Raw genomic sequence first — 57435 nt, 5'->3', positions numbered from 1 at the left:
GGACAATGCGGGCAACACCACGCGCTCAGCCACGCTCTCTGTCTCCACGCCGTACCCCACGGCCACCCGGCTGGTCTTCAGGCAGCAGCCGCAGAGCAGCCAGGCTGGCGTACCCCTCGCTCCCATCCAGGTGGAGATCCAGGACGCCAACGGGCTCGTCGTGGGCAATGCCACCCAGGCGGTGACGCTGACGGCGCAAGGCGCCTCGGGCGCGGGCCCCTTCACGGCCACGGCAGTGCAGGGCGTGGCCACCTTCACCGGCGTCCGGATTGATCAGGCGGGCACGGACTACACGCTGATGGCCAGCGCGGCTCCGTTGCCCCCAGCCACCAGCACGGCCTTTTCCATCGCTCCCGCGAGCGCCTCGCGCCTGGAGCTGACGGGGTTGTCCTCGCCGGTGACGGCGGGCACCTCCCAGAGCCTGACGGTGACGGCGAAAGATGCCTTCGGCAACGTGGCCAGCGGCTACACGGGCACGGTGCACTTCACCTCCAGCGACACGCTGGCGGACCTTCCCCCGGATGCGCCGTTCTCCACGGGGGACACGGGCCAGCGGACCTTCGCGGTGACGCTAAAGACCTCGGGCTCCCAGACGGTCACGGCGAAGGACGTGGCCCTGGACACGCTGACGGGCACGGCCACCCCCCAGGTGGCTCCCGCTGCCCCGGCGAAGCTGGTGTTCCGCACGCAGCCCGTGTCCCGGAGCGTGCGCCAGCCCATGGCGGAGGTGACCGTGGCCATCACCGATGCGTTCGGTAACACGGCTCCCGTGAGCAGCCCCACCCTGATGGTGGCCCTGGTGGGCGGCAATGCCGCGGCGGTGCTCTCCGGCGATGCGCTGAGCGTGACGCCTGTCGCGGGCGTGGCCACGTTCTCGAACCTCCGCGTGGATCAGCAGGGCACCAGCTTCCAGCTGGAAGTGATGGGCGCGCCGCTGGATGACATCCGCAGCGAGCCGTTCACCATCGTGGACGATGTGTCTCCGGGCTCCGCGGAACTCACCTTCAGCCACAAGACGAGCCTCCAGGTGCGGGTGAACTGGGTGGCCGTGGGGGATGACGGCACGCTGGGCACCGCCACCCAGCACGAGCTGCGCTACGCAACGTCTCCCGTGACGCCGGAGACGTTTGACTCCGCCACGCCAGTGCCCCTGGGCGCGCCCCAGGCCGCGGGCAACGCCGAGTCGGCCCTGGTGACCGGGCTCATGCCGTCCACGGTGTATCACTTCGCGCTCCGGGTGACGGACGACGTGGGCAACACGGGCTTCGCCGCGCAGAGCACCGCCACCCAGGGGGACCCGTGCGCGGGCTACACCTGCACGGCTGCTGCGCCCATGTGCGGCGAGGATGGCATCTCGCGCATCACCTACACCGCGTCCTGCACCGACGTGGACAACGCCCCGGTCTGCCAGCAGACGCCAGTGGCCACCGCCTGCACGGGCACCCAAGCGGTTTGCTTCCAGGGTACGTGTGACACGGCGGCCCCGCCCGAGTCGGGCCAGCTCGTCCTCTCCGAGGTCATGCATTCGCCCTCCCCCGGGACCACCGAGTACTTCGAGCTGACCAACACCACGGGCAACCTGCTCAACCTCAATGGCCTCACGGTCTCCTACGTGAATGGCTCGGGCACGGCGTCCACCTTCACCGTGGGCTCCGGAAGCGTGCCGGTGGTGGTGGACCGGAAGGGAGCCTTCGTCCTGGCGTCTAATCCGGACTCCGCCACCAACGGTGGCATCCCGGTGGGCTTCGCCTACCCCGCCAGCGTCGTCCTGGACGGCTCGGGGCAGTTCGACATCTCCCGGAACGGGACGCTGCTGGAGTCGCTCGCGTACACGGCGGCCTTCCCGCAGACCGTGGGCAAGGCGATGAGCCTGTCCTCGCGCATCCTGGGCTCAGCGGCCCCTATGTATCCCTGGTACTGGTGTGATGCGGAGACGCCGCTGCCGGGTGGAGACTCCGGCACCCCGGGCGCCGCCAACTCCGCGTGCGGCATGGCGGCCACACCCTCCATCGACTTCTGCAACATCGAGTCGCCCAAGACGCTGCCAGCCACCACGGCGGGAACGTCCGTGGCCATCACCAGCCGCGTTCGCGGCGTGAGCGTCACGGACCGCAACCTCTCGGGCAACGACTACTACCCCTACCTCTTCGCGGAGCTGGGGTATGGCCCCACGACGGGCTCCGCGGAGGCCTGGACCTGGACGCCCATCCTGTCCAATGGCGCATACACCGCCACCTCCAACGAGGATGAGACGAAGGGCACGCTCACCCTGTCCACGGCCGGCTCCTACCGCTACGGCTTCCGCTACCGCTTCGTGGAGACCGGGAAGGCGCCCTCCGCGTATGTGTACTGCGATCAGGCGGGCGTGGCGGATCCCACCACCGGCTACTTCGGTACCGTGACCATCACGTCGCCCGCCCCCGCGACGGACCACGTGGTCATCAGCGAGTTCGCCGTCGCGGGAGCCAGCGCCAATGACGAGTTCATCGAGCTGTACAACCCGACTAACGCCGAGGTGAACCTGGCGGGATGGAAGCTCCAGTACAAGAGCGCGACCGGCACGGCTTACAACAACAGCTACACCCTGCCCGCGGACGCGAAGATTGGCGCGCACCGCTTCTACCTGGTGACGGGCAATTCCTACAGCGGCACCCCGGCGGGAGATGCTTCCTATGGCGCTGCGATTCAGCTCGCTGGCGCCGTGGGGCATATCCGCCTGGGTAAGCCGGGCATCGGCACGGGCGTGAATGATGCCCTGGCGGTGGACAAGGTCGGGTACGGCGCCACGGCGAACTCCCCCGAGGGCACTCCCATCACGGGAACCCTGGCCACCCTGGGCACCTATGAGCGCAAGGCGGTGAGCACTTCCACCGCCACGACCATGGCCAGCGGGGGCGCCGATGCGCTCCGGGGCAACGGCCACGACTCGGACAACAACGCGATGGACTTCGTGCTGCGCGAGGTGCGCGGGCCCCAGAACACCGCGAGCACCGCCGAGGCCCCGTAAGTTGAATCTGCGGCGTATCCTGAGGTCCGCTGCACTTCCGCAGCGGATCCAGGTGACGTGAAGAACATGAAAAAAGCCGTTCTGCTGTTGCTCCTGCCGCTCGTGGCGTGTTCGACGTCCCGAGCCGTGGAGAAGCCCCAAGGAACGGAGTCCCTCCTGCAGGTGGGGCCCCTCGTGAAGAGCGTGGTGGGCAGCAGCAGGACCCTCGAACCCGAAGGGGATTTCTTTCGCGCCGTGCTCGCGAACTCCGAGTACGACCCTTGCCTGCGCGTGGAACGAGTCAACGTGCGGGCCCCCGCGGTGCCCCAGGTCAAGGAGACGCGGAAGTACTGCGCTTTCACGCTGGGGGCGGAGGAGCTCTCGTTGACTCCTGACGCCGCTCAGGACGTGACGCTTTCCGGTCTGTCCTGGCAGGGGTTCGAGCTGCGCTTCGCGCTGAGCTACATGGCCGCCGCACCGGGCGCCAGCGAGCAGGAACTGCGATGCACGCTGGATCCCCGGCAGGCACAGAACACGATTCAGTGCACCTCGACCGCTGGCGCTAACTCCGGCGAATAGTCCGGCCCTTTCACGGCACGCAGGTGTCGGCACTGGAGGGCACCTCTTGGCTCCTCACCGTTTAGCAGTCGCGGTTCTCCTCTTGGCGATGTCCACCGCGTGCGGCACCGGGCGCATGGCCCGAGCCAGCACCAACAAGGGCGGCATCCTCATTCACCTTGCTCGCACGGGCGAAACAAGCCCCGTGGAGTTGGGCACAAAGGACTTCACCCGGGCCTTGATGAATGAAGCCCGGCAGATAACCTCCTTGGGCAACCCTGAGCAGGCCGCACGAGAGCAGTTCGCGCGTGCATCCCACAGTGGCTGGTACCAGTACACCCAGCGGGAGGGGGTCGTTCCTCTCGATAGGCAGGCCTAGGCTTCGCGGGGTTCCAAGGCCGATGCACGGGTGACGCAGGAATACCTGCGGTTTTGCGCAGCCATCGGGAAACCCGGCGACTGCCGGAAGTTGCTGATGGGCAGTCCCGTCCTGACCGGAGATGGCCGCTACGCGCTCGGCATGTCCTTCGCCATCGAAGAGATCATTCCCGAGATGATGCAGTCCTTTCAGGACATGGCCGATCCCGAGGCGATCAAGGCATCGCTTTACTGGATGATGACGATTTACGCGGCGATGTGGCTGATGCCCGAACCGGTGTTCTCCAAGGGATTGGCGGCGGCCCTCACGGCCAGCCTTATTTGTTACATCGGGGTGGACACGTTCTGGACGCTCATCCAGGGATGGAGACGGTTGGTGCAAGCCATGGAACTCGCCACTTCCTTCCCGGAGATCCGCGAGGCCGGGAGAACCTATGGCAGGGTGATGGGAAAGAACGCGGCACGGGCATTTGCCCTGCTGCTCACGGCCGCCATCGGCCAGACGGCCGCCAGCTTCCCGGCCAAGGTGCCCACGCTGCCCGGTTCGGCTCAAGCGTCCGTGGCGAGCGCGGCACGGGCAGGAATCCCGCTGACAGCGTTGTCGCAAGTGGAGGCCGTGGCCGTGACCGCCGATGCGGTCACCATCGCCTTGGCGCCCCACGCGTCCACCGCGACGGCCCAGAGCGTAGGCGGGGCGGCGTCCAAGCCAGTGGATGCAGAGGGCCCCGAGCACCACATCGCCTCCGATAAATTCAGCACGTCCACCCACAGCGGGGGGCCCTGGACGCCCAGGTATCAGGAACTCTTCGACAAGGCAGGCATGTCACTGGACGATGCGGCCAACAAGGTTCGCGTCCCGGGCCACAAGGGGCCTCATCCTCAGGAGTACCACGAAGAAATCTTCCGGCGCCTGAGAGACGCGACGCTGGAGTGCCGTAGCATTCAGCAGTGCCGTGAAATCCTGACGACTGAACTTCACCGGCTGGGACGAATGATCTCCACGCCAGGAACGCGACTCAACAAATGGGTGACCCGGAGTCCTTAACAGAGGCCGATGATGGCGAAGCGGTACTTTGATCTCTCCGATGACGTTCACATTGCCGGCCGGTGGTACCTGGGCACGCCCACCGATGCAGCAGGACAGGAGCATGGGTCTTGGCTGTTCACGCGAGGAGGGCTTGCTCAGGTCAAGGGCCCTTTGCGCGTCTCCCTCTATCGTCCTGGCAAGGCGCTCGACTTTTCGCTCGCTGATGCGGGGGCCATTCCGATTGTCCACGCCAGAGTGGCTTCACTTCTGAGGGAATTCGCCCCAGAGGATGTCCAACTTTTCCCTATCGAGGTCGAGGACCAGCCAGATCCCTTCTTCCTGGTGAACGTCACCCGGCTGGTGAAGTGCATCGACGATCGAGCGTCCGAGGAAGTGGAGTATTGGATGCCAGAAGATGGGAGACCGGAGAAGACCGGCAAGTACCGCGCCGTGGCTGGCATGCGCATTGACCCCTCGAAGGTGGGGGATGCCAAGGTCTTCCGCACCTGGGGCTGGACCATCGCCCTCATCGTCTCCGAGGAGATCAAGGAGGCCTTGGAGCGCATCGGAGCCACGGGGACGAAGTTCAAGCAGGTGTAGAAGCCTTCCGGAGGGCGCCCACCCCCAGCACCAGGAGCGCCGAGAGGGACAGGCCCGCGCCCACGCCGCACACCCCCGCCCAGCCGAAGTGCGTCCAGGCCGCCGTTCCCACGTAGGACCCACTCGCCCCGCCCGCGAAGTACGTCACCATGTAGAGCGTGTTGAGCCGGCTCCGGGCCGCCGGGCGCAGCGCATACACGCGCGTCTGGTTGGAGATGTGGTTCGACTGAGCGCCGAGATCCAACAGGATGACCCCCAGCCCGATGGCCCACAGCCACTCCCGTCCCCACCACAGCACCCCGAACGAGGCCAGCAACACCCCGATGGCCAGCGCGTTGATCTTCCGGTCTCCCCGCACGTCCGCATAGCGGCCCACCAGCGGCGCCGCGAGCGCCCCCGCCACCCCCACCAGCCCGAAGAGCCCCGCCACCTGGGCGCCGTAGTGTCCCGGCATGCTCTGAAGGTAGAGCGCCAGCGTCGCCCAGAAGGCCCCGAACGCACCGAACGTGAGCGCCCCCAGCAGCGCGTGCAGGCGCAGCACCGGCTCCTCCCGCGCGAGGCTCACCAGGGACTTCAGCAGCGCGGGATAGGAGAGCACCTCCGCCGCGGGCTGCACCGGCAACCGCCACCGCAGCACCCCCGCCAGCACCAGCATCAGCCCCGCGCCGATCCAGAACATCGCCCGCCAGCCCAGGTGCGTGCCCACCACGCCCGCCGCCGTGCGCGACAGGAGGATGCCCACGAGCAGGCCGCTCATCACCATGCCCACCACCTTCCCCTGCTCGGACGGCGCCGCCAAGTGCGCCGCAAAGGGGATCAGCAGCTGGGGAATGACGGTGGTGAGTCCCACCGCGAAGCTCGCCCCCACCATCCACGCCAGGCTCTGGGACGACGCCATGCCCACCATCGACAGCATGGACAGCAGCGTCATCGTGACGATGATGCGCCGCCGCTCCAGGCTGTCCCCCAGCGGCACGATGAGCAACATGCCCAGCGCGTAGCCCACCTGCGTCAGCGTGGGCACCCAGCCCAGCGCGCGCCCCGCGGCACCCCACTCCCGGCCGATGTCTCCCAGCAGGGGCTGGTTGTAATAGAGGTTAGCCACCGCCACCCCCGCCGCCACCGCCATCAGCCACACCTGCCCCGCGCTCAGCCCTGCCGCCTGCCCCTTGGGCTCACCCATTCCGAGCACCTGCCCTTCCGTGCGTTCTCAAGCGCCGCCACTACCATGGCACCCCGGAAACCGGGGCGTTAAGGTTCCGGGCATGTCCAAGGGTTCCATCTTCGGAGGCAAGGCCCAGGGCCTCCGCCTCGAACGCATGCAGGCCTCCCCTCGGTTCCGGGATGGAACATTCCAGAACACCGCGAACGTGGCCTCTGGCCTCAAGCGCGGCACCGCCTTCTCGACCATGGGCGAGTATTTCCTGGGCGGACAGGCCCGCACGCCCCCCGGGCTCCTTCCTTCCGAGAGCCCGCTCGCCACCTGGGCCACGCCCGCCGGGACGGGCCTCCGGGCCACTTGGCTCGGGCACTCCACGGTGCTGCTCGAAATCGACGGCACCCGCGTGCTCACGGATCCCGTCTGGGGCGAGCGCGCCTCGCCCTCCTCCTTCATGGGGCCCAAGCGCTTCCAGCCCATGCCGGTGCGGCTCTCGCAGTTGCCGCGCCTGGACGCGGTCATCATCTCGCATGACCACTATGACCACCTCGACCGCCCCACGCTGCTCGAGTTGGCGCTGACGGACGTTCCCTTCTTCACCTCGCTCGGCGTGGGCGCGCACCTGGAGTCCTGGGGCATCCCTCCCGAGCGCATCACCGAGCTGGACTGGTGGGAGTCCGCGCCCATTCCCCAGAGCGAGCTGCGCATCACCGCCGCGCCCTCCCAGCACTTCTCCGGCCGGGGCCTGGGGGACCGCAACCGCACCCTCTGGTCCTCGTTCGCCGTGCAGAGCCCGAAGCACAAGGTCTTCTTCAGTGGCGACACGGGCCTCACGCCGGAGTACGGCGAGATCCGCCAGCGGCTCGGGCCGTTCGATCTCGTGATGCTGGAGGTGGGCGCCTATCACCCGGCCTGGGGAGACATCCACCTGGGCCCGGAGAACGCCCTGAAGGCGCTGGAGCTGCTCGGCGGCGGTGCCTTCCTGCCGGTGCACTGGGGCACCTTCAACCTCGCCATTCACGCGTGGGATGAGCCGGCGGAGACGCTCGTGCGGCTCGCGGACACGCAGCGCGTTCAGCTCGTGATGCCCCGCGCCGGCGCCCCGGTCGAGCCCCGCCGGTTCGAGTGCGTGGAGCCCTGGTGGCGGCTGTCCCCCGCCCCCCAGGCGGCGCCGCCCCCGCTCGCGGAAGAGGTCCGCCGCACGGGCTGACCTGTGCCCTACCGGGCCTCCGTGTCCAGCAGCAGCGTCTCGAACAGGGGCGCGGCCACGGTGGGGTCGTCCGCGTCCGACACGAGCAGCAGGTGGAGCCCCTCGGGCGTGGGCCACGCCGCCACGCCCTCCAGCTTCACCTTCGTCTTCACGTGCTTGAGCAGCAGGGGCTCGCCCTCCGGGGACAGCACCCCCAGCGCCGAGCCCACCACCTCGCCATCCAGATAGGAGCCCTGCGAGGCCTCCGCGGCGGCCGTGAAGACGAGGCGTCCATCCGGGAGCGGCGCGGCATCCGAGAAGGAGAGCGGCACGGTGCCCACCCGGCCCAGCTTCCAGCGGCGCACGGTGAGGACACTGTCCGCGGGAGGCGGCTGCCCGGCGCCCAGTGCGCGCAGCACCGCGCCCGCGTCCAGCGCCACCACAGCGTCCTGCCCCTTGTCTCCGTTGCCCCGGTTGAGCAGCCACAGCCGGCTTCCCGCCAGCGCCGCGCCCTCCACGTTGAGCTCGCCCAGCTCCCGTGCCAGCCGCGCGTACAGGGGCGTGAAGTCCACCTCCCGCACAGGCCCGCCCAGCGCCCCGTCCGCCTCCAGCGGGACGAGGGCCCCCCGCCTTCGCTCCGGCGTGCTCCCGGAGGGCACCGCCAGCACGGCCCCGTGCGGCGCCTCCGGCACGCCCTCCAGCAGGCACAGCGCCTCCAGATCGGGCTTGAGCGCCTTGCGCTCCTTGGGTGCCGCCGGCAGCGTTCCCGGAAACAGGCGCAGGAGCCGGCCAGGGGCCTCCCCCTCGGCGGGGAACGTGGCGAGGAACAGCGAGTCATCCGCGACGACGTGAATCCACTGCCCGGCCCGCACGAGGCCGCTCGCGGCGGACACGTGGGCGGGGCCCTCCGTCTCCTCGGAGGCCTCCAGCGTCAACACCCGGCGGGGGGCGGGCAGCACGCCCTGCGTGGCCGCGGCCACCTGCCCGGGAAACGCCTGGACGCCCGCGCGCCCCGAGGCCGCGCACCCGCAGCCCAGCGCGAGCAGCACGGCGCCGAGGAGGCCTGTCCCCAGGGGCTTAGCCACCGAGCACCAGGACCGGCGCGGGCTCGGCCGGGTGGACCAGGGACTGCTTCTCCCAGGCGCGGCTGCGCCACCGCAGCCACATGACGATGCCGCGCACCCACTCATCCGCCGCGATGGCCAGCCACACCCCCGCGAGCCCCATGTTCATGCGGAAGACCAGGAAGTAACCCAGGGACAGGCTCAGGCAGACCATGGAGCCGAAGCCCGCGTAGACGGTGAACGTGGCGTCCCCCGCGGCGCGCAGGGCATTGACCAGCACGAGGTTGAAGGACCGCCCGGACTCCAGGAGGAGGCTCAGGACGATGATCTGCGAAGTCAGTTGGATGATGTCGGCGTTGGCGGTGAACAGGCCAATCAGCGGCTCGCGGACCAGGATGGCGGCCACATCCACCAGCACGGTGATGGCCAGGCTCCACTTCAGGCTCTCCAGCGCCCGGCGGTAGGCGTCGTCCGGCCGGTTGGCCCCCACCAGCCTGCCAATCACGATGGAGGTGCCCATCCCGATGGCCAGGCTGAACAGGAAGACGTACTGGGAGATCGCGAACGCGTACTGCCGGGACGACAGCGCCACGGGCCCCAGGAAGGTGACGTAGTACAGGAACACCGTCTGGCAGCAGTGGTACATCACCTGCTCGACGGCGGAGGGCACGCCCACCTTCAGAATCTTGCGGATGTACTCGCGCGAGAAGCGCACGTAGTCGCGCACGCGCATGCGGATCTCCATCACCCGGTAGAGCATCCAGATGAACACCGCGAGCGCCACGGCGCGGCTGAGCACCGTGGAGATCGCCGCGCCCTGCACCTCCATGCGCGGCAGGCCGAAGTGGCCGAACACCAGCGCATAATTGCCCAGCACGTGAAAGATGTTCATCCCCAGCGAGACGAACATCGACTCCTTGGTGAACCCATACGTGCGCAGCAGGCTGGCGAAGATGTTGATGAGGGCTTGCAGGAAGATGAACCCGCCGGTGATGCCCATGTACGTGCGCGCCTGCTCCAGCACCAGCCCGTGCAGGTTCATCTGGCCCAGGATGGCGTTGCCGCCCAGCAGCAGGCCCGCGCTCACCGCCGCGCCCAGCAGGAAGTTCAGCGTGATGGAGAGCGCGGCGATCCGCGAGGCCTCCTCCGTCCTCCGCGCTCCGATGTACTGGGCCACGACGATGGAGGCGCCGTTGCTCACCACCTCCATGATGAGGATGCAGATGAAGAGGAACTGATTGACGACGCCCACCGCCGCCACGGCGTCGTCGGACACACCGCTGAGCATCAGCGTGTCCGCCGTGCCCATCAGCATGAAGAGGAGGAACTCCAAGAAGATAGGCCAGGTCAACCGGAACAACCCCAGCTGCGGCTGTCCTGTGAGTCCACCCGCGTGTCCATCCAACATGGCCCGCTGTCCTCTCACGCTCCCGGGGCGCTGTCGAGCCTCCCCCAAGGGGCGCTCCGTCCGTGAGTTCGTATGTACTCATTAGATTCAGGGCGGCTGGGACAGCATCCGCTCCAGCCAGGACAGCGCGCCGCGCAGGTGGGAGGAGCTGCCCGTCACGGGCGTCTTCCGGGCCTCTTCCAGCAGCCGCCACGAGGACGCCCAGGCCTGCCGCGCCAGCCCGCTGCCGCCCGGGCTGCGGGCCACGGACAGATCCGCGGCGGCCCGCAGGAGCACGATGAGCTTGCGCAGCCCGGGGTCCTGCTGGAACTCGGGCGCGGCCTCCAGCGCCGCGAAGCTCTCGCGCGCCACCTCGGCGTCGCCCAGCATCGCGTCCACCGCCGCCCGGTGCGCGGCGAACCGCAGGGCCCAGCCTTGAGCCACCCCATCGAGCAGGGACACCGCGTCCGCGAGCCGGTGGCGCGCTTCCTCCAATGCGCCCAGCGCCAGCTCCGCGCGCCCCAGCTCGCCCAGGGCCATGCCCTCCAGGCCGCGCCCCCGGAGCTGCTGGGCCATCCGCGCCGCCGCCGTCAGGTGGCCGCGCGCCTCCGAGGCCCGCTCCCCATCCAGGAGAATCCCCCCCAGGTGCACACGCGCGAGGATGTGGCCCACCTGATCCCCGACGCTGGCGGCGCGGTGCATGGCCTCGCTCACCCGGTCCACCGCCTCCGGGGTGCGCCCCAGCTCCCCGAGCGCCACCGCGCTGTAGATGGTGAAGGCCACGCCTTGCGTCACATCACCCAGGGCCTCGAACAGTGCCTGCGCCGCCCACAGGTAGGGCAGGCCCGCCTCCGCGCCCACGCGGACCTGCTCGACGAGCCCCAGGTGTCCCATCGCATAGGCATCCAGCCACCGGTCCCCTTCCGAGGACAGGCCCTGGGCCTGCTGGATGAAGGTCCATGCGGAGGCCACGTCGCCCTGGTGGCGGGCCACGATGGACAGGTCCACCCGCGCGCGCTTCTCCGCCGCGCCCCCGCCCACCCCCTGGAGCGCCGCGCAGGCCTGCTCCAGGTCCTTCCGGGCCGCCTCCGGCTGTCCGGCCTCCAGCAGCACCCGGCCCCGCACCGCCCAGGCCGAGGCCACGCACGCGGGGGCCACCTGGAGCGCGCCGGCCAGCGTGATGACCCGCTCCAGCCGCGTGAGCAACGGACGGGCGGGCCCCCGGACCAGGACCTCGGGCTCCAGCGCTTCCAGGATCTCCAGCGCCTGGGTCAGCCTCCGGGGCTCCGCGGACGCCCCGTCCAGACAGCCATCACAGACGGCCAGCAGGTTCTCGCGCTCCAGCGAGAGCTGGCGCAGCACCTCCGCCCCCGCGCGGGCCTGGCCCCGGGCTGCGGCGTCCCGCGCCAGCGCCAGGTACCAGTCCGCGTGGCGCGAGGCCACCGCCGCCTCGCCCTTCAGCTCCAGCAGCCGCTCGGCCGCGTACTGCCGGATGCTCTCGTACAGGCCCAGGCGCTCCGGCTCACCGGAGCCGTTGCCTTCCACGACGCGCAGGAGCGACTTGGAGCGCAAGGCATGGAGCACCTCCTCCACGCCCGGCGAGCCCGGCGGCAGCACGAGCACGGCGGCCGCCGCGGCGGGCGTGAAGCCCCCCCGGAACACCGAGCACTGCGACAGCGCGGACTTCTCCCCGGGGGACAGCAGGTGCCAGGACCAGTCGATGGCGCCCCGGAGCGTGGCCTGCCGGGCCGACACGTCGCGCCGCCCGCCGCGCAGGAGCTCGAAGCGGCGCGGGAGCCGGTCCCGGAGCTGGCCCACGCCCATGACGCCCGTGCGCGCCGCGGCCAGCTCGATGGCCAGGGCGTTGCCGTCGAGCTGCCGGACGATGTCCACCACGCGCGGGGCCTCCTCCGCCGTCAGCTCGAAGCCGCCCCGGGACTCCCGCGCCCGCTGGACGAACAGCCGCACCGCCTCGGAGCGGGCAATCACCTCCAGCCGCTGCTCCCCATGCTCCGGCAAGGGCAGAGGCTCCAGGTCCAGCACGCGCTCGCCGGGCACGCCCAGCGCCTCGCGCGAGGTGACGAGGAACCGCGCGCGCGGGGCCAGCGCGAGCCAGCGCTCCAGCAGCCCCGCGGCGTGCGCGGTGGCCTGCTCCAGGTTGTCGAGGATGAGCAGCAGCTCGCCACAGTCATCCAGCGCGTGCCCCAGTTGCTCCGCGAGCCCCTCCGCCTCCGCCTCGCGCGGGAGGGACGCCCCGATGGCCTGGCCCACGGCGAGGCAGAGCGCCTCCACGGTCCGCGCCTCCGCCAGCTCACACAACCACACCCCGCCCATCCAGGCGCAGGACTCCAGCTCCAGCCCCGCCAGGTGGGTGGCCAGCCGCGTCTTGCCCATTCCCCCCGGGCCCAGCAGGGTGACGAGCCGGGCGCCCGCGCCCAGCTCCTGCCGCAGCCGCGCCAGCTCCGCGCTCCGGCCGATGAGCTCGCTCTGGGAGACGGGCGCGTTGCCCTGACGGATGCGCGGCGCCCGGGGCGCGCCGAACCGCCGCTCGCTCAGCGAGGCGGGCAACACCTCCACCAGCGCCACCGCATCCTCGATGCCCCGTAGCCGGAAGGAGCCGAGCGGCCGGATGGCCGGCTGCCCCAGCGCCCCGGCCTCGGGGGCCACCTGGGCCCACGCCTGCCCACTGACCAGCACCTGGCCACCGTGGCCCGCCGCCGCCACGCGCGCCGCGGTGTTCACCATGCGCCCGAAGTAGTCCGCCCGGCCGGTCCGCGCGTTGACGCGGCACTCGGGCTCGCCCACGTGGACCCCCATGAGCACCCGGGGCCCCCGGTACACCCAGCCCCGCAGGCCCACTTCCTCGGCCGCCTCGGGCTGCACAAGGAGTTCCTCCGGCCAGGGGGCCTCCAAGAGCGCCTGCTGCGCCTCCAGGCACCAGCGCACCGCGTCCACCGGCGAGGGGAAGCAGAGCATGAAGGCGCCGCCCTGCACCTTCACCTCGTAGCCCGGGCTGGACTCCAGCAGCGCGCGCAGCACCCGGTCGTGAATCTCCAGCGCCTCGCGCATGCCCGTGGCGCACCGCTCCCAGAGCCGGGTGGCGCCGTGAATCTCGGTGAAGACGAGCGCCACCACCCCCGAGGGAGGTGCATGCCTTCCCGGGGACTCGGCCGTGCCCTTCCCGGCCGCTCGCGCGGCGCCCGGCACGGTCATGTCCTCACCTAGGAAGACCTCACCCATGGCCACCTCCCCCCAACCCTGCTGAGACTGCGCCAGACATAGTGGCGGGACCGCATCCGGGCACCTACCCTCTGGCGCAGGGCGTCGGATAAGGGCCTCCGCCACGGCATCCCTGTCGGCTACTGGTACGCTCCTTCGCCCAGGAGACGACATGAACCGGGCCAGCGATTTCGAGCACCAGGGCTTTCTCGTTCTTCCCCGGTTCGTGACGGCCGACGCCTGTGACGCGCTGAAACAGCGGGCTGAAACACTCGTGGACGGCTTTCAGCCCGAGACGCGGTCCATCTTCAGCACCGACGAACAGAGGCGCACGTCGGATGCGTACTTCCTCGCCTCGGGGGACCAGATCCGCTTCTTCTTCGAGGAGGACGCCTTCCTGCCCGACGGCTCCCTGCGTCAGGCGCAGGCGCAGTCCATCAACAAGATCGGCCACGCGCTGCACGACCTGGATCCCCTGTTTGACCGGTTCTCGCGCACGCCCGCGCTGGCAGGGCTGGCAGCGGAGCTAGGGCTCCAGCAGCCGCTCCTCCTCCAGTCCATGTACATCTTCAAGCAGCCCCACATCGGCGGGGAAGTCACCAGCCACCAGGACGCGACGTTCCTCTACACCGAGCCCTCCACGTGCCTGGGCTTCTGGTTCGCCCTGGAGGATGCCACGCTGGAGAACGGCTGCCTGTGGGCTCAGCCCGGAGGGCACCGCCAGGGGCTGAAGCGGCGCTTCGTGCGCGCCCCCGAGGGCGGCACGGTGTTCCAGACGCTGGATGCCACCCCACTGTCCGAGGAGGGCATGGTGCCCCTGGAGGTGGAGAAGGGCACCCTGGTGGTGCTGCACGGCCTGTTGCCGCACCGCAGCGGCGCCAACACCTCCTCGCGCAGCCGACACGCCTACTCGCTCCACCTCATCGATGGCACGGCCACCTACCCCGAGGACAACTGGCTGCGCCGCTCGCCTGCCCTGCCACCACGCGGCTTTTGAGCCGTCCGCTCCTGGGCAGGCAGGGAACTCCCGTGCTACTCCCCGCGCTGCCCATGGTTCCGAAGCCCGCCACGCATCCCATCAAGCTCGCCGTCGCGTATTGCACCTGTTTCCTGCTGTGGGGTTCCACCTGGGCCGTGGTGAAGGCGGGGCTGGATGACCTGCCGCCGCTGCGCTTCGCGGGCATCCGCATGCTGGTGGCGGGGCTCATCCTGCTGCCCTTCGCCCGCGCCCAGGGCATGAAGCTGGGGAGGCGCACCACGGGCCACATCATGGGCCTGGGCTGTCTTCAGCTCTCCATTCCCTTCGCCCTGCTCTTCGTCGGCCAGCAGTGGGTGCCCACGAGCTGGGCCTCGCTGCTCTTCTCCACCTTCCCGGTGTGGCTGCTGCTGGTGGGGCGCGTGCTGATGCCGGATCAACCGCTGACGGCGCCCAAGCTGTTCGCCGCCGGGCTGGGGGTGGTGGGCGTGGTGGCCCTGCAGTACTCGCAGCTCGGGCAGATGGAGGTGTCCCACCTCGTGTGGCTCGGGGGAGGGCTCATCCTGGTCTCCACGGGGTTCATGGCCGTGGCCAACGTGCTGGTGAAGCGGCACATGGCGCACGTGCCGCCCCTGGTGCTCGTGTTCATCCAGACGCTGAGCAGCGCGGTGCCCCTGCTGGGCGCCTCCTTCCTCCTGGAGGGGGGACAGACGGCGAACTGGACGCCGCGCGCGGTGATGGCCGTGCTGTACCTGGCGCTGGGCGGCACGGTGATGACGTATGGCTGTTATTACTGGCTGCTGCAGCGCGTGTCGCTCGCTGCGGTGGGCGTCATGTCGCTGCTGGACACGCTGGTGGCCGTGGCGCTGGGCGTGGTGATGCTGCACGAGCCCCTCACGCCCTCGCTGATCCTCGGCGGCACGCTCATCCTCTCCAGCGCGGCGATGGCCCAGTTCGCCCCGGAGCGCTCGCGGCAGACCGCGCCGGCCTGAGCCCCGCCGCCCGATGGCGGCTGACGGACAGCCCGGGCACGCGTGCCTTGACAGGCCTTGCCCCCATCTCAAAGCTGGGTGGGTGACCATCCAGGACGAACCGCTGCTGCAACTGGGCCGGGCGCTGCGCGACTCGGGCTACCACTTCATCACCGTGACCCCCGAGGCCCACCGCCGCGTCAATGAGCGGCCCGCCTCCCAGGCAGCCCGCACCGTGAGGGACGTGTTCGGCTGGAGCCGCCCCTTCCAGCCGGAGGTGCTGCCCAAGCCCCTGCTGGAGCTGCTGGAGCGCGCGGAGATGGTGGAGCACCTGACGAACGGCTGGCTGCGCAGCCTGGTGCGCTTCTCCAGCCTTGGCGGGGGGCTCTACCTGCACGATGCCTACCCCACCCTGTCGGAAGACTCCGTCTTCTTCGGGCCCGACACGTACCGCTTCGCCTCGCTGCTCTCGCGCGTGCCCGGGCACTTCCGGCGCGCGGTGGACCTGGGCTGCGGCTCCGGGGCCGGAGGCCTGTCCCTGGCGGGCCGGGTGGACACGATTGTCCTGTCAGACGTGAGCACGCGCGCCCTGCGCTTCTCGCGCATCAACGCCGCGCTCAACGGGGTGTCCGGCGTGGAGTGCACGCGGAGCGATGGGCTGCGCGCGATTCCGGGAGACGTGGACCTGGTGATGGCCAACCCCCCGTACCTCGTGGACGAGGGCTCGCGCACGTACCGCCACGGCGGGGGCAGCTATGGCATCGAGCTGTCCGTGCGCTTCACGCGCGAGGCGATGGAGCGCCTGGCGCCCGGCGGCACATTCGTCCTCTACAGCGGCACCCCCGTGGTGGACGGCGAGGATCAGCTCAAGGCCGCCCTGCTGCCCTTCCTGCAACGGCCCGGCGTGCAAGCCCATTACGAGGAGTTGGATCCCGACGTCTTCAGCGAGGAGCTGGAGAAGCGCCCCTACGCCAACGTGGAGCGCATCGCGGTGGTGGCGCTCGTGGCGACCCGTTCCGCGTGAAGCGCCGCTGAACCGTTGCTAGGCTTCCGGCACTGGCCCTCCCCACTGGCGCCGAGGTTCGCGTGAACACTCCGGATGTTCCCTATGAGCTGTGGTCTCCGGAGGTCACCGCGAATCCCTTCCCGCTGTATGCCCGGATGCGGCGGGAGACGCCCGTGGCCCGCTCGCGCCACCCCTCCATGGAGGGGCCCATCTGGGTGGTGTGCCGGTATCAGGCCGCGGTGGACTTCCTGAAGGATCCCCGCTTCGCCAAGAGCAAGCAGAAGCTCCCCAAGGAGTCCCAGCGGCGGTACTTCCGGGTGAGCTCGCTCAAGCACCTGGACCAGCACATGCTCAGCGCGGATCCGCCCATGCACACCCGGCTGCGCTCGCTGGTGGCGCAGGCCTTCACCCTGCGCCGGGTAGAGGCCCTGCGCCCGCGCATCACCGCCATCGCCAGCCAGTTGCTGGACCAGCTCCAGCCGCAGGAGCAGGTGGACCTGCTGGATGCCTTTGCCTTTCCCCTGCCCATCACCGTCATCGCGGAGCTGCTGGGGGTGCCCGTGGAGGACCAGGACCGGTTCCGCGAGTGGACCACCACCTTCCTCACCCCGCCGAAGGACGGTGACCTGGCGCCCCTGCGCCGCATGGCCCAGGAGTTCCAGGCCTACCTCCAGGACTTCCTCGCCCGGCGCCGGGCCGACCCGCAGGATGACCTGGCCAGCGCGATGCTCGCCGCCGAGGAGCAGGGCGACCGGCTCACCCCCGAGGAGCTGATGAGCATGGTGTTCCTGATCCTGGTGGCCGGCCACGAGACGACGGTGAACCTCATTGGCAATGGCGTCTGGGCCCTGCTCCAGCACCCCGGGCAGCTCGAGCGGCTGCGCACCGAGCCCGCGCTGCTCGACTCCGCCGTGGAGGAGATGCTGCGCTACTGCGGCCCGGTGCGGCACTCCACCAGCCGCTTCACCACCGAGGACACCGAGTTCCATGGGCAGCACATCCCCGCCGGGGAGATGCTCGTGGCGGGGCTGCTGTCCGCCAACCGCGACGGCGACGTGTTCCCCGAGCCGGAGCGCTTCGACATCGGCCGCCAGCCCAACCGGCACATCGCCTTCGGCTCGGGCATCCACTTCTGCCTGGGGGCCCCGCTGGCGCTGCTGGAGGCCCGGGTGTCCTTCCGCCTGCTACTGGAGCGGCTGCCCCGGCTGCGCTTCGCGGTGGACCCCGCCACGCTGCGGTGGCGCGACAGCCTGCTCATCCACGGTCTGGAGCGGCTGCCCGTGACTTTTTGATGAGGCGCCGGCAGCGCCAGTGCAGGTAGTTGACGATGACCCAGAAGTGCTTGAAGGCAGGGTTGCGCGTCTGCCGGTGGTGGTAGCGGTAGTAGATCTGCTGGACGATGACCGCGAGCCGGAACAGGCCGTACACCTCGTAGAACGTCCAGTTGACGGGCTTCAGCCCCGTGCGCTCCAGGTAGTAGGCCACCACCTCCTCGCGCCGGAGCATGCCGGGCAGGTGCGTGGGCTGGCGGCGCGTGGTGCGCAGCACCAGGTCGTCATCCGCGTGGACCCAGTAGGCCAGCGCGCTGCCCAGGTCCATCAGCGGGTCGCCCAGCGTCGCCATCTCCCAGTCCAGCACGCCGATGACTTCCGTGGGGCGCTGGGGGTCGAGCACCACGTTGTCGAAGCGCCAGTCATTGTGGATGACGCAGGTGGCGATGTCCTCCGGGGTGTGCTCCTCCAGCCAGCGGCGCACGGCCCGGAAGCGCGGCACGTTCCAGGTGTGGGCTTTCTCGAAGCGGTCCGACCAGCCTTCGATCTGGCGCCGGGGGTAGCCCTTGCCCTTGCCCAGCGAGGAGAGCCCCACCGCCTGCGGGTCCACCCGGTGCAGCTCGATGAGCTTGTCGATGACGTTGAGGCACAGCTGGCGCGTCTGCGCTTTGTCGAGCTGGAGCCCCTGTGGCATGCGCGAGCGCGGGATGAGGCCCGCGATGCGCTCCATCACGTAGAACTCGGCGCCGAGGACGGCCGGGTCCTGGCACAGCGCCACCATGGTGGGCACGGCCGGATAGGCGGACTTGAGCGCCTGCTGCACCGAGAACTCGCGCCCCATGTCGTGCGCGGACTTGGCCTTGGTGCCCGCCGGCGGCCGGCGCAGGATGAGGTCTCTGTTCGCGTACTGGAGCCGGTAGGTCCAGTTCGAGGCCCCCCCGGAGTACTGGGTGACCTGGGGCGTGCCTTCGAGCGACGGCACCTGGGCCTTGAGCCAGGCGTCGACGGCGGGCAGGTCCAGCTCCTCTCCGGGACGGACGGCCCGGGCCTCGTCAGTGGGCGGCGTGGATGACATGGGCGTGGCGTGCGCCCGGGTGCGCTAGCGCATCCGGCGCGTGCTCCTCCTCATGAGCGGAGCATAGACTTCCCGGGGAAGGAAGCGCTTCAGCCGCCAGATGTACCGGGTTTCCCGGTGCGGGAGCACGAAGAAGCTGTGCTTTTTCACCGCCGTGAAGATGTCCTCGGCGACATCCTCCGAGGTGATTTTGGCGCGGGCGAAGAACTTGCCCACCGTCGCCTGGAACCGGGGATGCGTCACGCGCATGGACTCCACCAGGTTCGTCTTGAAGAAGGCCGGGCAGACGACGCTGACGGAGATGCCGTGGGAGTGCAGCTCGTTCTGGAGCGTCTCCGACAGCGAGACGACGGCGGCCTTGGTGGCGTTGTAGCTGCTCATCATGGGCGCATCGAGCAGCCCGGCGATCGAGGCCACGTTGACGAAGTGGCCCCCGCCCTGCCGCTTGAACAGCGGCGTGAACACCTTGCAGCCGCGCACCACGCCCAGGAGGTTGATGTCGATGATCCACTGCCAGTCATCGAGCGGCACGTCCTCGATGGCCCCCGCCTGGGCGACGCCCGCGTTGTTCACCACCACGTCCACGCCGCCCCAGTCCGCCTCCAGCCGCTCCGCCACGGCGCGCAGGTCCTCCTCGCGCCGGACATCGCAGCGCAGGGACAGGGCCTGGGCGCCCAGCGCCTCCAGCTCCGCCAGGACCTCCGCCCCGCGCCCCTCATGGATGTCCCCGATGCACACCTTCCAGCCCGCGCGGGCGAAGCGCAGCGCGAGCGAGCGCCCCAGCCCACTGGCGCCTCCGGTGATGAAGATCCGCTGTCCGCTCATGGTCAGGATCCCTTGGAAAAACCGCGCTTGGAGAGCTCGATGCGGGCGATGACGCCCTTGTGGACCTCGTCCGGTCCATCGGCGATGCGCAGGCTGCGCGCCTGGGCGAAGAAGCCCGCCAGCGGGGTGTCCCGCGACACGCCCGCCCCGCCGTGAATCTGGATGGCGTCATCCACCACCTTCTGGAGCACGTTGGGCGCCACCACCTTGATGGCGGAGATTTCGCTCATCGCCCCCAGCGCGCCCACCGCGTCCAGCTTCCAGGCCGCATAGAGCGTCAGCAGGCGTGCCTGGTCGATGGCCACGCGCGCCTCGGCGACGCGCTCGCGGTTGCCGCCCAGGTTGAGCAGCGGCTTGCCAAAGGCGGTGCGGCTCATGCCCCGGTCGATCATCAGCTCCAGCGCCCGCTCCGCCGCGCCGATGCAGCGCATGCAGTGGTGGATGCGGCCCGGGCCCAGCCGGCCCTGGGCAATCTCGAAGCCCTTGCCCGGCCCCGCGATGATGGCGGAGAGGGGCAGGCGCACGTTCTCGAAGTGGACCTCGCCGTGGCCGTGGGGCGCGTCGTAGTCGCCGTAGACCGGCAGCATGCGCTGGATGGTGACGCCCGGCGCGTCCAGGGGCACGAGCACCATGGAGTGCTGGTGGTGGCGGCCCGCCGAGGCCTCCGGCGTCCGGCCCATGAAGATGGCGACCTTCGCCCGCGGGTTGCCCAGGCCGCTGGACCACCACTTCTTGCCGGTGAGCACCACCTCGTCCCCCTCGACGAGGGCGGTGGCGCCCATGTTGGTGGCGTCCGAGGAGGCCACGTCGGGCTCCGTCATGCAGAACACCGAGCGGATGTCCCCGGCCAGCAGCGGCGTGAGCCAGCGCTGCTTCTGCTCTTCAGAGCCGTACTTCCAGAGCACCTCCATGTTGCCGGTGTCCGGGGCGTTGCAGTTGAAGACCTCGGGCGCCAGGAAGCTGCGGCCCGTCTCCTCCGCGATGGGCGCATACTCCAGGGTGCTCAGGCCCGCGCCGAGCTTCGCGTCCGGCAGGAACAGGTTCCACAGCCCTTCGGCCCGGGCGCGCGCCTTCAGTTCCTCCATCAGCGCGGGCACCTTCCACCGCCGCCAGTCCCCGCCCGTCTGGGCCGCGTGGACCTCTTCCCAGTAGCGGCTCTCCACCGGGAGGATGTGCTCGTTCATGAACCGCTTCACGCGATCCAGATAGTCCTTGGCCTTGGCGCTGGGTTCGAAATCCATGGGTCATCCTGCGCACCGGCAGGTGGATGAATCCAGTGAATCTTGGTCATGTGTTTCCATGAACAGGGCTCAGGATTCGTCCCGGTGAGCCAGGCCCTGGCCCGCCTGCGGGATGAGGCGGCGTGCCGGATCATCTCCGGCGCCGGGCTGCTCTCCCTGGCGGCCGAGTAGGCCTTACAGCGGGAACGCGTCCAGGACCAGGCGCATGGGCGGCGCCTTCCGGGGAAAGGCCCCGGGCCGGACCGGGCACTCTTGGAGTGGCGCTTCCACGGGAGCGGCAGGCGATTCCAGGAGGGGAAAGGACATCTTGCTGTAGGGCAAGGGCATCAGCACCCGGGCCTCCGGAAGCTTGTGACGCTCCACGCGCGCCAGGAACTCCGGGACGTTCGCCAGGCGCACCACCTGGGCTTCCCTGTCCCTGTCATCACAAGATTGCTCGCCGAAGAAGTCCTCCCAGTGTCCCAACACGATGGCCCGGGGCTTGGCCCGCTCCAGGAACGGCCCCGGGTAGGACGCCACCGTGTTGGAAGCGCCCACACAGGTGATGGCCAGGTCCACGAAGGGATGCTCCTTCCGCACGTCCTCGGGGATGTCTCCGTAGCCCTCGCGGCTGGCCGCGTCCTGGTAGTGAATGCGGAAATCCACGCTTCCATCCGGGCGCAGGAAGTCCACGAGGTAGGCGTAGGTCTGGCCCTCCTTCCAGTCGAAGGCCCTGCGCGGCAGCTCCTTGCGGTCGGTCAGGTAGTGGCCGCCCATGAGCTTGTAGTTCCCCACGTGAGGGGAGTGCTCGGACTCGATCGCCAGGACGCGGACCGTGCGCCTCGCGTTGTAGATCCACCGCCCCGCGCGTCCGTCTCTCCCAGCGGCGCACTCGTCCACCACGAGCGTGCGGCGGGAGAGGTCCGCGCCCGCGAGGATGTGGCGCGTCGTCCGGGAGCCCAGGGTGATCGCCCGGGGCGCGTGGTGCTTCATGACCGCGGGGACATCCAGCAGGTGGTCGTAATGCGCATGCCCCACCAGGATGAACTCCACATCCTCCAGCTTCGCCCCCGCCTTCTGCTCCAGGCAGCGCTGGACGAGCGCCTCATCGCTCTGGATTTCCGCCGCGGGGTGGAGCTTCGAGAAGCCAGGGGTGGTGAACGAGGGCGCGAAGAGCAGGGCGTCTTCTCCCCGCCGGACCAGGTAGCCCCCTACGCCGAGGTACTGCACTTCCACCGCCCCTCCCAGGGCGGTCAGGGTCTCGTCCGGGGAGTGGATGTTCAACCCCGTGGTCGGTGAGGGGCAGCCACTCAAGAAGAGGCCCAGCCCACATGCCCCTCCCATGAGCCACCGGTGAACGATCCGCATTCCACGCCTCCTGGGATGCAGATCTGAGCCCCCGGCCACGCCACCTGTCAACCGGCTGTGGCCATCGGGCGGAGTGCAAAACCTTGAGTGCGATGCCAGGACAGGAGCCTACCAGTCAGGACGGCATGCGAACGGCCTGTCCGGTTCGGGTTGTGTGCACCGGTAGCCCTCTGCGCATGCGCCAGGGGCCTGCGGATGGCATTCCGGCAGACACAGCCAGACGTCGCAAACCTTGCCAGTGCTACACGCAGGGAATCCCTCACCACACCGCTCGATGCATTCCATCCACACCGTCCCAGGGTGTGGCGGCTTCGTGAGCACCCAGCAGTCGCGGCCCTCAGGGCAAGCAGATTGCTGGCAATTGGGACCATATGCGCGTGCGCACACCGAGGCGCCCTCGTTGAACTGGACGCAATGCTGGCCTTTGGGGCAACCCTGCTTTTCGCAGGTAGGCAAGCACGCGGGGCGAAGTCCGGTGTCCGCACAGAGAAAGCCATCGGGGCACGTTGCCGCTTGACTCTCCTGATGGCACGGCCGGGCGCACCAGTGGTCATCACGGCCGATGCACTCCAGCCCGGCCGCGCAGGCATCTCCTTTGTCTTTGGGTGCTGGCTCGCAGTTTTCTCCTTCCTGCCGGACGCCCATGGGAATGCAGATGCGCACCCACGGCCCATGCTCCTTCGTCGCGAGAGGACGGCAAACGTGCTCTTCGGGGCACTGCTCATCCGTCATGCACTGGCTGTCGGTGCAGTACGCTTGCTTGTACCGCGACTCGTACAGGCAACCCAGCGGCGGCTCACACTCGGCACCTGACGCGCACTCGTGCCGGTAGGCCGTCAACCGCATGCGCTGTTCGTGACTCAGCATGGGGCTGATGTGCTCTTTCACGGATGCATCGACGGGCACACCCGGCCGGAGTACTCCCCAGAGCAGCAACACGAATGGCAGCGGCAACACCATGCCCGCGCAGCCCTTCACCACCGTGCGCCAGTTCAATTGAGGCAATCCCTGCACTCCGGCGTGTGTTGCTTTCCCTTGCCGCAGACCTCCTCGATTCTCGCTTTCGAGCAGCGCTTGATGGCGAGGTCCACCGTGTCCTTGTGAATTGCTTTGGAGACACGTCCGTCCTTGCCGAACTCAGAAGGACAGCCCGTCATTGCCATGACCGAAAGCACGGCCACTCCTGACCGGAAACACCGCATGCGTCCCCTCCCATCCGCAGCGATTCAACCTACCAGCACGGCCTACCCAGCGTCCATGCCACGGTCTTCTACTCCAACGCGCGGACTTCCTCGGGCGTCAGCTTCACCGCTGCCGCCGCCGTATTCTCCTCCAGGTGCTTCACGGAGGAGGTGCCAGAAATGGGCAGCATCACCGGTGAGCGGTGCAGCAGCCACGCGAGCGCGAGCTGTCCTGGCGTGACGTGGTGCCGCTTCGCCGCTTGGAGGAGCGGGCTGCCTTCCGTGGCCAGGGCGCTCGCGGAGAGCGGAGACCAGGGCAGGAAGCCGATGCCCTCCTTCTCGCACTCCTCCAGCACGTCCTCGCTGCGCCGGTTCGTCAGGTTGTAGCGGTTCTGCACCGAGACGATGGGGACGATCTTCCGCGCTTGCCGGAGCTGCTCCACCGAGACGTTCGAGAGCGCCACGTGGCGGATCTTCCCCTGCTCGCGCAGCCGCGCCAGGGCGCCCACCGACTCCTCGAACGGCACCTGCGGATCCACCGTGTGCAACTGGTACACGTCGATGCGTTCCACGCGCAGCCGCCGCAGGCTCCCCTCCAGCGCCTTCGTGAGGTGCTCCGGATGGCAGTTGGCGTGCCAGGCGCCCGGCCCGCTCCGGGTCAGCCCTCCCTTGGTGGCGATGAGCAGTCCCTTCGCGTACGGGTGGAGCGTTTCGCCGATGATGCGCTCGGACACCTCGGGCCCGTAGGAGTCCGCCGTGTCGATGAGCTGGATGCCCAGTTCCACCGCGCGGCGGAGCACCCGCCGGGACTCCTCCAGGTCCCGGGGCTCGCCCCAGATGCCCTGGCCGGTGATGCGCATGGCCCCGAAGCCCATGCGGTGGATGACCGTGTCACCGAGACGGAAGGTTCCGGCGGCGGCGGCGGGAAGTGAAGCGGTGGCGGACATGGCGAACCTCCCCAGAGTGGGAGCACACCGTAATACGGCAAGCCCGCCTTGCCTCCTCTACACCCGCTTGGGAGACGGGCTTCTGTGCTGAATCCGTAAACTTCGGGGGTTCTGGGCCAGCCAGAACCCGCGAGCCGGTGGGACGGACTACGGGGCGATGTAGGAGGCGATGCCTTGGATCTGATCGACGTACCAGCCGCCACGCAGCTTGAGCGACGTCACCACGTGGGCGGTGGGGGCGAGTTCACTGAAGCCGATCCCCCCGCTGCCACCCACCGCTGCGATGGTGTGCTGCACCGCGTTCGAAGTGCGCCAACTGCTGATGCCGGCGCAGTAGACACCGAGCCGGTCCACATAACCGGTAGCGTTGCCGTGGAATCCCACCACGGCTTGATCCTCCGGGCACTTGTTCCAGAAGTAAGCACCGCCCGAACCACCGAAGCCCGTGGTGTTGTACGGGGCTCCCAGGGTCCCATCCGGGTTCAGGTACGCGCAGATGAGCGCCAACCGGTCGACGTACCAGTCGGTGTTGCCAGCGATCCCGACGGCGACATGCCCCGGTGCGCAGCCAATGGAGCCCTCGCTTCCGCCCCAGCCACCGTGCGTGTTGAGGGTGACCGTGCTGTTCGTCACGGAGAGCTTGGACCGCCCGGTCTCCAGCTCCGCTCCCTCGGGAGCCTCCTGGTTGCCCGAAGCCACCTCGGTGTTCCTGGAGGCGGCCCCCTGAGGCAGCTCTCCCTCGGGACCACAGGCAGACAGGAGGGCAGCGCAAGCAACGGACAGGGTCAACAGAGACGTCGTCTTGTTCATGGCGGTTTCCTTCATGGGGTGTACCCGTTCACCAAGGGCCACCTCGTGTGGCCCCTGATAGAACCAAGGTGCCACCCAGACCGTCTCGACACCGTGAAGCGCTTCACGCCTCCTGGGTGAAGCGGGTTACAGCGCAACCGATGCCTCGATCACGAGGCGTGGGATGGGCTTCGCGAACAGGCTCGTGAAGTGAACGGGAGCCGCTCAGGCCTGGAAGTACCGCTTCTCGTTCAGCTTCACGAGGTACGCTTCGATTTCCTTCGTTAGTTCCCCATCGAAGCCCAGGACCGTGCCCAGGCCGTCGCTTGCCTTGCTGCGGCGCAGCTTCATGACGAACTGGACGATCTCCTCCAGATCATCCCCCGTGAGATGGGGATACTCCCGCGCGAGATAGACCGCCACCATCGTCCGGTCGTCGCTCGAGAGGTTCACCTGACCCCGGTAGATGTAGCTGGGCATGAGCCCTCTCATGGCGGCGATGGCCGCGCGCACCCCGCCCAGTTGCGTGGACACCAGCACCGACGTGACCGCCGTGGTGGCCGGCCGCTGCGGCGTGGCAAGCCCTCCGATCTTGCGGAAGGGATTGGGCGCTGGCACGCTCCCGCCCTTGGGAGGTTTCATCGCCTCCGGGACCTTGTCCGGGTTGACCTGATGCTCAAGCAGGTCCACCACGTCGACCTCGGTGTCGGTCTCCTTCTTCTTCTTCTTCAGATACCGGAGCGCGCTCAGCATGTTCTTCGCTTCGGCGATCGAGGCGTTGTCCCCCGGCTGGAACTGCTCGAGGTAGTTATGCTCGATGGGTGTTTTCAGTCCCTTGTACGTGGCCGCGAGTGAGCTGGCCGCCGCGCCGATGATTTGCAGCCCCCGGTTGTACCGCGTTCCCTTCGTCTGCAAGCCCAGCGCGGTCTGGTAGGGCTGTCCGAAGATCTGGTTGACGTCGTAAATCGGCTCCAGCTCCTTCACGGTGATGCCGCCTTGCTTGAGGACATCACCAATGGCCCCCGGAGCCATCGCGTTCTGGCCCAGCGCAATCACGTAGGCGCTGGCCCGCACGGTCACCGGAGTGTCCTTCCCCACCGGCGTGAAGGTGACGGTGATGAACTCCCCGTCGGCCCGGACCTCCGGCCGGGTCCGCCCGACCTTGACGTACCAGAGGGGGCCCTCTGGATCGTCTTTATGTTGGTTCCAGACGCCATGGATGGGCAGGCGGTTGCCCTCCAGCCAGACCGGTGGCTCCGAGCCCGTGAGCCAGATGACCCGGAAGCCGTACTGCCAGGCGCGTTGCACCGCGTCGATGCCGGCGTTGGGTCCGTGGACGATGACGAGTTGGTCCCGCGCGGGTTCTTGGTGTGTCACCGCCTGATGCATCGCCGCGTTGCGCGGGTAGAGCACCATGAAGTCATCCAGGTGAAGCACTTTTCCCCGGAGCGCCGCCTGCGCCTTGGCGACCTCCGTGGGAATCACCGCTTTGGAGATGACCGGCCCGCGCTCGCTTCCGAAATCGAAGTGGGGCCCCGCCCCCGTCCCCAGGATGACCTTCACCGCCAGAATGGGCAGGCCGCCCTTCGTTTCCAGCTCGAAAATCTCTCCGCGCTTCCGCACGGCGGTCACTTCACGCTTCACCACGGACGCCCCTCCCTTCTTGGCCCGCGTGAACGCCTCCTGGTTCATCCGCACGAACTCGGCCCGCTCCATGTAATCGGTGCTGAACGTGGGGGTGCTCGAGCCCCAGTGCGCGATCTGCTGGGATTCGTGGTTGATGAACCCGTCGCCCCGCACGGTGCGGTCCCAGGCATCCACGGCGCCACACAAGACCGTGTCCGCGTGCTTGAACTCTTCCGGCATCGCGCTGAGGTAGTACGCGATGCTGCTGCCATGGCCCACCAGGGCCAACCGGTACACCTTGACCGTCTTCGACACGAAGTACCGGTCCCCGGAGAGCTCGTCCGTCCAAGCCACCTGGTGGCTGGCGATCTGGCGATTCCAGACATCCAATGCCCGCTGCTCGACCGTCGTCGTCACAGGGCGGGTGCCTGGACGGTGCCACCGCCAGACATCGCTGGCGTCCTGATAACCGTAATCACGCAGCAGGTAATGGTCAGCCATCCCAGCATTGTATCGCCTGCGCATCCGGCATGCGAACGCGAGGCCCGGGCCTTGGCGAGGAGGGGCCCTTGCGCAGTGGCTCGAGCCCCTCTCGCCCGTCTCACCGGCAAACTCCCGGCGAGCCGTTCCTACTGCCGCGTCAGCTCGACATCATCGAACGCCGCCCAGTTGCCCGCGGCCGCGTTCGAGTGCATGCCAATCGTCACCGTGCCCGTCGTCACGGGGATGTTGCTGAGGGTCAGTTGCGTCCAGGTGCTGGGCGACGCCGTGCCCTTGAGGTCCGTGCTGTACAGGGTGCCCCCGCCGTGGTTGCTCGCCTCCAGGCGCAGGTTCGTCTGTCCGCCACCCGAGCGCACCCACACGCTGGCCCGGTACGTGCCATTGGGCACGCTGACCGCCTGGTGCGTCGTCTGCTGGTAGGCCGTGCCCGCGTAGTGCGTCAGCTTGAAGCTGCTCGCGCGAGGCGTGTCGGAGTCCACCTGGTGCGCGGCGGCGGCCTGCGTCGTGGGGTGCCAGTCCGACCAGCCGCTCAGCGTTCCCGCCTCGAAGCCCGGGTTGGTGAGCAGGTTGCCCGTGGGAGGCTGCGAGGTGCCCCCGCCGAACTGCAGCCAGTTCAGGTTGGTGCTGCCCCGGAACACCACGTAGAGGTCCTTCACCCCCGAGGCCCCCGTGAGGGACGCGGTGTTCGTCACCCACGTCTGCCAGCCGCCCGTGACGTTGGCGGCCACGGTGCCGAGCAACGGGCCCGTGGGGCTGTCAGTCCGCAGTTCCAGCGTCGCATTCGAGCCGCCGTTCGCCACGCGGGCGCTCACGGAGGTGACGTTCGTCAGGTCCACGTTCTCGAACCGCAGGAAGCTGCCCGAGGACGTGAACCCGATGGCCTGGCCCCCGCCCGCGTCGGTGGTGCTCTCCAGCCGGACGCCGCGCCCCTCGTGGTACGACGAGGCCAGGAGCCGGTCCCCGGAGCGGATCGCCGTGTCACCCGCCTGGGTGCCCGTCCACTTGAACGTGGCGATGGACGTGGCCGGCAGCGTGTAGGTGAACGAGGCGTTGCCCCACTTCACCGCGAACGGCGTGCTCGCGCCGTTCTGGTTGTAGACGATGAGCGACTTGGAGCCGTCCGGGTTCTTGAACGCGACGTTGAACAGCCCCTTCGTGAAGCCCGAGGACGCAATGCGCTTGGCCCCCGGGACGACGAACTTGCTGATGTGGCCCATCGCGTAATACGTGGACGTGTACGAGGCCTGGCCCGTGGCCTGATTGATGGTCACCAGCCCCGAGCACGTCGTGCACCCGCCGTTGGTGGGACCCCGGTTCGTGTCGAGCGCGATGTTCCAGTCCGTGTACGTCTTCGCCCAGTTGCGGAAGATGTTGATCTCGTTGGTGATGTTCGCCTCAAAGAGGTTGGTGTGCCACGTCCCGCTGGAGCCCTCCGTGAAGTAGACGTCCTTCTCGGGGTACTGGTAGTGGATGTCGCTCATCGTCTCGACGTTGCCGCCGTAGAAGTGCCAGGCGGAGCCCGCGAGGTAGCCGTACGTGGACGCGTCCGCGTAGAGCGTCTGGACGTAGCCCGGCTGATCCCAGTTGTGGTCATAGCCGAGCACCTTCGTCTTGAGGCCCTGGTTGGCCAGCGTCGGCCCCAGGTTGTACTTGATGAAGTTGTTCGCCTCGGCGGCCGTCATGTACATCGTCGGGTAGCCCGAGGTCTGGTGCAGCGGCTCGTTCTGGATGGTCAGCGCGTAGATGGGGATGCCCGCCGCCTCGTAGCCCTTCACCGTCTTGGCGAAGTACAGGGCGAACTGGCCGTAGGCGCTGGTGTTCAGCGTCCCGCCGTTCATCGAGTCATTGGCCTTCATCCACCCCGGCGCGCTCCACGGCGAGAGCATCACCTTGAGGTTCGGATTCAGGCTCAGGGCCTGTTTCACCAGCGGGATGATGTATTGCTGATCATGGGCCAGGGTGAACCGGGACAGGTTCGTGTCATCCCGCTGCCCGGCCGGCATGTCGTCATACGAGTAGTTGCCGCGAGACGAGAAGTCGGAGGCCCCCATGGGCTGGCGCAGCCAGGAGACGCCGATGCCGTTGACCGGATCAAACAGCTTGGCCATCACCGCGGCCTGGTTGGCCGCGCTCAGCTTGTTCTTGATGAGCCAGGCGGAGGAGTCGGTCAGCGACGCGCCGATGCCATCCAGCGTCTGGTAGGTGGTCTTCTCGTCCACGTAGAGGGTGGTCTGCCCAGCGCTGGCATCCGCGCCGAAGACCACGTTGCCCTGCGGTTGCAGCGCCTGGGACAGGTCCTTCCGGGTGAGCCACACCTGGGCCGTCTCGCCGGCGGCGAACGCGGGGGCGCTGACGGCCAGGCCCATGAGGATGGGAAAGCCTCGCTTCATTGGGGGAACTCCTTCGAGATGAGGATGGTCCCCGGCTCGTATCAAGAAACCCCCTAAGTCCGTAATACTTGATTATTAAGAATACGCATTTCTGACACGCGCGGGGCTGGCGCGAAGCGTCAGAAAGACACGCACGCGGGGAGTCCACCCGCAGCACGGATTCCTGGGAGAACTGCTGCGTGCTCCACCGCGCTCAGTCCCCCTTCGGCGTGAGCCCCAGTTCCTGGCGGTGGCGCTCGAAGCACCGGGCTCCCGCCATCAGGCGCATAACGGCCGGAGCACCTCCTTGTTCCACACCCCTGAGTGCTTCAGGTCCCAACCCAGGGCGCCCCCTGCATCAAGGGGCACCGAATGTCTCTTCCCAGAGGAGCTGCCCGCCTGGAGACACCCCAAAGACCCACAGGTCCGTCTTGCCGGGTCCCTTGGAGAACGCCGAGCCCACGACCACGAGGCTCTCGTCCGTCAGGCGGGCAATGCCCGTGCCTGCGCCGTCTTCCGCACTTCCATAAGTTTGTTGCCAGAGCAAGCGCCCATCCGCCGCAAAGCGCCAGACCTTGGCCTCCCGGGTCTCCAGCGGTTCCTTCCAGGAGAAGCCCGCCACGGCGATGCCTCCATCGGGCAAGACGGCGATGGCACAGCCCGCCTCGACCCGAGGCCCCTCCGGGGCATGTTCCCAGAGTGGCTCTCCTTGTGAATCCATGCGGACCACCCAGAGGCTCTCGTCTTCGGAATCCGGGCGGCTCAGGCGGCCAGCAGCGGCAAGTCCTCCATCCGGCAGCAGGGCCAGCGCAGCCAGCTCTCCTTGGCCCTCTGCAGGCAGCCGCTTCTCCCAGCTGGCCCAACCATCGGACTCCAGCACGACCAGCCGTGAAATTCCCAAGCCGGTGGTTGAAGTCTCCGCTGTTCCCAGGACGGCGACACGCTGAGCTGGAAGTGAGACCAGGGCAGTGATGTGCTCAAGCTGTGGGAGCCTCACGTCCCACAACCGTTCTCCCCGTGAACTCATCCGGACCACCCAGCCCCCTCCGTCCTGGTCTCCTCCGGCGACAATGGAACCATCCTCAAGCACCGACACGGCGTTGAACCCATTCACGCCCTCATGGCCCGGTGTCCGCTCCCAGAGGACATTCCCTTCGGGGGAGAGCGCCAGCAGCCAGCCGCGAAATCGATTCTCCCCGACTTCCTCCTCCCCGGCGATGATGAGTCCGCCTCCCGTCATAGAGGCGATGGCACGGCCCAGGGTTCCAGCCCCCTGCGGTCCTCCATACGTCCGCTCCCAGAGCGAAGGCGGAGCGTGACCGAACTGAAGCACCCAGGCCTGATTGACTCCGGGTTGCCTCGAATTGGTATGGCCGGCCACGGCGAAACCACTCCCCGTCGCGACAACCCCTTCGGCCCATTCATGTCCCGTGCTGTTGTCCTGCTCGGCTTTTCGAGCCCAATCCATGTCCTCGCGCCCGCTCCGCAGCAACAGGAAAGCGCCTTTCAGGTACAGTAGGACAAGGGGCGCCCCTAGAAGAAGCAGCACGAAGGCAGTCCATCCTGCCCACGCTCCAAATCTCCTGCGGGGTTTGACTTCAGGCGTCATCCGGTTCAATGAAAGAAGCGCTTTTCGCCGTTGAGCCACCGTGTCCGGAGCGGCTCCGGCAAGCCCAAATCCCGGACCGCCTCGGCCATGCTCCTGTCGTCACAGACGAGCGTGAAGATGCGCTGCCATTCCGGGGTATGAAGCCGGTCCTTCTGTATCTGGCCAAAGGGGCGAATGATGGGGGCAATGTCCTGGTATTTCATGTCTATCCATGGACCGTTGTTCTCCCCACCGATAAATCTGCTCAGAAAACGCATCTGCGCTTCGAGGTTGCTATGCCATGTGGCCAGCACCGACAGCATGGTACGGCGAGGAATGATGCGGCAGCGCAGGGAATACCGCCCTCCCTCGGGCCTCTGATCCCGAAGCAATTCGGCTTGTTCGAAGGGGGTGAGCTTCCGTAAAAGAGCCTCTACTTCTTTTGTGAGCCACGCTGCGCCCAAAGCGCCCCCATCGAGCGCGGCATCAAGGCGGTGGAGGTTGGGACGGATGCGCACCTGAGCGAGTTCCGTGCCATTCAAGTACCCGACCGAGGCCATGGGGCGTTTGTCGGCCGCAGGATTGTAGCCTGTTCCCCCAGGAGTGAAACGGTTGCCCAAAAGCATTCCATAGTGCCAACGCTCGCCGATGGACGTCATGGCGGAGCCTGCAAAGGCAGGAACGCGTCCCCCTCGGACATAGGGAGGGTCGTCTTCCACGACGGCACTGGATGATACGGACGCGATCGCTCCGGGCAGCCCCTGCAAGCGGGCAATCCGGTTAAGTTGGACGCGCGTCTCCTGAGCGACTCCCTGGTAAAGCGGCTGAATCAGCGTCTGCTCCTCGGCAAGGGTGAGCATATCCCACTGAAGGGCGGATTTGCCCTTGAGGGTATTCATCAAGAGCTTCCGGAGTTTAGGAAAGACGTTGTCGAAGATGACCTGATTGCCCTCACGCATCATCCCCTGAAGGTCGTTGCTGACGGTATCCGCCATGCGGCCCAAGTCCTCAATGCCTGGGTTCATGATGGCGACCTCATACGCTCCCGTTGCAACGATGGAGGCAGCAAGAGCCCATCGCGTTGTGAAACCCTTATCGACCGTGTATTTGTAAAACCACCGATAGAAATCCCGGCGCTCGATAATACGGGTATACCGGCCGAAATTATTGGCCTTCAAGTTATAAAGGCAGGCGGCCTGCCAGCGTTGGGTACAACGTTCACGGTCACTCTCCGTCCAGTACCCTGCAGAGATTGGAGAGCCGTCAGGCAGTTCCCCCTGTCCAGCGGTCCCCTCTGGATCCAGCGTCAGCGTGTTTGATGTGAGGCGATTCTGCGATGGGAAGCTGTGCGGCTGGGCCGCCTTGAGCAACGTCACGATGTGCGTCGAACCCGAAGGGCAAACCGGCGTCTCATTTTGAAACTGGCTTTTGCAACTGCGGCACTCGAACGTGGTCATCCTTCACTCCTCCCCCTGGCGCCGGAACATACAAGCTTCGATGGACATCAACCAGGGACAGGTGCTGAGCCCTCTTCTTACTCTGTGAGAATATGGTGGCCATGCAGCCTGCATGCCCCAGAACGCAGGACACGCAGCTTCCGCAGTTAGAAGGACACGCACGCGGAGGAGTCAATGCGCAACACGGACTCCTGGGAGAACTGCTGCTTGTACTCCTTGCGGATGGTGTCGATGTCCCGGGAGCTGGCCGCGCCGCCGTCGTGCAGCAGGATGATGACCTTGCTGTTCTCCCGGACCAGCGTGCCGTCCTCCATGAGGTATTGGCCGTTGGCGTCGAACATCGTCAGCCCATCCTGGAAGCGCGGGGTGATGGAGGTGTCCACGAACCCCTGCCACTCCGCCTCGCTCACGGGCGCCGCGTTCACCCGGTCCCTGCCGAAGAACAGCTCCGTGAGTTGCATCGCCGAGCCCACGTCGCACGCCGCCGCCTCGTCTCCACACGCGAACAGGGACAGGCCCAGCACCAGCAGGACTCCCAGGGAGCGCTTCGAGAGGGCGTAGACGGGACGGGGCACAGGACGCATGGAGGAGAGCACCTTCGGCAAAGAGGACGACCACCGCATGCCAGCCTACCGGCCAGGCAAGCTCAGAAAACAGGCGTGCGGTACCCTCTCCTCGCGGGTGCCCCCCGCGCTCAGTCCCCCTTCGGCGTGAGCCCCAGCTCCTGGCGGTAGCGCTCGAAGCAGCGGGCCCCTGCCTGAAGGCGCATCAGCGCGCCCTCGGCGATGGGGCGCGCCACGCGCGGGTCCGCCGCCACCAGCGGCCGGAGCACCTCCTTGTTCCACGCCTCCGAGTGCTTCACGTCCAGCGTGGAGTGCAGCGCGTAGTAGCGCCGCACCGGCATGCCGAACCCGAGCCGCTGGAGCCCCTCGTTCACGCACAGCGCGCGGCCCGGGGCCGTCAGCTCCACCGCCCCGAGCGCACCCACCGAGTGGTACGTGTAGCGGCGGTTCGCCGCGAAGGCCACCAGCAGGTTCGCCAGCGCGTGCGCCTCCCACACCGTGTCCTCGTCCGTGGGGTGCAGGTCCAACGCCTGGGCGAGCCCCTCCAGCATCGGCCCGTGCATCGCGTCCTCGCGGCCCCGCCCCATCTCGTCCCAGTAGTTGCGCGCCAGCTCCAGCTTCGCCCGCGTGGGCAGCTTCACCTGCGTCATCGCCACGAGATCATCGAAGCCCGCCTCGCCCGCCACCTCCTGCGTGAGGAACCAGCGGAACGCTTCCAGCGGCGCCTCCTGGGCGAGCCACGCGAAGAGCGGATCCCCCTGCCCCGGCCCCGTCTGTTTCAAGTCCTCGAACCAGGCCACGAACGCATCCGGATCCTCCGGCGCTTCCGCGGCCCACCCGGCGATGGCCTCGCGCTCGGCCTCCACGAAGGCCCCTTCCAGGCACCGCAAGCGGGCCTCCCGCATGACATCCGCTTCCCAGTCCTCATGCGGAAAGGACGGGCTCAACCGGCCCCGGTTGAAGCGCAACAGGAGCCGGTGGAGCAGGCCAGAGTCCAGCTCCCTTGCCTGCCCTTCGAGGCGGGTGCCAGCTCCTGCCTTGACCTCCCACCCAGCCTCTCGCTGCTCCCACATGGTGCACATCCTTCCCAGACAACCCGGGACGGCCTGATGCCGTCCTTGGACAGAGGGAAAATGGTGATGGCCTTCCGGACCCGACAACCTGTGCCCCCCACATTCCTGGTCAGCGAGCTTTGCTGTGAAGAGACGCGTTGCGGCCTGCGCACCTCTGATTGCGCCTATCAGGTGGCGTGGACCATCAACCCGCACATGAAGGTCGGCGCCGTCAACTGGCGCCGCGCCCACGCCCAGCACCGGCTCTTCCGCCGCGCCCTGCGCGCCGCGGGGGCCCAGTTGCTGGAGCTGCCCTTCGTGCACGGGGCCTATGACTGCGTCTTCGCCAAGGACAACGCCCTGCTCCTGGAGAAGCACGGCCAGAAGCGTGCCCTGCTGGCCTCCCCCGTCTTCCACCAGCGCCAGCAGGAGCAACAGGCCCGGGCGCGCGTGCTGGACCGGCTCGGCTTCGACATCTTCAGCCCCCCGCCCGTGGCCTTCGAGGGGGGAGATCTCGCGATGCTGCCCGGCGGCCGGGGCGCGCTCCTGGGCTATGGCCAGCGCTCCTCCCGGCGCGCGGCGGTGATGCTGGAGATCTTCCTCGATGCGCCGGTGACGCCGCTGGAGCTGAAGGATCCACACCTCTACCACCTGGACACCGCGCTGCACGTGCTGTCGGACGGCACCGCGCTGGTGTGCCCCGATGCCTTCACGCCCGCGGCGCTGCGCACCCTGGAGCGCACCGAGGGCATCCGCCAGGTGCTGAGCGTTCCGCGCGAGGAGGCGCTCGGCTTCGGCCTCAACCTGGTGGAGGTGGGCGCCACGGTGTTCGTGGGCGCGCGCACCGCCTGGGTGCAGACGCTGCTGCGCGCCCAGGGCCGCTGTCCGGTGGAGCTGCCCCTGGACCAGTTCCACCTCGCCGGGGGAAGCGCGGCGTGCCTCGTCTCCCAGCTCCACCCGGCCGGTCCGGCGGTGAGCGACGCACGGCCGCGGCCCGCCTCGCGGATGCGCCCGGATCCCTCGCCGGACTCCGGTCAGGGTCCGTCCGGGTTTCTCCAGTAGCCGGGCCCGGGAGTGTTGAGTGGACACCCCGGGCTTTGTCCCTGGGGGCAATGTCCCTCCAGGCCCCGCCCTGGCACCCTTCGTTCTGCTCGGGCGCTGGAGTTTTCTCTCCTTTTCTCCAGCTCCTGGCGCTGCGTGGGTGTGTCACAGGGTGGTCCGGGACAGGGTTGACCCCTGCCCCGGGCGCCCATTTGGCGTCCGGGCGCTCAGCCCACCACGACGCGGCGCACGCCTCGCGCCTCCAGCAGCGCGGGCAGCCGCTCCCGGTGGTCACCTTGCAGCACGAGGACGTCCTCCTCCACCGCGCCCCCGCAGCCCAGCGAACCCTTGAGCGCCTTGAGCCACGCCTCGCGCTCCGCGGGGGGCAGGCCCAGCTGCTCCACCACCGTCACTTCCTTGCCACCGCGCCCCTTGCGCTCCATGCGCACCACGGCCTTCGCGGGCCCCTTGCGGGCCTCGGGCTTCGGCGGGGCCGCCTGGGGCGCCGGGCCCGAAGGCAGCGCCTCGCGCTGGCCCGCGAGCGCCGCGAACGGGTTGTGGAACGGCGCGGCGGGGGCGGCGGGCTCGGGCTTGCGGTCTTTCTTGCCCATCAGTGCGCGTGGGCCTGCGGCGGGTTGGGGGGCGGCAGCACGTTCCACGCGGGCGCGCTCGTGTCACCGCCGGCCATCACCAGCGCGTAGAGGAAGGGCACGCTGGGCGGCACCTCGCGGCCGTTGACGACCATGAGCGGCGTGCCGTGGATGTCGTGCTGCTTCGCGTAGGAGACGTCCTCGCGGAGCCGGGCCACCGTCTCGGGGCTGTTCACGCACGCCTCGAGCTGCGAGCGCGGCACCGTGCCGGAGGAGGCGATCTCCATCACCTTCGGGCCGGTGAGCGCCGCCTGGTTGGCGAAGAGCTTCTCGCGCAGCGACCAGTAGTCCGAGGCCCCCTCCAGGCAGATCTGCGCCTTGGCGGCGAGGCACCGCGTGCCCGAGCCATCGCTGTACTGCGGCGGGATGGCTGGGTTGCACGCCCCGTCCAGCGGGTACTGCCGCGCCTCCAGGGAGAACTTCCCCTCGGGCACGCGCCGCTTCAGGTCCGCCACGGACTCCACCAGGATCTTGCAGTGCGGGCACTTGCTGTCGGTCCACTCCACCACCTTCACCGGCGCGTCCGCGGGGCCGAAGCGGCGGCGCGCGGGGGCCAGGGCCGGCTGCGGCGTGTCCCGGCGGTACTGCGCCAGGGCATCGGACACCATCTGCTGCTCCCGCCCGGAGAGCCCCTTGAGGTACTGCTCCACCGAGCCGGGCTCGGCGCTCACCTGGGGCAGCGCCGTCTCGCCCGAGGAGGCCTTCGGGGTGGCGCTGCCTGGAATGAGCAGCGCGAGGAAGCCCGCCACGGTGAAGCCCACCGTCCACGTCAGGGTGCGGCCCCACTCGCCGCCTTGCGGCACCACGGGGCCCGGCAGGCCGCGCCAGGCCACCGCCGCGAAGGCCATCACCAGCGCATAGGTGCCCAGGCACGTGGGGCACAGCACGCCCGTGCCCGCGCTCACGCCGGCGAAGAGCGCCGTGGCCGCCACGCCCGCCAGCGCCGTCAGCCGCAGGCCGTTGACGGCGGGGCGCACGCTGTGGCCCCCGCCGCGCCAGGCCAGGTACAGGCCCGCGAGCGCCGTGGCGACGATGCCCCACAGCAGGCCGAGGCCCGCCACGGGAATGCCCGTCAGCGCGTGCACCTGGCTGGCGAAGGGCGAGTTCCACACGGTCTCACAGTTGACGTGCTCGGAGACGCCACACACGGTGGCGCCGCCCCCACGCAGCGTGAGCAGCTGGGACCACTGGAAGAGGGAGAGCGCGCTCTCGGCGATGCCCAGGCCCAGGAGCACCTGGGCGCCACGGGCGGGGACGGGAGAGGGCGAGGAGGCCTTCTGGCTCATGCATGCTCCGGAGGGGGGGTCATCAGAACGAGGAGACGGGCGTTGTCCGGCCCGTCGTTGGCCACGCCGTGCTCCACGCCCGCGGGGGCGAACACGGTGGCACCCGCGCCATGGGTCTCCTCCTCGGTGCCGAGCCGGAAGCGGCAGCGGCCTTCGAGGACGAGGTACACCTTGTCGGACAGGGCGTGCTGGTGGGGCTTCTGCGCCTGCCCGGGCGCGACGCAGTACACGTCCAGGAAGAAGCGCCCGGACTGGAAGACGTTGTGCTTCTGGAGCTTCTCCGCGGAGAAGGCTTGGAAGGCGGACAGGTGCTTCACATCCATCGTGGCATTCGCTCCTGGGCGTCTATATAGCGACGGACATGGAACCGCTGTCTCTGCATTTTCTTCACGAGCAAGCAGGCGCCCACTTCTCGAATCTTGGCGGCCGGGAAGCGGTGGCCGATTATGGAGACTCGGAGGCCGAGTATCGAGCGGCACGAGAGGCCGTGGCCCTCCACGACGCCTCCTACCGCGAGACGCTCCGGATAACGGGGGAAGACCGCGCGAGCTTCCTGCACGGCATGGTGACCCAGGAGGTGAAGGGGCTCGCCGTGGGCGCTGTGGCCTATGCGGCCCTCATCACCGCCAAGGGGGCCATGGTGGCCGATGCCCGCCTGCTCAAGCGGGAGGCCGACCTGCTGATGGACCTGGAGCCCGGCACGGGCGCCAAGGTCCGGGAGTTCCTGGACAAATACCTCATCTCCGAGGATGCCGAGCTGCACGAGGCCACCGGGGAGCTGGCGCTCCTGCGGCTGCTGGGCCCCCGGACGCCCGAGGTGCTGGCCGCGGCCCTGGGAGCCCCCTTCGAGCCGCTCGGGGCCTCGCAGAGCCGGAGGGTGACGCTGGCCGGGGCGCCGGTGGGGGTGCTGAGCCCTCCGGCCTTCGAGCCGCACGGGGTGGACCTGTGGGTGCCCCGCGAGGCGCTGGAGCGCGTCTGGGGTGCACTCGTGGCGGCGGGCGGGCCGCACGGGCTGAAGCCCCTGGGCTTCGGGGCGCTGGAGCTGCTGCGGGTGGAGGCGGGGGTGCCGCGCTACGGGCAGGACATGGTGGACACCACCATTCCCCTGGAGGCGAACCTCACGAGCGCCATCTCGTACAACAAGGGCTGCTACATCGGGCAGGAGGTGATTGCCCGCGCCACCTTCCGCGGCCACATGAACCGCAAGCTCACCGGCCTGCTGCTCGGCGAGGCCGAGGCCGTGCCCGGCACGGAGCTGCGCAAGGGCGAGAAGAAGGTGGGCTGGCTCACCAGCGTGGTGCACTCCCCGGCCCAGGGCCAGCGCGTCGCGCTGGGCTACGTCCACCGGGACCACCTGGATCCGGGCACGGAGCTGACGCTCGCCGAGGGCCCCACCGTGAAGGTGGCTCCCCTGCCCTTCCGGACGTAGGGAAGGCAACCGCCTTTACCCACAGAGGCCTTCATCCTGGAGCCCCCCCGCATCATTATATGCGGGGCAAGGGGTTGAGCCTCAGGCCGCCACCCCGGCGGGGGAGACGCGGGGCACCAGGGCGAGCGCGGCCTGAACCACCTCCGGCCCCGCGCCCGGCTTGTGGATGTTCTCGCTCAGGTGCCGGCGCCAGGCCCGGGCCCCCGGCAGCCCCTGGAAGAGCCCGAGCATATGCCGGGTGATGGCGTTGAGCGGCGCGCCCTGGCTCCGCCGCGCTTCCATGTAGGGCAGCATGCCTTCCACCACCTCGTGGCGGTCCCGGGGCGCCTCCGTGCCGCCGAAGAGCCGCTGGTCGGCCTCGGCCAGGAGGTACGGGTTCTCGTACGCGGCCCGGCCAATCATCACCCCGTCCACGTGCCGCAGGTGCCCGGCCGCGGCCTCCAGCGTCTTGATGCCGCCGTTGATGCTGATGTCGAGCGCGGGGAGCTCCTGCTTGAGCCGGTACACCAGCTCGTAGCGCAGCGGCGGAACGTCCCGGTTCTCCTTGGGGCTCAGGCCCTGCAGCCACGCCTTGCGCGCGTGCACGATGAAGCGCGAGCAGCCCTGCGCGGAGACGAGCCGCACGAAGCGCTCCAGCGTGGGCCACTCCTCCATGTCGTCAATCGCGATGCGCGACTTGACCGTCACGGGGATGCGCACCGCCTCGCGCATGGCGCCCACCAGCCGGGCCACCAGCTCGGGCTCGGCCATGAGGCACGCGCCGAAGCGGCCCGACTGCACCCGGTCGCTCGGGCAGCCGACGTTGAGGTTGATTTCGTCATAGCCCCACGCCTCGCCGATGCGCGCCGCCTCGGCCAGGGCCGCGGGCTCGGAGCCTCCGAGCTGGAGGGCCACGGGGTGCTCGGCCACGTCGAACCCCAGGAGCCGGTCCCGGTCCCCATGGATGACAGCGCCCGTGGTGAGCATCTCCGTGTAGAGCAGGGTGCGCCGGCTGAGCTGGCGGTGGAAGAACCGGCAGTGCCGGTCCGTCCAGTCCATCATCGGCGCCACACACAGGGGCATGGGATAGGACAGCATCACCCCTGTGCATCTACCCTGCTTTCCCCGCGCCGCCCACCCCTTCCGGGTGGCCGCGTGCCGGGACGGACCCCAGGCTAGCGGGCGGAAGCCGCCAGCTGGGGGCGGAGCACGTCCTGGGCGAAGTGCGCCAGCGTCGTCGGGGTGGTGGTCTCCGCCGTGCGGGGCTCGGCCGCGTCCATGCGCCCCTCGGGGATGGCGCTGTACATCTCCAGGTAGAGCTCCACCAGGAAGGACGGCATGCCCGCCCCGAGCATCGCCTGCCGGGCCTGCTCCAGCGTCACTTCGGTGTACTGCACCGGCTTGCCCAGCTCCCGCGAGAGGATGTCCGCCACCTCGCGGTGCGACAGGTCCGCGGGGCCGTGCACGCCCAGGTAGCGGTGGCCCGTCCACGCCGTGTCCAGGAACACCTCGGCCGCCTTCGCGGCGATGTCCGCGGTGGCCACCATGGGCACGCGCCGGTCCGCAGGGAACGGCTGGAAGATGGCGCCCGCCTGGGCGATGGAGTCCACGCTGCGCAGCAGGTTCTCCATGAAGAAGCCCGGGCGCAGCACGGTGACGTGGGGGCCGGCGGCCAGGAACGCCGCCTCCACCTCCTTCATCACCCCCACGGGGCCGGTGCCACGGCCCGTCTGGGCGCCCACGCTGGACAGGACGACGACGCGCTTCACGCCGTGGGCCTTCGCGGCCTGGGCCGCGGCCCGCGCGGCCTGAACCGCCCAGGCGTGGTAGTCCGGCCGCGTGGCGGGGGGCGTGAGCCAGAACAGCGCCTCCGCGCCGGCCAGGGCGCGCTCCAGCACCGCCGGCTCGTCGATGGAGCCCTCGATGACGCGCGCGCCCCGCTTCGCCAGCTCCGCCACCTTGTCCGGGCTGCGGCTGATGACGGTGAGGGCCTTGCCGGCCGCCAGCAGCTTCTCCGCGAGGCCGCGGCCGATGGAACCATTGGGGGTGTTGATGACGATGCTCATGGCGTTCTCCGTGGGGTTGCGAGGCAGCAACGGGACTCAAGATGCGCTCCCGCCGGAGATGAAGCCACTGCATGCTATTCATAAGCCCATGAGCCGCATTCATGTTCCCGCCTCCTCCGCCCCCGTGGACCTGTCCCGCGTCAACCTGAACCTCCTGGTGGCCCTGGATGCGCTGCTGACCGAGGCGAGCGTGACGAAGGCAGCGGCCCGGCTGGGGCTCACCCAGTCGGCGCTGAGCCATGCGCTGCGGCAGCTCCGGGAGGTGTTCGGCGATGCGCTGCTCATCCGGGGCCGGGGCGGCATGGTGCTCACCCCGCGCGCGCAGCAGCTCGCCGTGCCCATCCGCCGGGGGTTGCTGGAGCTGCAGCGGGCCCTGCACGACGAGCCCCTCTTCGAGCCCTCCACCGCCGTGCACCGCTTCACCCTGGCCACCAGCGACTACTTCGCCTCCATCCTCCTGCCTCCGCTGCTGGCACTGCTGCGCGAGGAGGCGCCGAAGGTGGACCTGGACCTGCGCCTCATCGACGAGCGCCGGACGCCCGAGCTGCTGGAGAGCGGCGCGGTGGACCTCATCATCCAGGCCTTCCCCGCCCCGGCGCCCGCCCTGCGCCAGCAGAAGCTGTTCCAGGAGGAGTTCGCCTGCCTCGTCCGCAAGGACCACCCGGAGGTGAACCGCCGGCTGGAGCTGGCGCAATACCTGCGTCTGCCCCACGTGCTCATCAGCCCCCGGGGCGAGGGCGAGGGCATCGTGGACCAGGCGCTCGCGAAGCAGGGGCTCTCGCGGCGCATCGCTCTGCGCCTGCCCTTCTTCCTCACCGCGCCGCTGGTCATCACCCGCTCGGACCTGGTGCTGACGGCCCCCCGCCGCATGGTGGAGGGCTTCGCCCAGGCCTGGCCCCTCCAGGTGCTCAAGCCGCCCCTGCCCCTGCCCACCTTCAACACCGTGCAGCTCTGGCACGAGCGCTACGAGGACGACCCGGCGCACCGCTGGCTGCGCGATGCCCTCATGCGGGCCACCGCCCCGCTGCGGTGAGCCGGAAACGGATGTTCATGTCCCGAATTCCGGGACAGATGTGCGATCCTTGGGTCCCCCACGTTTCTCTCCTCTCCCAGGAGCACAGCCCATGCAACGCAAGACTCCCCTGCCGTCTCTCGCCACCTCCCTGCTGGCCGGTTGGACCGCGCTCCAGGGCCTGGCCGCCACCGCCGAGCCGCTGCCGCCCGAGCCCGCGCAGGGCGTGACGGCGGGGCAAGGCTTGACCGAGGAGTCCACCCTGCGCCGCCTGGCGCTCGAGGCGCGGGCCCAGGCGCTCGAGCCGGCGCTGCGGGACGCGCTGGGCGAGGACTTCGCGGGAGCCTGGCTCGATGCGCAAGGCACCCAGCTCCTCGTCGGTGTCACCTCCGAGGCCGGGGAGGCACTCGTCCGCCGCGCGGGCGCCGAGCCCCGGCGCGTAGCCCGGAGCCAGGCACAGCTGGAGCGGGTGATGGAGGAACTGAACACCCACGCGCGGGAAGCCCCCCCGTCCCTCCATGCCTGGTACGTGGACGTGCCCACCAACAGCGTGGTGGTGCTGGCCAAGGACGCCCACCTTCCGCGCGCCCAGGCCTTCCTCGCCCGGAGCCAGGGGACTGCGGACGGAGCGATCCGGGTCGTCCCCTCCTCCGAGGCGCCCCGCCCCGTGTACGACGTGCGCGGAGGGGACCCGTTCTTCGCCGGCAGCGCCCGGTGCACGGTGGGCTTCTCCGTCCAGGGAGGCTTCGTCACCGCGGGCCACTGCGCCCCCGCGGGGACCACCGTCACCGGCTACAACGGCGTCGTCATGGGAGTCGTCCAGGCTTCGGTCTTTCCCGGCCGCGACTACGCCTGGGTGAAGACCAACGCCTCCTGGACGCCGCAGCCGTGGGTGCGCAACGGCAGTGGTGGCAACACGGTGGTCACCGGCTCCACGGCCGCGGCGGTGGGCGCCTCGGTCTGCCGGCATGGGAACACCACGGGCTGGATGTGTGGAACGATCCAGGCGCGCAACGTGACGGTGAACTACGCCGAGGGGGCGGTCACCGGCCTCACCCGGACAAACGTTTGCAGCGAGCCGGGTGACTCCGGCGGGCCCTGGCTCTCCGGCAGCCAGGCCCAGGGCATGACGTCGGGAGGCTCGGGCAACTGCACGAGCGGGGGCACCACCTACTTCCAGCCGGTCAACGCCGTCCTGGCCGCCTACGGCCTCACGCTCAAGACGGGCAGCACCCCGTAACCGGCGAGCGGGCCCCCCTCCACGCCGCGGACCGGACCGCTTCCGGCCGCGGCGTGAGGCGGACTCAGTCCAGGAGGTTCGCCAGCCCCGCGTACGTGTTGCTTCCGGGGATGCCGTCGAGCGGGCCCGCGTAGCCGCCCCGGGCCGCCAGGGCCTGGAGCGCCTTGTAGGTGTTCGTTCCCGGCACGCCGTCCACGGGGCCCGTGTACCCGGTGCCGCTCAGGAAGGTCTGCACGCCCTTCCACGAGTTCACCCCCATGGCGCCATCGATGGGCCCCATGTACCCGCCCAGGCGCGCCACGCGCTGGAGCGCGGCGTACGAGTTCGTTCCCATGACGCCATCCACGGGGCCCGTGTAGCCAAAGCCCTTCAGCACGGTCTGCACGCCCTTCCAGCCGTTGGTGCCCATGGCGCCGTCGATGGGGCCCGTGTAGCCGCCCTGGGCGGCGAAGCGCTGGAGCGCCATCCACGAGTTGGAGCCCATCGCGCCATCCACCGGCCCCGAGTAGCCATAGCCGGTGAGGACCTGCTGGAACCCCTTCCACGTGTTCGCGCCCGGGACGCCGTCCACGGCACCGGTGTACCCGCCCGCCTTGGCAATCCGCTGCAGCGTCACGCTCTGCGCGTTGCTGACGGGCGGCACCCCGCCGGAAGTGCCATTCAGATACGCCTGGATGCCGGCATACGTGTTGGGCCCGGGGATGCCATCGATGGGCCCCGTGTAGCCACCGTCCTGGGCGAGCAACTGCAAGCCCTTGTAGGTGTTGAGGCCTGGAACGCCGTCAGCGGGGCCCTCGTAGTAGCCCAGCTCGCGCAGGACCTTCTGCACGCCGAGCCAGGTTTGGGTACCCGGCACGCCATCGATGGGCCCGGTGTAGCCGCCCCGGCGCGCCAGCGTCTGCAGGATGCGGCCCTGCTCCACGGTGATGGCCGGAGCGCTTCCACCGCCGCCGCCCGAGCCCCCACCGGGGATGGCGGTGACCGGGGGTGCCGTCACGCCGAGCGGCGGCTGGGCGAGGCCCGCGAACGCGGACAGCTTGGCGACGTTCAGGTCGAGCGGGATGCCGTTCTGGTTGCCGGAGGAGGTGTACTGGTGAATGTCCCACGCGGGGAAGGCCGAGCCGATGTTCGGGTTGCCCGGCGTGCCCGTGTAGTGGGCAATCCACAGCTTGGAGCCCACGGCCTTCGTCTGGGTCCAGGTGTTGGCCGTGAGCAGGCTCGAATAGGTGTACAGGAACGGGGCCTTGCCCAGGCGGTTCTTCACCGCCTGCATGAAGACGGCGGTCATGGCGTCATTCCAGAAGATGCCGTTGTCGATGGCCTCGTTGTCGAGCACCAGGAGATCCCCGGCGCGGTAGTCATAGAGATGATCCACGAAGTACTGGGCGTCATTGGCGGGGGTGGTGGAGCCCGCCATCCAGTAGTGCCCGACGAGGAGTCCGGCCGCGCGGGCCCGGGCCACCTGCTGGGCGTAGTACGGCGCGACGTAGATGGGCGAGACGTTGGAGCCGCCCGCCTTGACGATGGCGAACTGGTACCCGGCGCTGCGAACGGCGTTGAAGTCGAGATCCCGCTGGGTGGTGCCCACATCGATGCCGTAGACGCCCTGCATGCCTGACGGGGGCGGGGTGCCCGGAGACTGCGCGAGCCAGTTGTTGAGCCCCGCGTAGGTATTCGGCCCCGGGAAACCATCCACGGGGCCCGTGTACCCGCCGCGCTGGGCGAGCCGCTGGACGCCCTTCCACGTCAGCTCCCCCGGGACGCCATCGACCGGGCCCGTGTAATAGCCCTCGGCCTTGATGACGGTCTGCACGCCCTTCCACGAGTTGACGCCGAGCGCGCCGTCCACCGGGCCCGTGTAGCCCCCGCGCTGGGCGACGCGCTGAAGAATCTTTCCCTCCTCGACGCTGACTTGGATGCCGCCGGAGCCGCCCCCGGGCCCCGTGCCTCCGCCAGAGCCCGTGCCGAGCACGTTGCGGATGAGGGGCGCGGGATCGCTCACGCTCTCGCCGAACACGCAGCGATCCGTGGAGCCCCGGGTGAGGTGGAGGTGCGCTCCGGACCACGCCGAGCCATGATCATCCCCAGCGCCCGCCACGTAGGCGATGATGTCCCCCTGCTGGACAAAGTCGCCCACGGACACGCGGGTGCGGATGACGTGGTCATACCCGGAGAAGTCCCCGGGCGCGGACTCGATGGCGATGGTGTGCCCGACGATGGGGGAGTACTGGACGCGGCGCACGGTGCCGGAGCGCAGCGCGGGAATCGCCGTGCCGGCCCCGGCGGCGATGTCGTGTCCCCGGTGGCCCGCGGGGCCATAGTAGGGCCCCGTGACGCCAAAGCGGGAGGTCCACCGGCTCTCCGCGTAGAACGCCTGCACGTTCGACGGTGCGGCGAGGACCGTCACCTCTTGCGCGGTGGAAGGAACCTCCTGGACCTCGAGGCCCTCCGGGCCCGGCTCCCCACAGCCGGTCAGGCCTCCCAGGCTCAAGATCCATGTCACGCAGAGCGAGGTGAGCCCTCGCAAGAGGCGCTTCGAAGGGGTGCGACGGTTCATGCGGCTCCTCGGTGAATCCGGGAAAGAAGGCGAATCCCATTATCTGAAAATCCAGAAAGGATGTTTCGCCTGTTTCCGGTACCGGGAGGAGCGCCGTCACATCACGGGGTGGCCTTGCGCGCCTTGAACGTGTTGTAGCTGCTCATGAGGTTGCGGTAGTCGGGGATGTGGTTGGAGAGCAGCGCGCCCAGGCCCTCCACGTCCCGGCGCCAGTCGCGCTGCAGCTCGCAGGCCACCCCGAACCACGTCATGAGCTGGGCGCCGGCCTGGGACATCCGGTCCCACGAGGCGTCGCGCGACACCTCGTTGAAGGTGCCCGAGGCATCGGTCACCACGAACACCTCGAAGTCCTCCGCCAGGGCCGACAGCGCCGGGAAGGCCACGCACACCTCGGTCACCACGCCGGCGATGAGGAGCTGCTTGCGCCCGGTGGCCTTCACCGCCTTGACGAAGTCCTCGTTGTCCCAGGCGTTGATCTGCCCCGGGCGCGGGATGAAGGGCGCGTCCGGGAACTTCGCCTTCAGCTCGGGGATGAGCGGGCCGTTGGGGCCGTCCTCGAAGCTGGTGGTCAGCACCACCGGCAGCTTGAAGAAGGCGGCGAGGTCCGCCAGGGCCAGCACGTTGTTCTTGAACTGATCCGGGTTGAAGTCACGGACCAGCGACAGCAGGCCCGCCTGGTGGTCCACCATCAGCACGGCGGCGTTGTTGAGGTCGAGGCGGCGGTAGGGCGTGCTCATGGTTGTATCCTTGGGGTTGCGGAGCGGGCGGGCTGCCCGGCTGCCGATGAAGAAGAGATAGCCCCAAGCCCCCATTCCCAGAAGACGCCCGCTGTGCATGCACTGTTCCATGGATGGGACAATCCCCGCCCCCTCCACTGCGAGACGCAGCGTGATAGCCTCCGGGTGAAGTCATCCCTTGGAGGCATCTCATGCGGCAGATGATGGCCCGTGGTCTTGGGGCAGTGGTGATGTTCGCGTTGGGCACGCTGATGGGCTGTGGGGACATGACAGACCCGGCCCCCGCCGACGAAGGGCTCCAGAGCCAGAAGCAGGCCCTGTATCCCTGCACGCCGGACTACCAGTGTCCCACGGGGAATACCTGCGTGAAGGGCGCCTGTCGGCCCCTGTGCGGCGCGCCCCCCATCGAGGTCGAGTCGCTGGGCACGAAGGACGCCGCGACGCCGGAGCCGCTGGTCCTGGGCTCATGCAACTCGGGCTACCGCTGCTGCCCGGGGTACTACTACTCCTCGGAGCGCATCACCCAGCCCTACTGCATGCCGAACACGGCCAGCTGCGCGGCCTTCCCATGAGAGCGCCTAACAAAAGCCCTTCGGAGGGGAAGTTCCCCTCAGGAGAAGGCTACAGAACTTACATTTGTTAGACGCTCAAGTCATGGCTATCAGGTGATGCTGCACATTTGAGTAGGATTCAGATCACCGGAAGCCCATGCTATGCTTTGGCCATGACCCTTCCTGGCGCTGGTCTTGAGTGTAAGCATTGCAAGAGAACTCTTCGGAAAGGCGTGAGCAGCCCACTTGGCAAGTACAAGGCTTGCCCGAACTGCTCTGGAAATACACTAAAGGAACATGCCTTTCGGAAATTGGGTGAGTTCGGTGTGACCGTCCACCGTGTCACCGCGAATGATCCGGATGGTATCCACAGCTGGTGTGAAGGATGCCGCGCTTTAAAAGAGGAAGATCAGGGGTATCCCCCCAATGGCACGCCTTACACGCTTTGCAGTGAAGTGGCCACAAAAGAACCTTGATACTGTCGTCACCACGCCATCCCGAAAAAGTGCAAGAAGTAGCGGTGAATGTGCTGGGATGCGCCCCTCACATGAGTTCTACGAATCGAGGGGCTGGGCGAACCGGCTTCGACGAATACCCGACCCCGGCGTGGGCGGTGCGACGGCTGATGGAGGCGGTCCACTTCAAGGGAGGGCACTGGCTGGAGCCTTGCGCGGGCGAGGGAGCCATCATATCGACCATCGACCGGGCCGATGTGCAGTGGACGGCGGTGGAGATCCAGCAGCGGTTCGAGCCCCTCCTCAGGAAACTCCCGAGGATCGAGTCGATCAAGATCGGTGATTTCATGGACTACCGGCCGCCAGCAACGCTGCATTCGAAAAGGCCGTTCAACGCGGTCGTCACCAATCCTCCCTATCTGGACGCGATGGAGTTCGTAGCGCACTGCCTAGAACTGTCCACCCATGTGGCTATGCTACTGCGTCTCAACTTCCTGGCTTCGAACAAGCGAAATACATTCATGCGGGAGCATTGTCCGGACGTTTATGTGCTGCCTGACCGCCCTTCCTTCACCGGAAAGGGGACCGACAGCATCGAATATGCGTGGTTTGTCTGGGACTCAGGGGCGAGAAGGACCGCTGGCAGGCTCCAGGTTCTCCCGCCCACCGCGCCAGCCGATCGAAAACGCGTTAGGGAAGATGCTGAGCGGCCAAAGCGAAAGGCATCTGGCAATGCTTGAGCGCCTAATAAAAGTAAGGACTGGGCCGATCTCCCCAGGGGACGGACCCTTCAAACCTGACTTTTGTTAGGCGCTCTGAACCAAGGGAAACTTGAATAGGCAGGCGCAGGGGACTTCCATGCTCGCCCTTGCGCCTGCCTGTGCTCCCTCAGCGGAAGACCGCTAAGGGCAGATGTCGCGGTCGTTCAACGCGTTCAGATGGCCCTCGGCGTTGCCCGTCAACGACCGGGCATAGATGCCGCCATCGAAGCTCCCGTTGGAGAAGTTCACGTGTGCCAGGGGAGCGAGCACGGTTCCCCAGAAGCCGTAGCCCGCGGCGGTGATCGAGGAGGCATCCACGAAGTTGTAGAGCACACCGTGTTGATCAATCCCTCCGCTGAAGGCGTGGCCGAATCCCGAGAACGAGGCGGAAGTCCCCTCGATGTTGATGACCGCCAGGGCGCCCGCGGGGGCATCGATGGACAGGAACTTGGCGCCGGCGAAGGCGCTCGCGGGAACCTCGAACACGTTCACGTCAGGGGCCGTGCCACGCAGCAGGATGCCGCCCCAGGGCTCAAGGACCGTCGCCGCGTTGACCTCCAGGGCCGCGAGCCGCAGGGACAGATTGCGCAGCGCGGCGCCCCGGGCCGTGAAGTCGATGGGGTTTCCCTGAGAGACCGTGCCGCGGACAAACGTCACGCCAGCGCCAGGCGTGTAGCTTCCGCCATGCCACGCATCGCCCCAAACCCCACCATTGGACAGGCTCAGGTTGCCACCCGCGACCAGGGCCTGGGCGCTCTGGCCGTCAGGCAGTCTCCAGCCCACCGAGAAGTTCTCCATCGAGACATTCCCCCCGGCCGCCACCCGCCCCTCCACATCGGTCCCCGCCGTGTAATCCCCGGTCAGGAAGAGGTTGTACTCCCCCAGGCGGACCTCGATGCAGTCCGCTTGAGGCGCGCAATCATCGATGCCGTCACCATTGGCATCGCCGCAGATGGACGGATCGAAGGGCTTGGGATCATTGCCGGTGGGCACACCATCGCCGTCGGGATCCGCGTCCGGATCCAGACCACAAATGCTGCCCTTGACCGGGCTGATCAGGGTGAACCGGCTTCCTGGCTGAGAGTTGGTGTAGAACCCAAACCTGCCCGCGGGAAAGCTCCCCTGCTGGTCAAATTGCAGCTCGTTGTTGACCCACACCCGGACCCTCGAAAGCCCGTACTCCATCTTCACCCGGTAGACGGCGCGGTCCGTCCACCCCTTCCGGCCCAGTGTCAAGGCCCGCGCCTCCTCGGAGAACGCCCCCAGATGAGCCCAGAAAGGGGCCACACCGTCTTCCCCAGAAGGGACGACAACGCCCTTGACCCGGCTCATGGCCAGCCCCGCCAGCCCCCATTCGCCGCTGCTCAACCTCTGATCGGCCTGCTTCCAGTCGAACAGCATGAACTCGGCCTGCGGGTTGGTCGCATCGCCCTGGTCGAAGGCCACCACCCATCCAATGAAGTCGTCGTCCTCGGATGTCTCCACCGCCAGATCAAAGACGAGCTCCGCGCCAGACGCTGGCAGGTTCGTCATGTACACGGCCGGGGCCGAGTTGACCGACTGACGCAGCGTCAAACCGTCCGAGGACAGCGTCCACCGCGGCGCGGGCGTTGTCTTTGGCCACTGCTCATTGTACGCCAGGGAAAAATTGGCATCGGTGCAGAGAAACCCATTCTCCACGATGCAAGCACTGCTACAGCCATCTCCGTTCGTGGTGTTGCCGTCATCGCACTGCTCGCCCTGGGTGCGATTGCCGTCACCACACGCGTCGGCGGCGGCGATGATGGAATGCTTGTTGGACTGAAGCGCCTCTCCTTCTTCAGCGCCACAGCCCACCGATACCAGCAACCCGGTAACCGCCAGCGACAGCACCTTCAAACCGTGATGCATTGCCCCTCCTTCTCCCGAACAGGTTGTGCTCCGAGGGAAGGAGTCCCCAGCCTGAAAAGTTATGCAGAAAACCTTTCGCTCAAGGGGTTCAGGCGCTGGGCCAGAAGGGGTGAGGTGAGGCGGGCCGTCACGACGGCGCGCGGGGCATCCGGTATACGTCTGATGGCTCCCGCGAGGCGAAGCGGCGCTTCAGGCCATAGCCGACGAGCGCCGCCAGGTACCCGGGGGACATCAGGGCCTCGGCGCCGCGCTTCATGTGCAGCATGTCGTAGAACGGCTTGCCCGTCTCCTCGGTGACGGCGGCCAGGCCAATCATGGCGTCGAAGCCCCAGTGCACGAGCTTCATCCCAAAGTACCGCTGGCCCTGCGTCTGCGGGTACTTCAGGTCCATGGTGGTGGAGATCTTCCAGGGGACGGTGAGGAAGCCGGCCAGCTTGCGCTGGAACCGCTGGGAGAACCCGTGGAGCGAGCCCGGCGAGGCGCGGGTGTGGGCCGTGAGCTGCTCCCCGAGCAGCCGCGCGCACAGGCTGATGACCGACATGCCCTGGCCGTAGATGGGGTTGAAGGCGCACACCGAGTCGCCGAAGAGGATGAAGGACTCGGGCAGGCGCTTCAGCTTCTCGTAGTGAAGCCAGCGGCTGGAGGGAACCTTGTGCCGGACGGGCTCGCTGAGCGGCCGGGCCCGCGCGAGGGCCTCGGCCACGTGCGGCGTGGACAGCGTCCGGGTGAACGCCAGGAAGCCCTCCTCATCCGTGGGGGGATGGTCACCGAAGTAGCCACTGAGGGTGACGATCCACCGCCCGCCTTCGACGCTGGAGACAATGCCCGCCCGGGAGTTCGCGGGCGGATCGGGATAGACGATGAGGAGCTTCCAATCCCGGGAGGCATCCTCGGGGGGCGCGTAGAGGCGGCTGGAATAGGCCAGGTCGATGCCCACCTCCTCGACCGGCGGGGGCTCATAGCCGAGCTGCTCCAGCCAGCGTGAGGCGCGCGAGCCCCGCCCACTGGCATCCACGACGAGGTCCGCCTCGAGCGTCTCCTCCGCGCCGCCCGTCTTCACCCGCACGCCGGTGACGCGGGTGCGCGCCTCGTCCCAGAGCAGCGCCTCGGCGGAAGTCTCATAGCGGATCTCCACGTTGGGAATCGCGGCGATGCGGCAGCGGATCTTCCACTCCAGGAAGACGCGGGTGCAGAGCACGGTCTCGATGCCGAGGACATAGCGCCGCTTCCACTGGCCCGCCTGGAACAGGGCGCCGTCACGCCCCATATCGACGAGCACCGCGCCCTCGGCGATCAGCTCCCGCACGAGCCCCGGGAAGAAGGCATCGAGCGTCTCCACGCCCGCGCCCAGCAGGGCATGGATGTGGCGGGCCTGGGGCGCGCCCTTGCGGGGCTCGGGGCCCGTGGGACGTGGATCCCGCTCCAGGAGGACCACCTGCTCGAAGTGGTCCGAAAGGACGCGCGCGCCGAGGAGGCCCGCGATACCGCCGCCGATGAGGACGGCCCTCTTGAACTTCTGCTGGCTGCTCATGCCCGAGAGGATACCCCGAGCTTCTCATGGCCGCGCAGGACCTGCCCCACGGCGTGCCAGCCAGAGCCTATCCACCGCATCCCCCGCACCCCAGCGGTCTCGGAATCCAGGTGGGGAGAGGCCAAGCCCACGCGTTGACGCGCATCCACGGCCACCGCCGCGAAGACCTCCGCGGTGGGCGGCAACGCCCCCGCTTCGCCCGTCAAATCACCCGTGACTCGGTAGCCACCCGCCCAGGCCCGCGTTAGCGTGCCGGGCGCGCCGCGTGGCCTGCCGTGCGGCCATCCACTCTTTGTCAGGAACAACCATGGGACTTGCCGAGCGTAGAGCCGCCAAGGAGTTCGAAACCAAGCGCTTCCCCCAGTTCAAGAAGGACATCGACGAGGCCGCGGGCTTCAGCGTGCCGGTGACGGTGCACTGGGACACCCTGGCACTGGAGGAACAAACGCAGCTCTATGACGAGTGCTGGCCGAAGGTGTACTTCGAGCCGCTCATCGCGGCGCTCAAGGGCATCACCGTCGATGACATGGGCAAGGAGGCGCTCAAGGGCGGGCTGAAGAAGATCGAGATCCAGAACCGCACGGACATCATCTACGGGGACCGGATGGCCACCTTCGAGGGGGGCACGCTCGTGCTGGATCACAAACCCCACACCAACGTGGACGACATCCAGCAGCGCACGGACAGCATCCGCAAGCTGCTCGAGTCCAAGCTCTGACAGCCCCAGGGGCGGCCGCGGGACATGAGCCAGAACATCTACGATGATCCAGGCTTCTTCGAAGGCTACAGCCAGCTCGCGCGCTCCCTGAAAGGCCTCGCCGGCGCCCCGGAGTGGCCCTCCCTCCGGGCGCTGCTCCCCAACGTCCAGGGCCTCCGGATCGCCGACCTCGGGTGCGGCTTCGGCGGGTTTTGCCGCTGGGCCCGGGAGCACGGCGCCGCGCACGTGCTCGGATTGGACGTGTCCGGGAAGATGCTCTCCCGCGCGAAGGCAGTCACTTCGGACGACGCCATCACCTACCAGCAGACCGACCTGGAGCACCTGGCGCTTCCGGAAGGGGCCTTTGAGCTCGCCTTCAGCTCACTGGCCCTGCACTACGTCGAGGAGCTCCCTCGGCTCCTCGCCACCATTCACCGGGGGCTGGTGCCCGGCGGACGCTTTGTCTTCTCCACCGAGCATCCCATCTACATGGCCTCGCGCCAGCCCGCCTGGATGCGCGGCCCCGAGGGGCACCGCACGTGGCCCGTCGACAGCTATCAACTCGAAGGGAAGCGCACCACGCGCTGGCTGGCGGACGGGGTGGTCAAGTACCACCGGACGCTCGGGACCACATTGAACACGCTGATCCGGCAAGGCTTCACCCTGCGGCACGTGGAGGAGTGGGGCCCCTCCAGCGCGCAGCTCGCGGCGCACCCTGAAATGGCCGAGGAGCAGGACCGGCCCATGTTCCTGTTGGTCTCCGCGCAGCGATAGGGAGCGGCCACGTGTCCGGAATGGGGCAGGAGGACAGCGGGCTGCGGGCCCAACGCGCGCTGTGGGCGGATCCAGGCTGGCGCCGCTGGGTGCTGGCCTCGCTCTTCCCGCGGCTGGGCGGGGCGATGATGCCCTTCGCGCTGCTGCTGGTGGGCGAGGCGGCCCTGGGCTCGTTCGCCTCGGGCGCCTGGATGACGAGCGCCTACTCGGTGGGCGCCGCCGTGGCCTCGCCCTTCCGTGGACGGCAGATGGACCGGCGCTCCCTGCCGGGCGCCCTGCGCACCCCGCTGCTGCTGCAGGCCCTCCTGTGCGGGGCGATGGCCCTCGCGGGCACCCTGCGCGCCTCTCTGCCCGTGTTGCTGGTGCTCTCGCTGCTGCTGGGCGTCATCCCCGCGGGCGTCGCGGGGGCCTACCGCGCGCTGCTGCCCTCCCTGCTGCCCCCGGCCCGGCTGGCGCCGGCCTTCGCCATCGACGCGGTGCTCATCGAGGTGGCGTGGATCGGCGGGCCGCCGCTCGTGGGCGCCCTGGCCCTGGTGCACCCGACGCTCTCCCTGGGCGTCATCGGCGCCGGGGCCCTGCTGGCCCTGGGCATCAACCGCTGGCTGCCGCCGCGCGCGCCGCCCCCCTCCTCCACCCTCCCTGGAGATCGGGTGTCGCTGCGGCCCTTGCTGCAGGGGCTGCCCCTGCTCGTCTACGTGAGCGTGGTGGCGTGCGGCGTGGGCTGGGGCTCGGTGGACACGGCCCTGCCGGCCCGGCTGGTGGAGCTGGGTTCCCGCGCGGAGCTGTGGGGCGGCCTCTCCGCCCTGCTGTCCGTCACGAGCGCCGTGGGGGGCCTGGTTCACGCGAGCCTCCTGCGGCCCTCCTCCCCGCAGCGAGCCCTCGGCAGGGCCCTGGTCTTCCTGGCGCTGTGGGGGGGCTTGCTGCTGCCCACCGTGTGGATGGACAGCGTCCTGGGGCTGGGGGTGTGGCTGGCCGCGGCCGGGCTCTTCCTGGCCCCGCTGGTGGGACTGCTCACCTACCTGCTTCAACAGGCATTGCCCTCGGACCGGCAGGCCGAGGGCTTCGCGCTGTACGGGGCGTGCTGGGCGCTCGGCATCGGCGTGGGCAGCGCGCTCACGGCCCTGCTCCTGCGGCACGCCAGCGCCCAGATGGCGCTGGTCCCCACGGGAGCGGTTCCCCTGCTGGCGGCCGGGGCCGTGGTGCTGCTCATGCGCGTCCGGCCACGCCCGCCGGCCACGCCTCCCGCGCCCTGAGGAATTACCAGCCCAACTTGGTGAAGAACTTCTCGAACCCGGACTGCTCGGGCGCCAGCGCGGCGCCCGGAACGCCCACGCCCGCCGCCGAGGCGATGCCCGGGCGCAGGCCCTCGGCGATGCCGGGCTTGATGTGGTGGCGCACGTCGAGCGCCGCGTCGGTCTTGAAGTGCGTGCCCACGCCCATGGCGGCGTTGACGTCCGCGGAGTGCTTGAGGAAGCCGTTCTCCAGCCCGAGCTTGCCGCCCGCCTGGGCCGCCACGCCCGCCACGGCGCCGCCGGTGACGGAGCCGTGCAGCCGGCCCAGGTGGCCACCCGCCGTGCCGTACACACCGGCCGTGGCGCTCGCGCCGGCCTGGGCGGAGAGCATCGCGGTGGCGGTGCGCGGATCCAGCGAGGCCACCGCCTCGGCGTAGGCGCCGGCACCGGCCTTGGCCTCGCCCTTGAGGTAGCCGCCCGCGTGCCGGTTGAAGTCGTGGCTGACGCTGCCCGTCACCCCCACGCCCGTCTCGGCCTTGCCCGTCAGCGCGGCGGTGTACGCGTGGCTGTTCCTGTCGGCCGAGATGCCGGCCTGGCCGCTGGCCCGGAACGCGTTGGCCTCGGCGGTGAGCTGGGCGCTGGAGATGCCGAAGCGCCCCGCGTGCGTGCCCTGCGTCTGGTAGGACGCCTGCGGCCCGTTGATGGAGGCCTCCGCCGAGTGGTGGAACACGCCGCCGCCGGTCTGATGGGTGGTGGAGGCCTGCATCGAGCCCGTGTTGGCGTTCACCGTGCCGCCGAAGACATCCTTCTGGTAGGGGTTGCCCGGCCGGTCGACGTACATGTTCTGCTTGGCGGTCGGGGGCGCCGTCAGCTTGTTGTCGCCGCCGGAGATCATCAGGTTGTCGGCCTGGCCGTGGCTCTGCGAGTAGGGGCTGTAGGAAGGAGCGCCCTCGGGCATGCCCGGGTGCTTCAGGGGAGTCGTGGCCTGGGGGGCCGCCGGGGTGTTCGTCGCGCCCGGAGCGGCCGCGGTGGGCTTGGTGGACAGCGGCGAGGGGGCCGAGGGGGGCAGCGTGGAGGCGCGCGCGGGAGCCTGCGGACGGGTGTGGCTGCTGGCCGAGGGGGGCAGCGTGGAGGCGCGCGCGGGAGCCTGCGGACGGGTGTGGCTGCTGGCCGAGGGCAGGTTCAAGGAGCGGGTGGAGAACTTGGAGCCGAACGAGGTCTTCATGGTGGCACTCCCTGGCGTGGTGCGAAAAGGTGATGTCCTGTCCTTCTGCACCTCACATGCCATGCCGATGTCGCACCCCAAGCCCAGGCGACCCACATGATTTCAGGGGGTTACATGCTGGCAAGGGCGACAAAGGGGGTGACAACACTCATCAGCCCTGGGACGACTGTCACCACCCCGAAGAAGGACATGACCCGCGCCAGTGGGTGAGTTCACAGCCTGGCCAGTCGTAAAGCCCGGCTCATCCCCACAAGAGGGGCATGGCTTCCATTTCAACTCCCCCCTTCTTCTGCATCAGGAGGATCCAGCCAGAACTTCTTGCCTCCACTGCTCAGCGCTTTCTCCAAGAACTCCGCAAAGGAGTCAGCAATACGTCGGCAATCCGCTGACCCCAAGTCCGCCTCGTGGAAGCCATCTATGATGGGATAGCATCCATGCTGCGAAGCGCCCACATCGACAATGACGCAATCACTCTCATGGAGGTCAGCAATCACGTACCAAGAAGCTGGCCCCCACTCGTCGCTGTCCTCACCCCGCATGTCGGCTCGCGCTCTCAGCACCCGGGACAATGGCCGGAACCGGTAAGGCGAATCGGGCCTTCGGAACAACTCCGCACCATTGCAGCGTAAATAAAAAGAGCGAAGTTCAGAATCCAATCGCCACCCCACCCTCTGCTCAAAACTCTCGATTTCCTCAAGCGTCGCAGGCGGGTTCGGGAAATGATAGCGGTCTATCACCTCAAGCAGAGGAGCCATTCGCGTCATATCTAGTCCGCGTAAGGCCAGTAAAGACCAGGCTGGCCCCAATGGCCCTTCCCGGCGTAGCAAGCAAGGTACGCCGTGTTGATGATTTTGTGGACATCAGGTGGCACTGGCAGCACGTTTCCCTCCGCGACCGGGTCTCCTCCATGCTTGATGTCCCAGATGTGATGCCCTGGCCAGTTGCTGCCGTCCGGTTCTCTCGGCCAATCACCAAACTCGCGGGACCACTTCCGCCGGAACGAATCCGCGGCATTTTCCCACTTGCTGCGCCGCTTGTCCTGATCTGTTGCAACAGGCCGGTCACAGCAGCAGTGCTTGATCGCCAGACGCCCGCCTGCGGAAACAGGCGCCCCCAAGAACCGGGCCTGAATGTCTGCCTTGATATCAGCCAACCAGATGCAACCCTTGAACGGATTGCTCTGCCCTTCGCACTTGCCGCGACATTCGTCCACCCACTCTTGCCGACACTGCCATGGCCCGTAATAGAAAACCGTCCGGGAGCTACCACCGCCTGGCAATGAAAACGTTGGTCCAACCCATTTCCGGGAGGGCGGCGGAGCAACAGGTGCCGCCCCACTCCCAGACAAGGAAGGCAGCAGCACCAAGCCCCACACCAACACTTTTCTGCTCATCGCCACCCAGCCACCATACCTCGCGCAGGATGCAAGTGCTTTCCCCTCCTCTCCACTACCGAACTCTCGACAGCCGCAACTCAAGCGAGTTCAGGTAGCCAGGCGTAGACAAAATCACCCTGCCATTTTCAAAATCCTGTTCCGTGAGGCTGGCGGCTCCAGGCGAGCCCGGCCAGCCCACCGAAGAGCAGGGCCGTGAGCGTTCCCATCATCCTCCTCACCACGAGGATGCCGGGATGTGTCCGTACACCTCTCTCAACTCAGCCCGGTGAGGCGCCGCGTCCAAACTCGCTCAGCAGGCCCTTGAGCTTGAGCCCCATGGTGTTGAGATCCTGCACCGCGCGCTCGGTCTGCCGGGTAGAGGCCAACGTCTGCTGCGCCGACTGGTTCACGTCCCGCATCGCCTGGCGGATCTGCCCAATGCCCGTGGCCTGCTGGTTGGCCGACGCGGCGATCTGCGCCGCCGTCAGCGAGGCCTGCGCCAGGATTTCCCCCAGCGTCTGGATGGAAGCGCCCGCCTGGCCCACCACCCGGGTGGCCGTCGCCACGCTCTTGGTGCCCTCCTCCGTCGTCATCA

Annotated in this window: 47 protein-coding genes and 2 pseudogenes (1 of these 49 only partly in view); 19 read left to right on the top strand and 30 right to left on the bottom strand. The window is 68.5% G+C overall.

The features are described 5' to 3' along the window. The 4 genes and pseudogenes from KY661_RS32290 to KY661_RS37830 form a co-directional block, all read left to right on the top strand. A protein-coding gene (locus KY661_RS32290) for a lamin tail domain-containing protein (RefSeq protein ID WP_225413865.1) crosses the window boundary here: on the top strand, positions 1-3007 show its 3' portion. 1013 nt of this gene lie to the left of the window's left edge; only the last 3007 of its 4020 coding nucleotides appear in the window; its start codon lies off the left edge, out of view; its stop codon occupies positions 3005-3007. A 66-nt stretch (positions 3008-3073) separates the two neighbouring features. Beyond that, the gene (locus KY661_RS32285) at positions 3074-3565 is read left to right on the top strand and encodes a hypothetical protein (RefSeq protein ID WP_225413864.1); all 492 of its coding nucleotides are present in this window, start codon (positions 3074-3076) and stop codon (positions 3563-3565) included. A 46-nt stretch (positions 3566-3611) separates the two neighbouring features. Then, positions 3612-4967, top strand: a pseudogene (locus tag KY661_RS37640) (AHH domain-containing protein). A gap of 9 nt (positions 4968-4976) precedes the next feature. Beyond that, on the top strand, positions 4977-5549 hold the full coding sequence (locus KY661_RS37830) for an imm11 family protein (RefSeq protein ID WP_398577278.1): 573 nt from the start codon (positions 4977-4979) through the stop codon (positions 5547-5549). Here KY661_RS37830 and KY661_RS32270 read toward each other — a convergent pair. Further along, the gene (locus KY661_RS32270; protein WP_225413861.1) at positions 5536-6732 is read right to left on the bottom strand and encodes an MFS transporter; all 1197 of its coding nucleotides are present in this window, start codon (positions 6730-6732) and stop codon (positions 5536-5538) included. The two genes, KY661_RS37830 and KY661_RS32270, sit on opposite strands and share 14 nt — an antisense overlap. A gap of 82 nt (positions 6733-6814) precedes the next feature. Between KY661_RS32270 and KY661_RS32265 the strand changes: the two genes are divergently transcribed. After that, positions 6815-7918: an MBL fold metallo-hydrolase gene (locus tag KY661_RS32265; RefSeq protein WP_225413860.1), complete on the top strand. Its 1104-nt coding sequence runs from the start codon at positions 6815-6817 to the stop codon at positions 7916-7918. 8 nt (positions 7919-7926) lie between these two features. On the opposite strand, the gene KY661_RS32260 is transcribed toward KY661_RS32265, so the two are convergent. From KY661_RS32260 to KY661_RS32250, 3 genes are all read right to left on the bottom strand, one after another. Then, a complete protein-coding gene (locus tag KY661_RS32260; RefSeq protein WP_317987319.1) occupies positions 7927-8982 on the bottom strand; it encodes a DUF6929 family protein in 1056 nt (351 codons plus the stop codon). Then, positions 8975-10369, bottom strand: coding sequence for an MATE family efflux transporter (locus KY661_RS32255; RefSeq protein WP_225413859.1), 1395 nt, complete (start codon positions 10367-10369; stop codon positions 8975-8977). Before KY661_RS32255 ends, KY661_RS32260 begins: the two co-directional genes overlap by 8 nt. 87 nt (positions 10370-10456) lie before the next feature. Beyond that, positions 10457-13588 carry an ATP-binding protein gene (locus KY661_RS32250; RefSeq protein WP_225413858.1) on the bottom strand — a complete coding sequence of 1044 codons (3132 nt, stop codon included), beginning with the start codon at positions 13586-13588 and terminating at the stop codon, positions 10457-10459. 151 nt (positions 13589-13739) lie between these two features. Here KY661_RS32250 and KY661_RS32245 point away from each other — a divergent pair, with 151 nt between their 5' ends. From KY661_RS32245 to KY661_RS32230, 4 genes are all read left to right on the top strand, one after another. Beyond that, a complete protein-coding gene (locus KY661_RS32245; protein ID WP_225413857.1) occupies positions 13740-14564 on the top strand; it encodes a phytanoyl-CoA dioxygenase family protein in 825 nt (274 codons plus the stop codon). A 32-nt stretch (positions 14565-14596) separates the two neighbouring features. Next, the gene (locus tag KY661_RS32240; protein WP_225413856.1) at positions 14597-15535 is read left to right on the top strand and encodes a DMT family transporter; all 939 of its coding nucleotides are present in this window, start codon (positions 14597-14599) and stop codon (positions 15533-15535) included. Between the two features lie 82 nt (positions 15536-15617). Further along, positions 15618-16538, top strand: coding sequence for a methyltransferase (locus tag KY661_RS32235; protein WP_225413855.1), 921 nt, complete (start codon positions 15618-15620; stop codon positions 16536-16538). 62 nt (positions 16539-16600) lie between these two features. Next, on the top strand, positions 16601-17812 hold the full coding sequence (locus tag KY661_RS32230; RefSeq protein WP_225413854.1) for a cytochrome P450 family protein: 1212 nt from the start codon (positions 16601-16603) through the stop codon (positions 17810-17812). Here KY661_RS32230 and KY661_RS32225 read toward each other — a convergent pair. The 3 genes from KY661_RS32225 to KY661_RS32215 are packed head-to-tail and all read right to left on the bottom strand — an operon-like array spanning position 17775 to position 20932. Further along, complete coding sequence (locus KY661_RS32225) at positions 17775-18866, bottom strand: phosphotransferase family protein (RefSeq protein WP_225413853.1); 1092 nt, start codon at positions 18864-18866, stop codon at positions 17775-17777. The genes KY661_RS32230 and KY661_RS32225 overlap by 38 nt on opposite strands. A gap of 24 nt (positions 18867-18890) precedes the next feature. Further along, positions 18891-19691: an SDR family oxidoreductase gene (locus tag KY661_RS32220; RefSeq protein WP_225413852.1), complete on the bottom strand. Its 801-nt coding sequence runs from the start codon at positions 19689-19691 to the stop codon at positions 18891-18893. Positions 19692-19693: 2 nt separating this feature from the next. Continuing rightward, positions 19694-20932: an acyl-CoA dehydrogenase family protein gene (locus KY661_RS32215; RefSeq protein WP_225413851.1), complete on the bottom strand. Its 1239-nt coding sequence runs from the start codon at positions 20930-20932 to the stop codon at positions 19694-19696. A gap of 48 nt (positions 20933-20980) precedes the next feature. Between KY661_RS32215 and KY661_RS37425 the strand changes: the two genes are divergently transcribed. Beyond that, entirely contained in the window at positions 20981-21103 is a 123-nt protein-coding gene (locus KY661_RS37425; protein WP_263437541.1) for a hypothetical protein, read from the top strand. Positions 21104-21106: 3 nt separating this feature from the next. Here the strand turns inward: KY661_RS37425 and KY661_RS32210 are convergent, their stop codons facing one another. The 10 genes from KY661_RS32210 to KY661_RS32165 all read right to left on the bottom strand — a co-directional run bounded on the left by KY661_RS32210 (position 21107) and on the right by KY661_RS32165 (position 34373). Then, positions 21107-22279, bottom strand: coding sequence for an MBL fold metallo-hydrolase (locus KY661_RS32210; protein WP_225413850.1), 1173 nt, complete (start codon positions 22277-22279; stop codon positions 21107-21109). A gap of 992 nt (positions 22280-23271) precedes the next feature. Then, positions 23272-23454 carry a hypothetical protein gene (locus tag KY661_RS32205; RefSeq protein ID WP_225413849.1) on the bottom strand — a complete coding sequence of 61 codons (183 nt, stop codon included), beginning with the start codon at positions 23452-23454 and terminating at the stop codon, positions 23272-23274. Between the two features lie 95 nt (positions 23455-23549). Next, complete coding sequence (locus KY661_RS32200) at positions 23550-24407, bottom strand: aldo/keto reductase (protein ID WP_225413848.1); 858 nt, start codon at positions 24405-24407, stop codon at positions 23550-23552. Positions 24408-24554: 147 nt separating this feature from the next. Then, positions 24555-25217, bottom strand: coding sequence for a jacalin family lectin (locus tag KY661_RS32195; protein WP_225413847.1), 663 nt, complete (start codon positions 25215-25217; stop codon positions 24555-24557). A gap of 204 nt (positions 25218-25421) precedes the next feature. Continuing rightward, a complete protein-coding gene (locus KY661_RS32190; protein WP_225413846.1) occupies positions 25422-27323 on the bottom strand; it encodes a hypothetical protein in 1902 nt (633 codons plus the stop codon). A gap of 128 nt (positions 27324-27451) precedes the next feature. Beyond that, positions 27452-29713 (bottom strand): carbohydrate-binding protein, encoded by a 2262-nt coding sequence (locus tag KY661_RS32185; protein WP_225413845.1) that lies wholly within the window; start codon positions 29711-29713, stop codon positions 27452-27454. A gap of 337 nt (positions 29714-30050) precedes the next feature. Further along, on the bottom strand, positions 30051-31340 hold the full coding sequence (locus tag KY661_RS32180) for a PQQ-like beta-propeller repeat protein (RefSeq protein ID WP_225413844.1): 1290 nt from the start codon (positions 31338-31340) through the stop codon (positions 30051-30053). Further along, the gene (locus KY661_RS32175; RefSeq protein WP_225413843.1) at positions 31307-32737 is read right to left on the bottom strand and encodes a hypothetical protein; all 1431 of its coding nucleotides are present in this window, start codon (positions 32735-32737) and stop codon (positions 31307-31309) included. Before KY661_RS32175 ends, KY661_RS32180 begins: the two co-directional genes overlap by 34 nt. Before the next feature lie 146 nt (positions 32738-32883). Continuing rightward, positions 32884-33321: a DUF3574 domain-containing protein gene (locus KY661_RS32170; RefSeq protein WP_225413842.1), complete on the bottom strand. Its 438-nt coding sequence runs from the start codon at positions 33319-33321 to the stop codon at positions 32884-32886. A gap of 110 nt (positions 33322-33431) precedes the next feature. Next, positions 33432-34373, bottom strand: a complete 942-nt coding sequence (locus KY661_RS32165) for an iron-containing redox enzyme family protein (RefSeq protein WP_225413841.1) — start codon at positions 34371-34373, stop codon at positions 33432-33434. A gap of 195 nt (positions 34374-34568) precedes the next feature. Here KY661_RS32165 and KY661_RS32160 point away from each other — a divergent pair, with 195 nt between their 5' ends. Next, positions 34569-35414, top strand: a complete 846-nt coding sequence (locus tag KY661_RS32160; RefSeq protein WP_225413840.1) for a dimethylarginine dimethylaminohydrolase family protein — start codon at positions 34569-34571, stop codon at positions 35412-35414. A 206-nt stretch (positions 35415-35620) separates the two neighbouring features. Here the strand turns inward: KY661_RS32160 and KY661_RS32155 are convergent, their stop codons facing one another. The 3 genes from KY661_RS32155 to KY661_RS32145 are packed head-to-tail and all read right to left on the bottom strand — an operon-like array spanning position 35621 to position 37652. Further along, positions 35621-36004, bottom strand: coding sequence for a translation initiation factor (locus KY661_RS32155; RefSeq protein WP_075010987.1), 384 nt, complete (start codon positions 36002-36004; stop codon positions 35621-35623). Beyond that, the gene (locus KY661_RS32150; protein ID WP_225413839.1) at positions 36004-37329 is read right to left on the bottom strand and encodes a vitamin K epoxide reductase/DsbA family protein; all 1326 of its coding nucleotides are present in this window, start codon (positions 37327-37329) and stop codon (positions 36004-36006) included. The genes KY661_RS32155 and KY661_RS32150 overlap by 1 nt, the downstream gene beginning before the upstream one ends. Continuing rightward, on the bottom strand, positions 37326-37652 hold the full coding sequence (locus KY661_RS32145; protein ID WP_225413838.1) for a cupin domain-containing protein: 327 nt from the start codon (positions 37650-37652) through the stop codon (positions 37326-37328). Before KY661_RS32145 ends, KY661_RS32150 begins: the two co-directional genes overlap by 4 nt. Positions 37653-37690: 38 nt before the next feature. Here KY661_RS32145 and ygfZ point away from each other — a divergent pair, with 38 nt between their 5' ends. Next, a complete protein-coding gene (gene ygfZ / locus KY661_RS32140) occupies positions 37691-38758 on the top strand; it encodes a CAF17-like 4Fe-4S cluster assembly/insertion protein YgfZ (protein WP_225413837.1) in 1068 nt (355 codons plus the stop codon). An 81-nt stretch (positions 38759-38839) separates the two neighbouring features. Here the strand turns inward: ygfZ and dusA are convergent, their stop codons facing one another. Beyond that, on the bottom strand, positions 38840-39838 hold the full coding sequence (gene dusA, locus KY661_RS32135; RefSeq protein WP_225413836.1) for a tRNA dihydrouridine(20/20a) synthase DusA: 999 nt from the start codon (positions 39836-39838) through the stop codon (positions 38840-38842). Positions 39839-39912: 74 nt separating this feature from the next. Next, complete coding sequence (locus tag KY661_RS32130; RefSeq protein ID WP_225413835.1) at positions 39913-40803, bottom strand: NmrA family NAD(P)-binding protein; 891 nt, start codon at positions 40801-40803, stop codon at positions 39913-39915. Between the two features lie 88 nt (positions 40804-40891). Between KY661_RS32130 and KY661_RS32125 the strand changes: the two genes are divergently transcribed. Both KY661_RS32125 and KY661_RS32120 read left to right on the top strand, forming a co-directional pair. Continuing rightward, a complete protein-coding gene (locus KY661_RS32125; protein WP_225413834.1) occupies positions 40892-41836 on the top strand; it encodes a LysR family transcriptional regulator in 945 nt (314 codons plus the stop codon). A gap of 91 nt (positions 41837-41927) precedes the next feature. Next, positions 41928-43055, top strand: a complete 1128-nt coding sequence (locus tag KY661_RS32120; protein ID WP_225413833.1) for an alpha-lytic protease prodomain-containing protein — start codon at positions 41928-41930, stop codon at positions 43053-43055. A 64-nt stretch (positions 43056-43119) separates the two neighbouring features. On the opposite strand, the gene KY661_RS32115 is transcribed toward KY661_RS32120, so the two are convergent. Beyond that, entirely contained in the window at positions 43120-45612 is a 2493-nt protein-coding gene (locus tag KY661_RS32115; RefSeq protein WP_225413832.1) for a GH25 family lysozyme, read from the bottom strand. 101 nt (positions 45613-45713) lie between these two features. Continuing rightward, positions 45714-46349, bottom strand: coding sequence for an isochorismate family cysteine hydrolase YcaC (gene ycaC / locus KY661_RS32110; RefSeq protein WP_225413831.1), 636 nt, complete (start codon positions 46347-46349; stop codon positions 45714-45716). Between the two features lie 191 nt (positions 46350-46540). Here ycaC and KY661_RS32105 point away from each other — a divergent pair, with 191 nt between their 5' ends. Together KY661_RS32105 and KY661_RS32100 are read left to right on the top strand one after the other, a co-directional pair. Further along, a complete protein-coding gene (locus KY661_RS32105) occupies positions 46541-46921 on the top strand; it encodes a hypothetical protein (protein WP_225413830.1) in 381 nt (126 codons plus the stop codon). Positions 46922-47447: 526 nt separating this feature from the next. Then, a complete protein-coding gene (locus tag KY661_RS32100) occupies positions 47448-48095 on the top strand; it encodes a class I SAM-dependent methyltransferase (protein ID WP_225413829.1) in 648 nt (215 codons plus the stop codon). Positions 48096-48257: 162 nt separating this feature from the next. Here the strand turns inward: KY661_RS32100 and KY661_RS32095 are convergent, their stop codons facing one another. Next, positions 48258-50006 (bottom strand): choice-of-anchor A family protein, encoded by a 1749-nt coding sequence (locus KY661_RS32095; protein ID WP_225413828.1) that lies wholly within the window; start codon positions 50004-50006, stop codon positions 48258-48260. 127 nt (positions 50007-50133) lie between these two features. Further along, positions 50134-51537 (bottom strand): NAD(P)/FAD-dependent oxidoreductase, encoded by a 1404-nt coding sequence (locus KY661_RS32090; protein ID WP_225413827.1) that lies wholly within the window; start codon positions 51535-51537, stop codon positions 50134-50136. A 307-nt stretch (positions 51538-51844) separates the two neighbouring features. Here KY661_RS32090 and KY661_RS32085 point away from each other — a divergent pair, with 307 nt between their 5' ends. The 3 genes from KY661_RS32085 to KY661_RS32075 are packed head-to-tail and all read left to right on the top strand — an operon-like array spanning position 51845 to position 54261. Further along, positions 51845-52255, top strand: a complete 411-nt coding sequence (locus KY661_RS32085; protein ID WP_225413826.1) for a hypothetical protein — start codon at positions 51845-51847, stop codon at positions 52253-52255. Between the two features lie 24 nt (positions 52256-52279). Further along, positions 52280-53008 (top strand): class I SAM-dependent methyltransferase, encoded by a 729-nt coding sequence (locus KY661_RS32080; protein ID WP_225413825.1) that lies wholly within the window; start codon positions 52280-52282, stop codon positions 53006-53008. 20 nt (positions 53009-53028) lie between these two features. Then, positions 53029-54261: an MFS transporter gene (locus KY661_RS32075; RefSeq protein ID WP_225413884.1), complete on the top strand. Its 1233-nt coding sequence runs from the start codon at positions 53029-53031 to the stop codon at positions 54259-54261. Between the two features lie 4 nt (positions 54262-54265). On the opposite strand, the gene KY661_RS32070 is transcribed toward KY661_RS32075, so the two are convergent. The 4 genes and pseudogenes from KY661_RS32070 to KY661_RS32055 all read right to left on the bottom strand — a co-directional run. Next, positions 54266-55465, bottom strand: coding sequence for an RAD23 family protein (locus KY661_RS32070; RefSeq protein WP_225413824.1), 1200 nt, complete (start codon positions 55463-55465; stop codon positions 54266-54268). A 272-nt stretch (positions 55466-55737) separates the two neighbouring features. Continuing rightward, the gene (locus KY661_RS32065; RefSeq protein WP_317987318.1) at positions 55738-56220 is read right to left on the bottom strand and encodes an SMI1/KNR4 family protein; all 483 of its coding nucleotides are present in this window, start codon (positions 56218-56220) and stop codon (positions 55738-55740) included. A gap of 11 nt (positions 56221-56231) precedes the next feature. Continuing rightward, positions 56232-56678: a hypothetical protein gene (locus tag KY661_RS32060; RefSeq protein WP_225413822.1), complete on the bottom strand. Its 447-nt coding sequence runs from the start codon at positions 56676-56678 to the stop codon at positions 56232-56234. A gap of 440 nt (positions 56679-57118) precedes the next feature. Next, a pseudogene (locus KY661_RS32055) lies at positions 57119-57435 on the bottom strand (methyl-accepting chemotaxis protein); the annotation flags it as partial.

The sequence above is a fragment of the Allostigmatella hybrida genome (assembly GCF_020103775.1).
GTDB classification, from domain to species: Bacteria; Myxococcota; Myxococcia; order Myxococcales; family Myxococcaceae; genus Hyalangium; species Hyalangium aurantiaca.
This window is presented reverse-complemented; position numbering and strand designations above follow the sequence as displayed.

Coding starts and splice junctions, on each gene's coding strand:
- KY661_RS32165 (WP_225413841.1), bottom strand. CDS start 34,373: ATGTGGGAGCAGCGAGAGGCTGGGTGGGAGGTCAAGGCAGGAGCTGGC.
- KY661_RS37830 (WP_398577278.1), top strand. CDS start 4,977: ATGATGGCGAAGCGGTACTTTGATCTCTCCGATGACGTTCACATTGCC.
- KY661_RS32255 (WP_225413859.1), bottom strand. CDS start 10,369: ATGTTGGATGGACACGCGGGTGGACTCACAGGACAGCCGCAGCTGGGG.
- KY661_RS32120 (WP_225413833.1), top strand. CDS start 41,928: ATGCAACGCAAGACTCCCCTGCCGTCTCTCGCCACCTCCCTGCTGGCC.
- KY661_RS32100 (WP_225413829.1), top strand. CDS start 47,448: ATGAGTTCTACGAATCGAGGGGCTGGGCGAACCGGCTTCGACGAATAC.
- KY661_RS32065 (WP_317987318.1), bottom strand. CDS start 56,220: ATGGCTCCTCTGCTTGAGGTGATAGACCGCTATCATTTCCCGAACCCG.
- KY661_RS32265 (WP_225413860.1), top strand. CDS start 6,815: ATGTCCAAGGGTTCCATCTTCGGAGGCAAGGCCCAGGGCCTCCGCCTC.
- KY661_RS32115 (WP_225413832.1), bottom strand. CDS start 45,612: ATGAACCGTCGCACCCCTTCGAAGCGCCTCTTGCGAGGGCTCACCTCG.
- KY661_RS32195 (WP_225413847.1), bottom strand. CDS start 25,217: ATGAACAAGACGACGTCTCTGTTGACCCTGTCCGTTGCTTGCGCTGCC.
- KY661_RS32155 (WP_075010987.1), bottom strand. CDS start 36,004: ATGGGCAAGAAAGACCGCAAGCCCGAGCCCGCCGCCCCCGCCGCGCCG.
- KY661_RS32245 (WP_225413857.1), top strand. CDS start 13,740: ATGAACCGGGCCAGCGATTTCGAGCACCAGGGCTTTCTCGTTCTTCCC.
- KY661_RS32150 (WP_225413839.1), bottom strand. CDS start 37,329: ATGAGCCAGAAGGCCTCCTCGCCCTCTCCCGTCCCCGCCCGTGGCGCC.
- KY661_RS32200 (WP_225413848.1), bottom strand. CDS start 24,407: ATGTCCGCCACCGCTTCACTTCCCGCCGCCGCCGCCGGAACCTTCCGT.
- KY661_RS32090 (WP_225413827.1), bottom strand. CDS start 51,537: ATGAGCAGCCAGCAGAAGTTCAAGAGGGCCGTCCTCATCGGCGGCGGT.
- KY661_RS32145 (WP_225413838.1), bottom strand. CDS start 37,652: ATGGATGTGAAGCACCTGTCCGCCTTCCAAGCCTTCTCCGCGGAGAAG.
- ycaC (WP_225413831.1), bottom strand. CDS start 46,349: ATGAGCACGCCCTACCGCCGCCTCGACCTCAACAACGCCGCCGTGCTG.
- KY661_RS32070 (WP_225413824.1), bottom strand. CDS start 55,465: ATGAAGACCTCGTTCGGCTCCAAGTTCTCCACCCGCTCCTTGAACCTG.
- KY661_RS32170 (WP_225413842.1), bottom strand. CDS start 33,321: ATGCGTCCTGTGCCCCGTCCCGTCTACGCCCTCTCGAAGCGCTCCCTG.
- KY661_RS37425 (WP_263437541.1), top strand. CDS start 20,981: ATGTGTTTCCATGAACAGGGCTCAGGATTCGTCCCGGTGAGCCAGGCC.
- ygfZ (WP_225413837.1), top strand. CDS start 37,691: ATGGAACCGCTGTCTCTGCATTTTCTTCACGAGCAAGCAGGCGCCCAC.
- KY661_RS32270 (WP_225413861.1), bottom strand. CDS start 6,732: ATGGGTGAGCCCAAGGGGCAGGCGGCAGGGCTGAGCGCGGGGCAGGTG.
- KY661_RS32250 (WP_225413858.1), bottom strand. CDS start 13,588: ATGGGTGAGGTCTTCCTAGGTGAGGACATGACCGTGCCGGGCGCCGCG.
- KY661_RS32210 (WP_225413850.1), bottom strand. CDS start 22,279: ATGCGGATCGTTCACCGGTGGCTCATGGGAGGGGCATGTGGGCTGGGC.
- KY661_RS32175 (WP_225413843.1), bottom strand. CDS start 32,737: ATGACCACGTTCGAGTGCCGCAGTTGCAAAAGCCAGTTTCAAAATGAG.
- KY661_RS32075 (WP_225413884.1), top strand. CDS start 53,029: ATGGGGCAGGAGGACAGCGGGCTGCGGGCCCAACGCGCGCTGTGGGCG.
- KY661_RS32215 (WP_225413851.1), bottom strand. CDS start 20,932: ATGGATTTCGAACCCAGCGCCAAGGCCAAGGACTATCTGGATCGCGTG.
- KY661_RS32220 (WP_225413852.1), bottom strand. CDS start 19,691: ATGAGCGGACAGCGGATCTTCATCACCGGAGGCGCCAGTGGGCTGGGG.
- KY661_RS32190 (WP_225413846.1), bottom strand. CDS start 27,323: ATGGCTGACCATTACCTGCTGCGTGATTACGGTTATCAGGACGCCAGC.
- KY661_RS32130 (WP_225413835.1), bottom strand. CDS start 40,803: ATGAGCATCGTCATCAACACCCCCAATGGTTCCATCGGCCGCGGCCTC.
- KY661_RS32105 (WP_225413830.1), top strand. CDS start 46,541: ATGCGGCAGATGATGGCCCGTGGTCTTGGGGCAGTGGTGATGTTCGCG.
- KY661_RS32085 (WP_225413826.1), top strand. CDS start 51,845: ATGGGACTTGCCGAGCGTAGAGCCGCCAAGGAGTTCGAAACCAAGCGC.
- KY661_RS32185 (WP_225413845.1), bottom strand. CDS start 29,713: ATGAAGCGAGGCTTTCCCATCCTCATGGGCCTGGCCGTCAGCGCCCCC.
- KY661_RS32285 (WP_225413864.1), top strand. CDS start 3,074: ATGAAAAAAGCCGTTCTGCTGTTGCTCCTGCCGCTCGTGGCGTGTTCG.
- KY661_RS32125 (WP_225413834.1), top strand. CDS start 40,892: ATGAGCCGCATTCATGTTCCCGCCTCCTCCGCCCCCGTGGACCTGTCC.
- KY661_RS32095 (WP_225413828.1), bottom strand. CDS start 50,006: ATGCATCACGGTTTGAAGGTGCTGTCGCTGGCGGTTACCGGGTTGCTG.
- KY661_RS32080 (WP_225413825.1), top strand. CDS start 52,280: ATGAGCCAGAACATCTACGATGATCCAGGCTTCTTCGAAGGCTACAGC.
- KY661_RS32160 (WP_225413840.1), top strand. CDS start 34,569: ATGAAGGTCGGCGCCGTCAACTGGCGCCGCGCCCACGCCCAGCACCGG.
- KY661_RS32225 (WP_225413853.1), bottom strand. CDS start 18,866: ATGTCATCCACGCCGCCCACTGACGAGGCCCGGGCCGTCCGTCCCGGA.